The sequence below is a fragment of the Grimontia sp. SpTr1 genome, from assembly GCF_947387585.1.
Classification (GTDB): domain Bacteria; phylum Pseudomonadota; class Gammaproteobacteria; order Enterobacterales; family Vibrionaceae; genus Enterovibrio; species Enterovibrio indicus.
Map to the genome: position 1 here is coordinate 173,015 of NZ_CANDOD010000005.1, position 57,671 is coordinate 230,685.

Below are 57,671 nucleotides of genomic sequence, written 5' to 3' on the forward strand. Positions count from 1 at the left end.
CCGCGTAAAACTGCAGAAACCGTATTGGAATCTGCTCAGGCACGCATGGAAAACGAAGAAACAAAACGCGGTATGTTGGCGCAAGGCATTCTTGGGCTCGACATGTACAACATGCGCCCGAAATTAGAACAAGCGGGATTTCGCTACGTGGATAAGCTGGAGGATTTAGAATGAGCAAAGCACCTTTAATCATCGATTGTCACGGTCACTACACCACAGCACCGGCTGAATTGGGTGAATACCGTGAACAGCAGAAAAAAGAGCTCGCAATTGATCCTCTGTTTGATCACGTAAAAGGCATCGTAAACATTTCGGATGACCAAATCCGCGACAGCCTTGAAGGCGCACAGCTGAAACTGCAAAACGAGCGCGGTACGGATGTCACTATTTTCTCGCCGCGTGCAAGCTGGATGGGGCACCACATTGGTAACCAAACCACCAGTAAGTATTGGACTGAACACTGTAACGAGCTTATCTACCGTATTACTGAGCTTTATCCGCAGAATTTCATCGGTGCCGCACAATTGCCTCAGTCACCGAATGCGGATATGACAGCGAGTGCTGCCGAGCTGGAACGCACCGTCAAAGAGTTCGGATTTGTGGGTTGCAACCTTAGCCCGGACCCATCAGGCGGTTACTGGACGGCACCACCATTGGACGACAAGTTCTACTACCCAATCTACGAAAAAATGTGTGAGTTGGAAGTGCCAGCGATGATTCACGTAAGTGGCTGCTGTCACCGCTGTTTCCACACCACGGGTTCACACTATCTGGGCGCAGACACCACGGCTTTCCAACAGCTGATGATGTCGAAAACCCTGTTTAAAGATTTCCCGGATCTGAAGTTCATCATTCCACATGGTGGTGGTGCAGTGCCTTACCACTGGGGTCGCTTCCGTGGTCTGTGTGACATGATGAATCTGCCTTCGCTGACAGAAATCATCGAAAACAACATCTACTTTGATACCTGTGTTTACCATCAGGAAGGTATCGATTTGCTGTTGGAAGTGGTGCCAATCGAAAACATCCTGTTTGCCTCAGAAATGATTGGCGCGGTGCGTGGTATTGACCCAATGACAGGGCATTACTTCGACGATACCAAGCGCTACATCGATGGTTCTAAGCTTAACGGTGAAGACAAAGCCAAAGTCTTCAACGGGAACACCCGAGATGTGTTTGCCCGTCTGGATAACAGATTGAAAGAAGTAGGATTGATCTGAGGGGGAAATGGAAATGCGTGAACACAGAGATTACGACGATATTCCCGGAACCTATGTCTTTGACGGTGAGAAGTCGAGAGCCGGGTATCACCTCAACATGTTTTGCATGTCGCTGAACAAAGCTGAGAACCGAGACCAATTCCGTGAGAGCGAAGAAGCGTATATCGACAAGTTTCCTATGACTGCAGAGCAGCGTGAAGCCGTGTTGAAGCGCGATTGGCTAGGCATGCTGCGTCTCGGCGGCAATATCTATTACACCTTTAAAATCGCGATCTTTGATGGCATGACCATGCAACATGCCGGAGCGGCAATGTCGGGCAACGGCATGACCTTCGAAGACTTCAAGCAGATGATGCTGAATGGCGGTCGTTCGATCGAAGGCAACCGCAGCAAAGCGGAATGGGCCGAGTATTACGCCAAGCCTGAGAACAAGGAGCAGTACGATGGGTAAGATTGTTGGCGGTATAGGGACTTCACATATCCCATCGATAGGTGCAGCCATGGATAACGGCACCATGGTGGGTGAATACTGGCAGCGTTTCGTTAACGGCATTCAGCCCGTCCGTGATTGGATGGAAGAGGTGAAGCCAGACGTTTGCCTGATTGTCTACAACGACCATGCATCGGCATTTTCGCTGGAATCTATTGCGACCTTCTCCATCGGCGTTGCACCAAAGTTTAACCCTGCGGATGAAGGCTATGGTCCGCGTCAGGTGCCTGTGTGTGAAGGTAACAGCGAGCTGGCTTGGCACATTGCCGAATCACTGATTTTGGATGAGTTCGACATGACCATTGTGAATGAGATGGATGTCGACCACGGCCTCACCGTACCACTTTCCGTGGTTTACGGGCGACCAAAAGCATGGCCTTGTCAGGTGATTCCGCTGGCGGTCAACGTGGTTCAGTATCCTCAGCCAACAGGAAACCGTTGTTACAACCTCGGTAAAGCTATTCGCAAAGCGGTGGAAAGCTTCCCGGCAGAGACCAAAGTCGCCATCTTCGGCACAGGTGGCTTATCTCACCAATTGCAAGGCGAACGTGCAGGTCTGATCAACGTCGAATACGACTGTAACTGGCTGGATCTGATGGTGAATGAACCGGAAGCAGCGAAGAAAGTTTCCCACACTGAATACCTGCGCGAAACAGGCTCAGAAGGCATTGAAGCAATTATGTGGCTTGTAATGCGTGGCGCGCTCGATGACAAGGTAGATGAAGTTTACCGATTCACCCATGCCCCAGTGTCAAACTCGCATTATGGTTTGACGATTTTAGAAAATGCGAGTGACAGGGTCACGGAAGGTAAAAGAACTTTTAAGGAATAGACAATGAAAATCATTATGGTGGGTGAAGGTGCTTTCGGTCATAAGCATCTGGATGCGCTAAAGAACATTGACGATGTGGAGGTAGTGTCGATTGCCGGTGGTGTAGAGGAAAGCACCAAGGCAACGGCCGAAAAATATGGGATCGCGCACTGGACATTGGACTTACAGGAAGCGCTGGCTCAACCGGGCGTTGAAGCGGCAATTATTACGTCGCCGACACCTATTCACGCCAGACAAGCCATCGAAGTAATGAAAGCGGGCAAGCACGTCATGGTAGAAATCCCAATGGCGGATTCCCTGGCTGATGCCCAAGCCGTGTGTGATGTTCAGAAAGAAACCGGATTGGTTGCCATGGCTGGTCACACGCGCCGTTTCAACCCAAGCCATCAATATCTGAACAAGAAGTTCCGTGCGGGTGAACTGAACATTCAACAAATGGATGTGCAGACCTACTTCTTCCGTCGTAAAAACCTGAATGCTTTGGGTCAGCCGCGTAGCTGGACCGATCATCTGCTCTGGCACCACGCTTGCCACACGGTTGACCTGTTTGCTTATCAAACCGGTGAAGAGATTGTGGATGTGATGGCCATGCAAGGACCTAAACACCCAGAGCTCGGTATCGCCATGGACATGAGCATCGGCTTGAAAACCACCTCTGGCGCGCTTTGTACTCTGTCGCTGTCGTTTAATAACGATGGCCCATTGGGTACTTTCTTCCGCTACATCTGTGATAACGGCACTTATATTGCCCGTTATGACGACCTGGTAGATGGTAAAGAGAACCCGATTGATGTCAGCAAAGTCGATGTATCAATGAACGGTATCGAATTGCAGGATCGCGAGTTCATCGCTGCTATCCGCGAAGGCCGCGAGCCGAATGCCAGTGTGAATCAGGCATTGATTGCCATGAAGGTGCTGGATCGCATCGAAAAAGCATTGGGTGAGTAACTCAAGCGATTACACAAAGAATAAGAAGTAGAAGGAATGACACCTATGGAAAAGCGACACATTGGCTCACTGGCGGTATCGCCGATTGGACTTGGTTGTATGAGCATGTCTCATGGCTATGGCCCAAGCGACGAACCGACCTCCATCCAGTTGCTCAATGAAGCGCTCGACGCAGGTTATGATTTCCTCGACACCGCCACCATGTATGGCGGCGGTAAAAACGAAGAACTGATCGCCAAGGCAGTGAAACATCGCCGCAGTGAGTACGTTCTTGCCAGCAAATGCGCGCTTTTTAAGAAAGACGGAAAACCCACCATTGATGGCAGACCGGAAACCATTCGCTCTCAGTGTGAGTCCAGCCTAAAGCGATTGGAAACCGATGTTATCGACCTGTACTACCTGCACCGACTCGATCCGAAAGTGCCCATAGAAGAGAGTGTCGGTGCGTTGGCAGAACTGGTCAAAGAGGGGAAAATCCGCGAAATCGGGCTATCTGAAGTTTCAAGCGATACATTGCGGCGCGCACATTCGATCCATCCTATTGCGGCCGTGCAGTCGGAATATTCGCTTTGGACAAGATTGCCTGAACTTAAAATGCTCGATGTTTGTGAAAAACTTGGTACCACTTTTGTGCCATTCTCGCCGCTCGGTCGTCAATTCCTGACGGGGAAAGCCCAAGAAGCCTCGTTGTTGACCGACGGCGATATTCGTACCAATAACGCAAGGCCAAGGTTTGACGCTGACGCCTTTGCAAAAAACAGCGAATTGCTGAAACCACTGGAAGATATCGCCAAAGAGCTGAACTGTTCACTGGCACAACTCGCGCTGGCTTGGGTGATTCATCAGCCCAATCACCAGGGCAACAAAACGTTAGTCCCGATCCCTGGTACCAAACACATCGAATACATGCGGGAAAATATTGGCGCCCTCAACGTCACTATGACACCGGATGTTGTCTCGCACCTTTCTACGCTAATCCACGATGACCTTGTTGTGGGAGAGCGTTATAGCGAAGGGCAGATGAAAGTGATGGATTCGGAACGAGATCGGGATTAACACCTAACTATCAATCCCAAGCTATCCCTTTGCCCAGAGATAATCGTCATGCCTCTCTGGGCTTTTTTGCGTCTGCTGGTCTAGGATAAATGTTAAATATAACAATAAGGACGATATCTATGGGAAGCGCAGCAACAGTGCCAGAAGAGATGAAATTGAACGTGATTTGCCGATTGGAACCTGGTTGCTTAGGGCCAGAGGGCGCGAGCAAAATCGACGATTTCTGCCAATACATTCTGGATGAGATGAATGCCTTGAACTCTGGGTTTATCTCCCTTGCCGTGGTACCAAGAAACGACAAATCCTTACCGGAAATGCAGTTCAATATGTCAGGAAGAAAGCTAAGTCGCGATCAGGCTGGTAAGTATCTGCAAAAGTTTGACAAGAGTCTGGATGATTTTGAAGGCGAACTGGAAGGGAAGCTGGAAGTGCTGATTGATAAGTTTATGGGCTATTAGAGCGCATCAACAAACAAACCCACGTTGAACGGAAGGCCGCTGATGCGGCCTTTTTTATCTTCTTTCTAATTCGGCGTAGTAACACTGAGCGTTGTCGTCATAAACAAAAGTCAGTGTGTTTTTGATGCTTTCCAGCTCATCATCCTGATAGTGCGAAACATAGAGGAGTTGACTCAGGTTTTCCCGCGCTATCAACTCCAAAGTATTCTTCATCAGGCGTCGTCCCAGATAATCCAAGCCCTGATAGGGCTCATCCAGAATCAACAAGGTGGGTTGCTTCACAATTGCGCGAGCAATTAGCAACAGTCTTTGCTGTCCGTATTCCAGCTTACGAAAAGGCGTTTTGGCATATTGGCTCATGTGGAGAATATCCAGCCATTCACGGGCGATGGTGCGTTCCTGAATGCTCGGTTGGGAATACAAGCCAATAGAGTCATAAAAACCGGAGAGAATGACATCCAATGCCGAGCAGCTAACGCGATATTGTAGGTGAAGAGCAGAAGAAACCATGCCGATATGCTTTTTAATTTCCCACACCGTTTCGCCTGAGCCACGCTTTTTGCCGAAGATGTGAATGTCGTTGCTGTAGCATTGCGGATGATCGCCAAAGATCATACCCAGAATGGTGCTTTTTCCGCAGCCGTTAGGGCCTTTAACTTGCCAATGCTCGCCTTTATCAATTCGCCAGTTTACGCCGGTGAAAATGGTTTTCTCTGTGTATTCAACTTTGCCATCTCTCAATTCGAAAATCGGGTTTTCAAATTGTGTAGCGTGCTGATAACGACGGATAAGCGTCATCATCTCTTCACTTTGTTGTTCAGACTGCGCGGCAATTTGCTGAATGATGGGGTGGTTGTCCCATCCTGTTTTGTCTATCAGTTCAACCAACTTCCCACGCTCAAACATGGCGACATGGTCAACCCAATCGGGAAGGTCTTCTTCCCGCGCAAATACCACCATCATCTGAACAGAGTTCGAGAGCTTTTCCAGATAGTCAGCAAGTGATTGACGGTGGGCAATATCCAAGCCGGCAAAAGGGTTGTCTAGCACCACAAAGTCAGGTTTTTCTGCCAACGCACGAGCCAGCATCACACGGCGGGTTTCCCCAGTGGAAAGCACGCGAAAGCCACTCTCTTTGAGATGAACGAGATCGAGATCTTCAATCAATTGATGGGTCAGCGCAGCGTCTTCGAATTGTTCGAAAATCAGGTCATAGACGCTGGTGCCGTTATCTATGCGGTCAAGAAAGTCAGTGTCATCTTTGGCGCGCTCTTCCTCCAACAGTTTTTGCTGTTCGACTAGCGAAACCTGTGCAATCTTTCCATCGCCGATTGCCAGCTCTCCATCGAATTCGATGGTTTCGCACAACACGCCACCCAGAAGAGAACCAATGTCACCTTCCGTGCTGAAAACCGCCCATGACTCGTTGTTAGCAATCGTCCAGTTCTCGATTTGAAGCGTAGACGTTGAGCTTTGTGAGGTGAGCTGCTTGAAGTTGATATCCATATCGTTTTGCTATTAGTTGTTTTGTCAGCAAGTAGGTGAGTTATAGCAAGTTTATAAATCACTGTAAGTATTTAATGTTTTGAATGTAATAAATTAGTTCTTCGTGTTTCCTCCAAATGGGGCACTGGCTGAATTTCTTATTCAACTTTTCAACCTGTTTAGTGGGTGGGCTATCAACTTATCTACCTAGGCCCTCCAGCTCATTCAACCTGGCTTCATGACCAAGTATTGCATCAGCCTGCTCGGCAGGTGTATTGAGCTTCTTCAATGCGCCATCCAGCATCAAATCCAATGTATCTACGTTCTTTGCACGGCGGAAGAAGATGAGCCAGTCAGTGCGGCTCTTAGGTGTTGTGGTTGTCATGGTTATCTCTGAAAAGGAAAGCGCTTATATTCTAGCAGCTGTTGGTGTTGAAAGGTCGAGCTGTTAGATTTAGATACAGAATTAAAATGACGAGCCCTATTCACTTAAGCCGGATGAGAAATCAAAGCAATGGAATTCTTTGGATTTTTTCTTGTATTTATAGCAATGGCATTTTTCGTCTTTGCGGCCATTAATTTGGTTAAATTCTTGTACGGCCTGACTAAACTTCAATTCAAAATTAGAAACTTACTCCTATTCTTCGTTTCTTTTTTCCTCATCATAGCTGTGAAACTTGTTATCGATAACAACGCAGAGCTACTGCACTTTGAAGTGATATATCCTACGAGTAACGCTGAGACACCAAAAGCTTGAACAGCGAACGATAACAACGAGCAGCCAACGCTCTTACTCTACAACTACTTAATTTATTTGAATAAAACCTCATCACTTGACTCCGCATGCGATCAAAATCAAGTCTCGCTTTATGCACTGTGTGGTACATTCCCGCCAAAAGTTTTAGACAGTGAAGGTGTGTTGCGTGCCGAGAAGCAGAGGGCGGTAGCTTGGTGCTCATCCTCGTGAGGAGAGAGCCATATCATTCGTTGGGGCAAAAAAAGTGTGTATGATGGCAATTTTAAAAGAGAATTAAGAGTGGAATTTGATATTCAGCAGTTAGAGCAATGGCTTGTAAGCTCTATTCTTGGGGTTATTGTACTAGGCGCAACTGGAAGTATTGTTGCGACTATCTTTATAAAGTTTATGAAGTTTGTATGCGTTAAAATAATTAAAAGTGGCGGGTATGCTCTACTCCATATTTTATATCCTTTCATTAGAAGTAGCGATGTTTCTGAAGCATTTCGAGACGAATTCGAGCCTAAAAGCCAAGAATTAAAATATATTTCATATTTACTTCTATTCACGGCTGGGTGGATTCTTTCCGGTATTTGCGCAATAGTATCTTTTTTATTTCTAGTTTATACAGTTTTCTTGATTGGATTTGATGATGGCTTGTTTCTCAGTGCGTCAATTGCTATCTTTTTATATTTCTTCCAATCTTTTCTTAAGGACAGCTTTTCATACTTATCCTTGATACCAAAAGATATGACAGATGCTTATAAACAAATAGATAACGTGACACCTAAAAACTACAAAGAGTGGAAATTAGCGGCCAAGAGAGAAGTTGTAGACAAACACTGTCAAAGCCCTGAGACGGAATGATTAGTATTGACCCAACACATATGATCCCTTCTCCGGCCAATGGGAAATAGCATTCTTTTGGCTGCGCTAGCAGCCAATCATCTCACTCTGCAACCACCTCATTTCTTTGAACAAAATCTCCTCACTAAACACTTCATGCGATCAAAATCAAGTCTCGCCTTATGCACTTTGTGGTACATTTGCGCCAAAAATTTTAGACAGTGATGGCGTGTTGCGTGCCGATAAGCGAGGGACGGTAGTGTTGAGACAGTCTTCGTGAAAGGGAATCCACGTCAAGCTGCATGCAGGAATACCTGCTTTTTTAAGTGTTGTTATTGAGAGGAGCTATCATGCCGTTAATAGCAGAAGTGAGTTCAAGAAGTGCAGCGGACGTGCTTGTTTGTGAAGTGAAATCAAGAAGTGCTGCTGACCTGTTGGTTTGTAGAGTTGATTCTAGGTCAATTGCTTCACGTAATGACGGGCTATGGTGTGAAGTTAACTCACGTAGCGTAGCAACCTCACTAATTAGTTGGGTTTCCTCCCGAAGTGTTGCTGATTTATTGGTCTGTTTTGTTGATTCAAGGTCTGTAGCTGGGTGGCGGAGAGAACATCCACTGAGAGGCAAGCTGTAAGCAACTAGCAAACCGTTTACGGGTTATTCGCAACGCTCAATATTTTTACTCCTCGCTGCGTTCATTTAACCCTCTCATTTTCTTCACCTATATGATTTCTTTGAGAAAAAACTCCAAAATCAACACTTCATGCGATCAAAATTAGGTCTCAATCTATAAACTAAATGATACTATGAAGACTGATATGCTAGACAGTAATGTAGTATTGCTTGTCGAGAAGTGAAGGGCGAGTTTGGTGCTAAACGGGCTTTATGCCCGGTAGCAAGTTGTTATCTAACACGAGTTCTATTCAGCTAGGATATAAAATGTCTGAGAGTAAAGAGTTGCTTCAAAAATGGGATGGATGGTTGAGAAACCACAAGAATAACCATTATGAGGCAGCCAAAAAATACACTACATATCATCAATTGACTGGTATACCTTTAGTAGTACTAACTGCAATTATTAACGCAGGTATTTGGCTCCTATTAATTACAGAGTTTTCAGAACATGAATTTGTATTAAATTTGGCTATTGCTACGTTGTCATTAATAGTCTCATGTTTGGCTGCTGTACAGGCGTTTAGTGGATTTGATAAGAAGAGTGAACAGCACAAAAATGCAGCCGTTAAATATAGTGCTCTGAATGGGAAAGTTGAGGTGCTTCTCAGTCGAAATGGTGATATTGATGAGACCGAAATAGCAAAGCTTAGCGAAGAGTGGGGACTAATTACAGAGAATGCTCCACCGGTGTAAGCTAATGCATATGAGCCCTTCTCTGGTCAATAGGTAATAGTATTCTTATGGCTGCGCTAGCAGTCAATCATCTCACTCTGCAACTACCTAATTTCTTTGAACAAAATCTCCTCAATCGACTCCTGATGCGACTGAAATCAAGTCTCGCTTTATGCACTTTATGGTACATTCCCGCCAAAAGTTTTAGACAGTGATGGCGTGTTGCGTGCCGAGAAGCGAAGGGCGGTAGCATGTTTTTATTAGAAACATTTCGGACATCTAATGTGGTGAATTTAAGTGCAATCAGAAAATAAAAATCCTTTAGACTTTGTTGAATACTGGATAAGACATTTTAAAAATAAATCTAATCACAATAAGATGGAGTCTCTTTGGTGTTTCCGTTTGGTAATGTTTTGTAGTATATCAGCTCCAATGTTTTTATCTCTAGGTGAGACTTTTATAGTTTCAAAGGTTGTACCTTCTATAATGTCAGGTATTGTGGCATTTTGTACTGCCTGGTTACAACTGAGAAAACCACAAATTCTTTGGTCTACCTATAAAACTTCTCAGCGAGAATTGGAGGTTATAAAAGCAAAATTCCAATTCAAAGTGGACGAATACTCTGATTTATCCGTAGAAGACTCAGAAAAGATATTAATTAAAAAAGCAACAGAAATAATTGAAAAAACAAATTATTTATGGGTTAAGCAAGTGGAGGCATATTCCGTAAATTCTAATAGCAATATTAACGAAATTAAATAGTTATAAAAAATGTATTTTTATTATGTAATGATTGAAGCATGTCAGTAATTATGAATCCAGAACTGTCCATAATGTATAATCTACTTTCAAAATCAAAAAAAAGTAGAAGCATACAAATTCAAGATATTAAATCAAAAAAGGCCAGGAACATAGTTAGAGGTATTGATCCATCTAGCTTTAGAAAAACTATACAGGCATTAAACAAAATAAAAAATAGTTGCCGGCTATCTGATTATAGACAGTCGTTACTATATATAAAAACCAATCCTTTTTTTGAAGGTAATGGTGTTGGTCAAGTTTTTAATATAGAGTGCCCGAAGAAAATTGATAATATAACGATATTTTCAGAGCCAGAGATAGTAAATCAGATCAAGATAAACTCTGATAAACTCATAAAAATATTAGAAATTGCTACTAATATAAAGATTGAACTTAGTAACAATAAACTTGATAGAGCTCTGACGCTATGCCAGGAAATGATAGAGTCTAAAGGGACATCTGTTTATCTTATCAAGGTTCTTTCCTATATATCAAACAGATATCAATTGTTAAGTTTTGATGATACAGATATACTTTCTAAAATAGACTCTATTAAGAACAAGATAAAATTATCTAATAGTAATTTCCTTGAAGAAGCTGTCACACAGTTAAGTAATCTTAGAACTCCTCACCTTGCTCTTTGTAAAAGAATACTAGATATAAATGATAATTTTTCACACTTTGAAATTGCTAAATCATTTATAAATCCAATACCAAATAATTATGAAGATTATCTGAGTAAGCTTAGCTCGTTTTTCTCCTTCTCTCTATTCGACGCTTACCTGTATCTAAAAATGACAGATAGAATAAATCTGTCTTTTTTGAAGAATATTGATATCAATGAAGAGCTGGATGAATGTTATTTAAATTTCTCTTCAATTGAGTTTTCACCGAGTGATATGTATGAGGAAATAAACGAATATGTAGGACATTATTATCTGAGAGAGTGTTTTCTATTTACTGAGCAACCTAGAGCGTTCGACTTCCTAGCAATCCATGGTTACTTCTACTCAATTCAATCCACTAATAGTAAACTCTCTGGTTATGCTTCAAACCTCATAAGTGGCTATTTTCAAGGAGTAGAGAAGCTGAGAGATCTAAGATGTTCAAATGCTAATAAGATAGAATTTAACTGGATTAAGTACAATGCAGATACATGTACAACTCTAGAAAATTCATCAGCTCTAATACATATACTTAAGAAAAATCAGGGCGTTTTAGATAGAGACGAAGAAGATATTTTTGTTAGGATAATGTCCTATACACAAGATATTGGAGATACATGCCATCCTGATTTCTTATCTGAAATATCTAATTCGGCCATAAAACAGCAAGCAAAATTAGTGACCCAATGTCTAGTCACATTAAACAAAAAAAATCAGCTAAATGAGCACTTACTTAGATCTATAATTCAGGATTACTGCTTACATGAATTTGATGGTGACCTAATTAAATTACTTAAAGAAGTTCATTCTGTATCTCCCTCTGTTGCTGAACATCTAATACTAGCTTGTAACGAAACATTCCTATGCACGCTTTTTCGTCTAGTTGAAAAACCTGTAGATGCTCTGCAAATACGAGCTGATATGTTTCAATGGTTCGGTGAAGAGACTAACGACGATATCTATATCGATAGGGCTAAAACATTACGAATAGATATACAAATAAATAAAGAGAAAGGGACTATTGATGATTCAAGAATTTATGTTGACGAATTAAAATATAAGCAATGGTTTGAAGATACAATTTTAAATACTATTTCGATGTCTATTGATAATGCCATCATTAGTGGTGTGACTACAAATAAACTAGATTGGTCTAAGAAAAATAACTCGATAAATAACTTTGATACCGTAATAGAACAAATACTACATTGCTATAAAGAGTTTTGCGAAAATAAGGTCTTTGGTATAGCATCATATTTGGGTAGACGAATAAGACATGGGACATTTAAAGGTACAGTAATAACAGAGGTAAAAGCTATATCTTCAAAGCCAGAATATAAACACCTATTTGAGGATACAGATTTTAAGAATACTTTTAGTAATTGGTTATTTGAGTATGAGTCTTCAATTGAAAACTTGGTCAATGATCAGCTTCAAATTAAAAGTAAACGAAAGCCTTATGGACTGATAACAACGGAGATTGATTCTCCTGCCAAACTCACTATCGCAAAGCAGCTAGTTATTGAAATTATGTCAATTTATTCCAAAAGAAGTGGAATAATAAGATTGCCAAGTGTAATTATGGACTATTGTTGGAGACTAGCTGAGATAGACTTAGTTAGAACAAAGAAATCATTAAGTGAGTTTAAATCTTCAAATGCAGTTTTTCATTATAATCATAGAGTGACGCCTGGTATACCAAGGAAAGATTTCTATAAATTTTCTCAGGATCTTAACTCTATTACGGGACAAAAATTTGGCCTGGTTTCATCATGGTTCAATAAGCCTAACTATGCATCACCAAGTACAGATATATATTTACTTTTTAATGTGGTTGTATCAGAAATAAAGGAAAGTTATACCGAATTCAAACCAAAAATAGATATAGGAGATAGAACCTTTTCTGTTAATGGTGGTACATATTATGTGATCTATGACGCTTTGTATGTTCTAATTCATAATGCTGCTAGGCATGGAAAACCTGATGGGGATATTTTTTTCTCAGTCAATTTAACAGAAAATGAAACTGCTATAAGAATTAACCTCAATACTGAAATTGAGAATTCGATAAAGTTAGCTGAAGCGGAAAATAATATTAAAAAAGCTTTTTTGGTTGAAAGTGTAGATGATGATGCTCATATATTTGAAGGGAAGAGTGGGATAAAGAAAATTAAACGACTTGAAAAAGAGGGAAGTATAAGTAATGTAAAATTCTCTATCAATGAAGAGCAAAATTTATTATGTTTTGAGTTCAATTTTGAGCTTGGGAGAAGGGGGAAGTATAGTGATATTGATAGTTGAAGATGATGAACACAAATCCTCCCAAATAATTGAGATACTTAATAGTGTCTTAGGCATGGATGGAGATATGAAAATTATTGATAATGTCAGAGATGCAGTCATATTCTTAACTAGAACTGTACCCGAAAAAATAGTTTTAGATATGTCACTACCTAGCCATAAAGCCCTACCTGGACAAGGCACACCAGTACCCCTTCCCACTGGAGGTATAGAGGTTCTATTTGAGTTAAAACAAGCGAGATTAACAGACTTACCAATATTAATTCTTACTCAATTCCCTGAAATTGATATAGAAGATGAACCTATTCCTGTAAAAGATTCAGCTGCTGCTATAAAAAGGGAGTATGGATTTACCAATATTCTGGCTTGTTATTATGACCAGACTAATAGTGAACAATGGAAAATTATAGCAGCTAGCTTCTTGAGAGAATAAATGAAAATTTTAATAATTGAAGACAATATAAGTAAAAAGTCAGCTATTCAGCAAGCTATCAATGAAGAACTAAGCGGTACAGCAGTTTTACCAAGAATAGCTTCAGTAATGACGCTTAATGAAGCGAGAAGAAAACTCTGGTGTGATACATATGACTTGATTGTATTTGATATGTACCTACCTGATATAGATGGTGGCTCTACTCGAGACTGCTCCCAAGATTTAATTACCGAGTACTCTGCAGGTAAAAATTATAAAACAGAGGCAATTGCACTTACTCAGTTCGAAGTCAAAGATGTGGAAAATATACAGTCTTTCAACTGTGCAGGGATAACACTTGTTCACTTTGATACTTCCAATAACTGGAAGAGTGCATTGAAACAGAAAATTGGGCGAGTATCACAAAGTATTCGCTGTGACTTTTTGATATTTTGTGCCTTACCAAAAGAACGGCATGCTTTTAGTGATACAGAATGCCAATTAGGAGATAGTAGAAATATTTCCGGAATGGATTGCACAGAAGCTAATATTTCTGGATACCATGGGTTTATAATTAAACCAAGTGGTATGGGTCTTGTAAATATGGCAATTGTGTCTTCAAAAGCAATTGAATTATTTCAACCAAAAATCGTTGCAATGAGCGGAATTTGTGCCGGAGTAGAAGGAGAATCAAACTACTTGGATATCATTGTAGGAAGACAATGTTGGGAATACCAAACTGGGAAGTGGAAAGATGGTGTTTTTTGCCAAGAGCCATATCAATCTAACCTATCAAGTAGTCTGCAAGTAGATCTCGAACAGTCCTCAAGAAATGAGCAATTCGTCAATGCAATTAAATCTAGCATTCTACGGGATGAATTAGACACCTTTGAGATAAGGATTGCCCCCATTTCTTCTGGTTCTGCTGTAATTGCTGATGAAGAACTTATGAACAAAATTGGTCTACAGCATAGAAAAATGGCGGGTTTAGAAATGGAAATGTACTCCCTTTATACCGCAGCTGAGCAGTCTCTTTGCCAACCTCTTTGTTTTGGTGCGAAAACAGTTGTAGATCTGGGAACTAATTCTAAGGGCGATGAGTTACATATGGATGGCTGTCTTCTTGCAGCTAGATATGTCACTGCTACGCTGAAGCAACAACTATCCAAGCTATAAAAAAACTTCGTTCAATATTTAGCTGGTTCGTTTATTTTATCTATCTGGTCTATGAAAGCTGGTCAAGTAGATTCACAACGACATACAAACCCTTTTTCAATCAATAGAGTTAGCTACCGAGTCGTTGGCTATTCAGTTTGTTCTGCAACAAACTGTTTCCCAATTTAAATTGAACCTGCGTTGGTCGGTGTTATAGCTAGTCTCAGCTAACTTCTATCCCAAATCGTGTTAGGACGCTCCGTTCTGGCACGCATCCCTATCTGAACCCACAGGGATTTCCCCTCTTGTCCTCAAGCATCTATAAACTCTATATCTCCAAGTTCAGCGCGAAAGAAAAGTAGACATTCTATGTTTTCATACATGTACAAATACTATTGCCTGCCTATGGTTTGATTGAATCTTGAGGAGAGATAAATATGAAAATCATTGCCATTTTGCTAACAACATTGCTTTTCACTTCAACAGCCATGGCTCACGGTGGCGGGTGTCGGAAAAGCTTCCCTCCTGGTAAGTGTTGTCACATGGACAATAGCACTGGGACTGTTCACTGCCACTAGAATGACTTGAGGATGATGCCCCTGCAAACCAGGGGCAATAGTTTATTAATCAAGCAGCACTATCCGTCAGCGCCGCCATAGCATCATCATATCCCGCCCAGCTTTCCACGCCAGCCGCTTCCAGTGCCGATAGTTTCGCATCCCGTCCTAGCAGGTAGTCATAATCGTACTTGGCGATGCTTATCATGCCGCTATCGAGTTGCTTCTTTATGATGGTTTGGACTTGGCTTGCTGGCATCCTCTGTGTTGCCGTGACACTCTCACAGTCTTTTCCTTGTGCTCCGCGATACGTGATTTCACCAGCGCGGTAAAGTCATCTTTCGGCTTAAATGCCACATCTTGCCAATCGCTGATTAGCTTGAAGAGATACAGCTGCTCGGCGGCGCAGTCGTTGGGTAGCTGTGATTTCTGTCCGTCTGTTTTCAATGAAGTCATCGATCGCCGACTTAAGGAATGCTTGTCGTATTCATCAAGGCGGCGGAAGTCGTTCGCAGTTTTTGTCCTGAAAATCGGCTTTTTGAACAATGATGCCAAGAAAGGATCTAGTCTGAGGTGTCTACTAAAGAAAGTTTAATAAAAGGCGGGAAAACATGAACTTAAATCAAGTGACATTAGCGGTACATGACATGGAGTCTGCGGTCACATTCTATAAAAAGCTCGGGCTTATTCAGATTGTTAGTGCTGATCACTACGCACGCTTTTCTTTCCCAGAAGGCGACGCAAGCTTCTCTATCTTCCTCGATCCAGGAAAGGAAGGGGTGATAAGTCGTGGCGTGGTTTACTTTGAACATGAAGCGCTGGATGAGCTGTTCGAGCGGCTGAAAGCTGAGGGCATTGAATTCGACCAAGAGCCAACGATGAAGCCGTATCTCTGGAAAGAAGCGGCGCTAAGAGACCCATCAGGCAACGAAATCAAACTGTATTGGGCAGGAGAGAATCGTCTGAATCCGCCTTGGAAAATTGATTAAAGAAATGCTCAGGCACCACTTTTGAGATTTCCTAATCATAGGGATTTAAAAGTCATTTCAATGGTGTAGGTTGTTTGGGTATATCAATATTGTGAGCGCTGCGAAGACCTCTTCCAGTGCTAAGCACTGTTAAGGATATCTGTATGAAACCCGCACCAATTAAAGACGAAATCACATTTGATGACTTTGCGAAAGTGGACATCCGCGTTGGAAAAATCATCGAAGTCAGTGAAGTCGCTAAATCCGACAAACTGATGAAGCTGACCGTTGATTTCGGCGACCACACACGTTCAATTTTGGCGGGGATTAAGCAAGAGCGTGAAAATCCTAAGGAGATTGAAGGTAAACAGGCCTTGTTTGTCGTAAACCTGCCGGAGAGAAAAATGGCTGGTGAGGTGTCTCAGGGCATGCTTTTCGATATTGGTTATGAAGATAAGCTGCAGCCTTGCTTGGCCTGCCCAGAAACCGAAACGCCGAATGGTGCAAGAGCGGGTTAAACCAATAACACGAACGCCATCAAGAATGAAAAAGCCATCATTGAGATGGCTTTTTTTGTTTAGGTCGTCTGATTCAACGCTTCATCACTCTCTGCTGAAACAGCCTCTCCATGGTAATCACAAGTCTATAGATAACTTGGTTGCCTCATTGTTGATATGTTATAACATAACAATTGTGTTTATATTTCGAGCGGAGAAATCGCTAAAGGCTCACCATGACTGACTTAGACGCACTGATAGAAAAAGTCGCGCAGAAATGCAAAGCAAAGGGAAAGCAACTCACCGCCAAGCGTAAGTTGGTTCTAAAAGCGCTTGTTCATTCGGAAAAATCTCTCTCTGCTTATGAGCTGGTAGATTACTGCAAAACGGAATTCGGGCAGAGCGTTCAGCCTATGTCGGTATATCGCAGCCTAGACTTTCTGGAAGGTGAACATCTCGCGCACAAGCTAAAAGTATCGAACAAGTTTATTGCCTGCTCTCACGTCTCCTGCGATCACGAGCATGGTGTTCCCCAATTCCTCATCTGCGCAAAGTGCGACAAGATCATAGAGCAGGCCATCGACCCCAAACTCGCTTCCAGCCTGCAATTAGGTGCCCGAAAAGAAGGGTTCACAGTGGTTAGCCCCCAACTCGAAATCACCTGTGTATGTGATGACTGCACCAAGTGAGTTTAAGCCACTGAATATCTATTGACGAGAAATCGCATCCTCCGCCCGTTTCCAAAATATCACCATCTATTCCATGCGTTAGTTTTAAGGAGAATTCTAAACGCTATGTCTACAACACTGATTAAAAACGCCCGCGTCGTTAACGAAGGGCGGGTGCAAGAGAGAGATTTGCGAATTGACGGCCCGCGGATTGAGAGGATCGACTCCGATATTATCGCCGCTCCGACCGACCAGATTGTCGAGGCCAATGGCCGTTTCATTTTGCCTGGAATGATTGATGATCAGGTGCACTTCAGGGAGCCAGGTTTAACGCACAAAGGTTCTATTGCTTCTGAGTCCCGCGCAGCAGTCGCTGGTGGCATTACCAGCTATATGGAAATGCCTAATGTCAGCCCGGCCACGACCACGATTGAAGCGCTGGAGCGCAAGTTTGATATTGCGGCCAACAACTCCTTGTCGAATTACTCGTTTTACCTTGGTGCAACGGAAGACAATCTGGAGCAAATTAAGCGACTGAATCCAGAAACGCACTGCGGTGTTAAGGTGTTTATGGGCGCGTCCACTGGCGATTTGTTGGTGGAAAACCCGACGGCATTGGAAGGCATCTTCCGTGAGTCGCCCGTGCTTATTGTTACGCATTGTGAAAGCGGGCCAGTTATCGCAAAAAACCGAGAAGCGCTTCTTCGTAAAAAGTCCTCGCTCACGATCCATGATCATCCTTTGCTGAGGGATGATGAAGCCTGCTATGCCTCTTCTTCCTATGCCGTGGACTTGGCGAAGCGTCATGGTAGCCATCTTCATGTTCTACACATCACAACCGAAAAAGAACTTTCTCTTTTCCAAACAGGGCCAATTGAGCTGAAACGCATTACCGCTGAAGCTTGTGTGCATCACCTTTGGTTCAGCGATGAAGACTATGCGGTGCTGGGAAACCTGATTAAGTGTAACCCTGCTATCAAGAAAGCCAGCGATCGTGAAGCGCTGATCCGGGCACTTCATACCAACCAAATTGACATCATCGCCACTGACCATGCACCTCATACTTTTGAAGAAAAGCAGGTGGGCTTTGATCAGGCTCCGGCAGGTTTACCTTTGGTACAACATGCGTTGCTGACGCTGCTTGACCATGTCAGTCACGGTCGACTCGATATTACTCAAGTGGTTGAGAAAACTGCGCACAATCCCGCTATTCGTTACGGAATTAAAGAGCGTGGTTTTGTCCGTGAAGGCTACTTTGCCGATTTAGTGCTGGTGGATGATAAACAGACCACTGAGGTTAGCCATGATAATGCGCTGTATCACTGCGGATGGACGCCTTTTGTAGGTCATCGCTTTTCGTCGCAGATAGTCAGTACCTGGGTGAATGGCGGATTGGTTTATCACAATAACAAGGTGCTGGATGACGGGTCACCCGCGATGAGACTGGTGTTCGCTCGTTAATGCTCTTTGCATTCAAAAAAATACTGAAGCAAGTTGAGACCCTCTATGTTAAGAAAAAATCCAAATGGCGACATGCCAATCGTATCGGAAAATGCTTTTGTTGATCCTACGGCGATCATCTGCGGCAAAGTGATTATTGAAGACAACGTATTTATTGGCCCGTATGCCGTGATTCGTGCGGATGAGGTGAATGATGCGGGTGAAATGGAACCCATCATCATCAAATGTGACACCAATATTCAGGATGGTGTGGTGATTCACTCTAAAGCAGGCGCTGCGGTAACCATTGGAGAGCGCACATCGATTGCGCATCGCTCAATCATCCACGGCCCATGCGAAGTGTGTGATGACGTTTTCATTGGTTTTAACTCTGTGGTGTTTAATGCTGTTGTGGGTAAGCACTGTGTCATCCGCCATAACTGTGTTGTAGACGGAATGGATCTCCCTGAGAGCTTCCATGTACCGCCAATGACCAATATCGGTGTGGGCTTCGATCTAAACAGTATCTCTAAAGTGCCACCGGAATATTCAGCGTTTTCTGAGTCTGTGGTTTCCGCCAATCACACTTTGGTACAGGGTTACAGGAGGATCGCCAATGAGCTCTGATAATTCGGCGATTCTGAGTGTGCCAACCAACATCATTACCGGCTTCCTCGGCGTAGGTAAAACCACCGCCATCTTGCATCTGATGAAGAACAAGCCGGAGAACGAGCGTTGGGCCGTATTGGTCAATGAGTTTGGTGAGATCGGTGTAGATGGCAGCCTTTTTCAAGGGCAGCATAGCGAAAGAGAGAAAGTGTTCATTCAGGAAGTGCCAGGTGGCTGCATGTGCTGCGCAGCGGGACTTCCTATGCAAATCGCGCTAAATCAATTACTGATCGAAGCCAAACCTGATCGACTGCTGATTGAACCTACTGGCCTTGGACACCCCAAAGAAGTCCTGGAAGTCTTGTCCTCTGAACACTACCGCGATGTTCTATCACTTCAAAAAACACTGACTTTGGTTGATGCGAGAAAACTGTCAGAGGCGCGCTACACCCATCACGATACTTTTAATCAGCAGATTGCTATTGCTGACACTGTGGTGGGCAACAAGCTTGATCTCTATGCCGAAGGGGACAAAGCCTTACTGGAAGCGTATGTAAAAAAGCATGCTCATCCAGATGTGAACGTGCTGTTTACACGTCACGGACAAATCGACTTCAAGGAATTTGAAGGAGAGACCTACATGACGCAGCCACATGCGCATGATCACCACCATCACCATCACGGCAGTAAATCTCTTGCCTCAGAAGCGCCTATGCCAGAAAGCGGGGTGTTGATGGCGAAAAACAAAGGTGAAGGTTTTGAAAGCGTTGGCTGGCGATTTTCACCAGACAAGGTCTTTGATAGAAAGAAACTTTCTTTGCTTCTGCATGACCTTGATGTCGAGCGAATGAAAGCCGTATTCATCACTGATGATGGAGTGTTTGGTTACAACCTTTCCGAATCGAATATGTTGGAAATGGAGTTGGATGATTGTGTCGAAAGCCGGATTGAGCTGATTGCACAAGTCGTCGATGTTAGTTTTGAAGATAAACTCATGGGGTGTTTGAGCTCTTGAGATTAAGCTAAGCCGTCGAGAGACGGCTTTTTGCACTACCTACTAGCGACCTAGCTTTTTGCAAAGCGAGATCATGGTGTTCGCTTCTTCAGCGCTGAGCCCGGTCATGCAGAATATTTTGTCGGTAATGTCTGCGCTGTTTCGGGACAGCTCAATGCCTTCTTGGGTTAATACGACTGACTTCTGCCTGTCATTGTCCGGAAGGGCAGCACGTTGGATAAGTCCTTTTTGTTCCAAACGTTTTAGCAGCGGCGTCATCGTTGCTTTGCTGAGTTCTGCTCTTGAAGCCAACTCAGTGATAGATAGCTTGTCTTCTTTCCAAAGCACCATCATCACCACAAACTGTGTATAGGTCAGTCCCAATGGATCCAGCAATTGTCTATACAAAGACGTCACGCGGTTAGACGCTGAATAAAGGGCGAAACAAAGCTGTTTATCGATATCTGCAACGGCCAAGGTGATCTCCAATAACTTCCAACTTGTCTCATTATCTACGACTTGCCTTGATTGTCACATCATTTCGTTGACATATAGTTCGTATGCGAACAGTATGTGTGCGATCAATTAAGAATAAGGAGAGTAATATGAGTGATGCATGGTTGCCGACGTTAATCACAGAGAGCCCAGAAGCTGGCTATCAACTTGCGATTAAAATGTCCCGAATGGGCGTGAAATATACACAGCCTTCAGCGGAAGCGAGAGAGAAGCTACGTCCCAAATATGCGGAAAGTGCAGACAGTTTGATCGCGGTTTCCCACGTTGTTGCCGTGAATTTTCAGACGGTTGCGGCGGCGAATAATTATTGGAAGGCTTGACTGTATGTTAAGGACTCAAAGCCATCTTGGTGATGGCTTTGAGTGGTTAGGTTAGCTGCTCAGTTCCCTTGCCTGCATGGTCAACCTCATCTGACTGTTTGCAGCGCCAAATCCCTGATACCCATTTCTCTGAACGATTTCGAAACAGAATCTGCCCGCGAACATCGAAGTGTAGAGTTGGTAGAAACTTCCATGTTCATCTTCGTCATAGAGGATGTTGAAGCGTTTGAGCTTTTCAATCACTTCATCAGAAAGGGTAAACCGGGCGGCCAAATCATCATAATAATTGGCGGTGACGGGCATCGTCTCTGTCTGCTGCTTTGCCATGAATTCGGCGGTGGCAAAAATATCCTTGGTTGAAAGAGCGATATGGTTGACGCCGGTACCCGCATATTGGTCAAGAATTCGGCTGGATACAGTACGTGACGCTTGGGTACTGTTGAGTGTGAAACTCACCCCTTTATCAGGCGTTTGTAGGGCCTGACTTTTCACCAAGCCACCAGGGTCTGAAACGCTGACGGTCGGCATGGTTTTCATACTGAACATTGCACGATAGAGCAGCACCGAGTGAAGCATTTCTTCATAACTCATGGTGGTGGCTACGTGGTCAACTTTGTTAAGGAAAGCGTGCTGAGTGGCGTCTTCATGCCATTTGAATTCGCGCTCCCAATGAGGAGGCTGGTCAGCGTCATCCACCATGTAAAGGAGACTTTGACCTGGGCCATAGATGGCAGGAATGCCATGCGTGTCATTTTCTGGGTTTCCGTAAACCGGCGAGAACTCGAGCTTCTTGGCTCTCTCCACCATATCGTCGACATGGGTACAGGTTAAACCGACAGCACAGACGGAGACGCCATGTTGTTGGTGGAAGTTTTGGGCGAAGCTATCTGGCTCCATATTCATCACCAGATGAATATTCCCCTGTTTCCACAATTCCACATCTTTACGTTTGTGGGTAGCAGCGTGGCAAAAACCAAGTTGAGACAGCAGCTTGGTCAAGGCGAGCTTTTCATTGTCGCTGACGGCGAATTCAATAAACTGTACTTCGCTGGGCGGGTTGACACTTGGAATTTCAAGCGCTTCTGTATCAGCAGATTTTTCTGCCGCACGGTTGGCATAAACCAGTGAACGGTAGCCGTCTCGGGCCGTTTTTTCCGTTGAGCCTGCACGGAATTGATCGTTGAAAATCTCGAGAGAGAAAGGCCCGTCGTAACCCGTCGCGTGAAGGTTAGACACAAACTGACCAATAGGAAGATCGCCCTGCCCAGGGAAGCAGCGGTAGTGTCGGCTCCAACTGAGATGATCCATCGAAAGGCTAGGGGCATCCGCAACCTGTACGAGGAAAATTCTGTCGCCGGGAATGTTGAGCATGGTATCCAGCTCGGTCTGGCGAGAAAAGATGTGGAAAGTGTCGAGACATAGCCCGACATTTTTGTGGTTGGCGCGACGCACAATTTCCCATGAGTCGCGGTAGTCATGAACGTATTTACCCCATCCCAAGGCTTCGTAGGCAACCCGCATATTGCGTTTGGCTGCGCGCTCGCCAAGCTCATGGAAATCATCTGCTGCGCGTTGAATACCGCCCAAAGCTTGGGGCGACACACTGCTGCAGACCATCAACAAATCGGTGCCCAGTTCTTCCATCAGGTCAAACTTTCTTTCCGCGCGATCAAACGCTTTTTCCCGGTAAGGAGAAGGGAGGCCTTCGAAGTCGCGGAAGGGTTGATAGGTAACAACCTCAAGACCGTGATCGTCTAACATGCTTCGGATTTCGTGAACCGAACCGTTGTGAGTAATCAGATCATTCTCGAAGATTTCAATACCACGGAAACCCGCTTTGGCGATGGCTTCGATTTTTTGTCTTAGGGTGCCTGAAAGGCAAACCGTTGCGATGGAGTAAATCATGCGTTATTGGCTCCCCAGCTTTGCGACCAGCCCGTCGATAGCTAGGGCGTAGCCTTCAATTCCAAACCCAACAATCACACCGACTGCGACAGGTGAAAGGTAGGAGTGATGGCGAAACGATTCACGAGCATGCACATTGGAAATATGAAGCTCAATCACAGGGACTTCAGCCGCTTTAATGGCGTCATAAAGGGCGATAGAGGTATGTGTGTAAGCACCGGCATTGAACACAACGCCGATCATGTTTCCTGTTTTCACTGCGCGGCCTGCATTGTGCAGTGCTTCAATCAGTTCACCTTCATGGTTACTTTGGAAGCACTCAACGACAATACCGTGTTTTGCACCGGTATCTCTGCATAGCTGTTCGACATCTGCCAAGGTACTGTGTCCGTAGAGTCCAGGCTCGCGTTGACCCAGCATGTTAAGGTTAGGGCCGTTCATCACTAGAATAGATTTCATGTCACGCCCTCCTATGCGATGTCGTCAATGTATACTGTGCGACCGGTTTTCACCGCCTCAACCACGGCTTCAGTCACGCGGAGGTTTTGCAGGCCGTCTCGCACCGTTACCAAGGGTTTTTCTTCTTTACGTATCACGCGGCAGAAGTGATTAAGCTGCTCAACCAATGGGTCTTTGCGGTGAAGCGACACGTCTTCACATTCGAATGGTTTCCACCATGAGCGATCTTCTTCGTTTTTGTAGTATTTGAGACGCATGGTTGGCACTGAAATCGAACCGCTGGTGCCGGCGATGTGATAACAATCTTCATCGGGATAGCTCGCGTAGGCTTTATTTTCCTGCGAGGTTTGTTCCCAGCTTTGACCAGAGCCTGCGGTGTCTGAGAGCAGGAAAGTACCGAGTGCACCATTGGCGAAGCTGAGATTGATCGAAACCGTATCTTCGACTTCGAACTGACGACGGCGGTTGGACGCCATGGACTGTACAGCAACGATTTCGCCACAGAGGTAACGTAAGTTGCCGATGTCATGAATAAGGTTAATCAGAATGGGACCGCCACCTTCCTTGGTTCGCCATGGCGCGGCCACAAAGTAATCATCAGGTTTGTAGAACATGGCGCTGCCATGAGCGGCCACCACTTGGCCAATAGCGCCCGTTTCAATGATTTCACGGGTACGTTTGATGATCGGGCTGTGCATGCGGTGATGACCAACCAGCAAAGTGTCCCAGATGCCGGGTTCTTTGGTGGCGATGTCGAGTAATGAGTTGGCTTCTTCAACAGTGTGAGACACTGGCTTCTCAATCAGTGCCGGCATGCGATATTCAATACAGAGCTTTGCTTGCGGGACATGCAGATTATTTGGGGTGGCGAGGATAACGCCATCCGCCAAACCTGAATCAAGCAATTCCACAAGGGTTTCAAAGTGGGGCACGCCATAGTCTTTGGCGAGTTCAATGCTCGCTTCAAACGGATCGACAATGGCGGCTAAGTCACACGCATTGCTCTCCGAGACGAGTCGAATATGATTTTTGCCGATCAATCCTGCTCCGACGACGGCGATTCTTGGCTTCTCCATTTACTGTTTACTTCCTTGTTATGATTATGATGCGACAGGCTTTACTGTCGATTTTGGGTACTTGTTTCTTTCATTCGGGTAAGGAAACCGCCTAGGTGGGTTTCCAATGCTTTCACACAGGCATCGAGGTCGCGTTTCAACGCCGCTTCCAACACGCTTTGGTGTTCATCAACCACGTATTTGCCACGAAATCCTTCTGTACGAAGTTCCATGACGACAAACTGCCTGAATTGATCGTAGACCTGTCTGTGGTAGTGCATGTGCAATTCTGACTGGCATGCGCCAATCAATGCCGCATGAAATTCGTAATCACATCGGTGCCACATCATGAAATACTCATCGATGTTTTCTCGCATTTTGCTCTCGACGTGTTCGAGTTTGTGGTGGGCAGCAACCAGATTGCTTTCCCATTCCATATCGCCGTTAGCAAAAGACGCGCGGGCACCGTCCGTTTCAAGAAGAATGCGCAGTCGGGTGAGTTCTTCCATCTTTTGGATTGAAAAGCTCGCGACATGAAAGCCTTTCTGGCCTTCTGCAATCACCAATCCTTCAGAGGAAAGTCTTGTCAGGCTTTCGCGCAACAGATTCACACCACTGCCGTAGCGTTCTTTCAGCGATTCCATTCTGAGTCGGCTTCCCGGCTCAAATTCACCTTTCAGTAAATCCGTGCGGAGTGTTTCGTACAGCGTCATTTGTCCATGCCTCAATGAAACTGAGTCTTAAGAAATCTGCATCGACTTCATCACGATGCCTTTTCAGTTTTACTCCCTAAATTTCTTCGCATCTGTCTCGTTTTTGTGAATGGGCTATAAATCTAAAAATATCCCCTAATTTGAAAAATAGGTGATGTTTTAACAAATGAGACACAATCGGGTAACAAATCCACAATCACTTCGTCTAGGCTAGTAACAGGTCAATAAGGGCGAATGCTCTCAGGCTTCGTCTTATACTCAAACAACATGAAGATGCTCGCATTCAGAGGTCATCAATGCGTTCAATTCGAGGCAAATTTTGCGAGGAATAGTCGTTCTATTTCCGTGAAATTTAACGAAGAAGTGGGCGCATTGAGGGCTTCCCTTCGGGCGAGTTGACTGGCGTCGTGCTCTTTGTTGTCCCTTTTTGATGGAGGTGACTACACCTACAAAGGGACGCCGCGATCACAACACCAGTCAATCTCGCTGAATCCTGCATCCTCAGGTTGCTTGGGTATATAACAAAGAGGCAGTAAGTCTCTGACAACAAGGAGTGAAGTATGGAAGGACTCTGGGACAGGGAAGGCTGTCGCCATGGATTAGGAAGAGGACTCGCTCGGAATAAAAGGGCGATTTCTGAACAAAGCTTGCAAGGCTTTTGTTTGATTGCCGACATGCACAGCAACTAGGGAGTCATGTTGTGAAAACAATTCTGCACTGGTTACAGCGAATAGCAGATGGCGTTGCAGTCACCATGTTGGCGGTAATGTTCCTTCTCTTTTGCGCGCAAATATTTTCCCGCTACGTCTTGAATGATCCGATTGGCTGGTCGTCAGAAGTGCTTCTGACACTTTGGCTGTGGGTTATTTTCTGGGCGGGCGCGTTTTGTCTGCGTCATAAAGATCACATTCGCTTTGATCTTCTCTTTTTAAGTGTGCCTGGGAAGGTACAACGTATTTTTCTGATCTTGTCTGCACTGGGCATCATCATCGGTTTCGGGATGAGCTTTTTGCCGACGTGGGACTACATCACGTTCTACAAAATCAAGAAAAGCGCGATTTTGAAATGGCGCCTCGATTATGTATTCAGTATTTACGGGATTTTCCTTGGCGCGATTATTCTCCGCTACGGCCTTGCACTGATTCAATTCCTGAATCCGAACTACAAAGTGCAAGAAGACAAGGATGAGCAGGTGGAAGAATGAGTTTAGCTTTAACACTATGTCTGGTGACAGTGCTGTTGCTGGCGGCTTTCGGTACGCCGGTATCTTTCTCTATGATTATTGGTGCCATTGTTTACTTGGCAGTCAGTGGTCAGGACTTGGCGCTGGCAGGCGAACAAATTATTCAGGGGTTCTACAACAGCTTTATTCTGCTGGCTGTGCCTCTTTTCATTGCTGCTGCGAACATTATGAACGCGGGCAGTATCACGGACAGACTACTCCAGTTTTGTGTCGCAATGGTTGGCCATTTCCGTGGCGGCTTAGGACACGTTAACATCGTTTCCAGTCTGATCTTCTCGGGTATGTCTGGTTCAGCGGTGGCAGACGCCGCCGGCGTAGGCCGCGTTATCATCAACATGATGACCAAAGATGGTCGCTATCCGCCGTCCTACGCAGCAGCGATTACTGCCGCATCGGCGACAATTGGGCCAATCATTCCGCCTTCGATCCCAATGGTTATTTACGCCTTGGTGTCTGATACCTCGGTCGGTTATCTCTTTATCGCAGGCTTGGTACCGGGTCTCCTGATGGGTGTGGTTCTGATGGGCTTGAACGCTTATATGGCTACCAAGATGGATATCCCGAAAGAGCCACGCACGCCGATGAAGGATATCCCACGCATCACATTCCGCGCGTTGCCAACCTTGATGATGCCAGCGATCCTGCTGTTTGGTATCTACGGTGGTATCACTACGCCAACCGAAGCGGCGGCAGTGGCAGCGGCCTATGCCTTGATTCTGGCAGTAGCGTACCGTTCAATCAGCTTCAAGCAACTTTACATTGCGCTGAAAGAGAGTGCGTACTCGTCGGCATCCGTCGGTCTGGTTATCGGTTCTGCACTGATCTTCAACTACATCGTAGCGACAGAGAATGTTCCTACTGCGATTGCTGAAATGATCACAGCAGCTGATCTGTCACCGTTGCAGTTCCTGTTGATTGTTAACTTGATTTATCTCGGTCTTGGCTTCCTGCTGGATGCTACCACCGTGATTCTGGTTATCGTGCCACTCTTTGTGCCAGCCTGTCGTGAATTGGGTATCGACCTTGTTCACTTCGGTGTGGTGACCATCGTGAACTTGATGATTGGCCTGATTACGCCACCTTATGGGGTCTTGCTGTTCGTGATAAACGGCACCACCAAGATTCCGTTGGCGGGCATTATCAAGCAAGTGATTCCGTTCATCTTCGTTCTGTTGGCAGCACTTTTTGTCATGATCCTGTTCCCGGATTTGATTCTGAGTATGCCAAGACTGATGGGTTATCAAGGATAGCGCTTTAACAAGCAAGCAAAACAAGAAAAGGCCTTTAAGGCCTTTTTTTGTTTTTGGAGAGCGCTGTTCTGCGCGCCTAGCACTTAATGCTTAGTGTCCGGCACATTGCTGATGGTTTCATGGCTGGCAAACCCGCGTACCAGCCACTTTGTCAGCGTTCTTAATAGCTGCTGTTTGGTAATGGGTTTCACCAAGTGATCTTGCATCACCTCTCGGATGGCGAGCGTCACTTCTTCGCTGTATTCACCAGACAGGGCAACCACTGGGATTGGCCCAACCAAGCGGCGAATTTCATGGGTGGCTTCAATACCATTTCTACCCGGCATGTGAATGTCCATCAGGATCAAATCGAAATGTTCTGTTTTCACCTTCTGAATGGATTCATCGCCTGAGGTGGCTTCTTCGACTTCAATGCCTTCGCTGGTGAGGTAGGCTTTCACCAGCATGCGGTTGACCTGCATATCGTCCACAACCAGCACCCTCTTCCCAATTAGACTGCCGAGTTTCGCCAGCTTGCCTTCGTCAATCAGGTTGTTGAAGGAGCGAAGAAATAGGAGTTTATTGAACACACCTTCAAGCTCTCCTTGCACCAAGTGTTCAGAGAATGCAGAAGGCGTGGTTTGGGCGTTGGTATCGAATACCAGCACGGGGGTCACCTGAGCGTGGTGACCCAAATCACCAGCGCGCAGCGCTTTCACCAATGCCATGTCCTGTTCGAGCATAGCGCGCTCCAGCACAATGAAATCGACAGGCTGGTTAAGCTCGTGGGTGAATCCTGTCTCGACATCATGGGCAAAACAGGCCTGGATGTCTAACGCGCCGAATTGCTTAGAAAGCCATCTGCCTGCTTCAGGTTGGGCAACAACCAGACAGGACTTACCTGCGGCAAACTGTTTGATGCGGCTTTGGGTTTCTTCATCCTGCTCTTGTTGGTCAACAGAAGGGAAGGTTAAGACAAATTCGGTGTATTCTCCTTCAACAGAGTCGCAGCGTATTGTGCCGCCAAAGGATTCCATCACGCGTTTGCAGTAAGAAAGGCCAAGGCCATTACCTTGCTGCTTGCCACTGGTGTAGAACTCATCAAAGATTTGAGAAAGCTGTGCTACCGGGATTCCGGGTCCAGTATCGACAACATGCACTGAATTCCCTTCTTTCGAATGAGCAAAGTGAATTCTGATGCGGCTTTCCGGATGTGAGTCAAAGTAGTACACCGCATTCTTTAGCAGGTTTAAAAGCACAAAGCTATAAAGGGTATCGCTGCCGTGGAAGAAGAAGTCATCCTGCACGTTCAGATCAATCCGGCTTCTGTGGTCTTCACTGTAGAAGCTGAAATCCTTGATCGCTTGTGTCGTCAATTCTGCTGCAGAGTAATAGGCGAATAAGCTGGTGCTGATGCCGTCTCCGCGAAGCTCATCCAGAATGGCATCGATAAAACGGGTACCGAGTTGAACGGCTTTTTTACCTTCTGACAATTCTTGATAGAGCTTTTGCATGTCCTGAGAAGCAAAAGGCGCAAGCGAGCCATTTTCGACACCAAACATGTCCGCATCGATCCGCTCGAAATGGTATTTAATTTTCGTGAGTGGATTGCGGATTTCATGGGCGATAGAGCCTGCTAAGACCTGCGACTTTCGCACTTTGTCTTCGGTAACGATAAAGCGGTTGGCTTCATCAAAAAGCCGTTGCAAGCCCATGATTTCTTCACTGGAGAAAAGGTCGTTGTCTTTCGACACCATATACAGATGGGTAACTTCTTTCTTCTCGTTCGTAATGGGAAGCACCAGAGAAGTCCCTGCATTGACCATTGCCCGGGTGACATCAAGCAACTCTTCTTGAACTTCAGGCTCTTCATGCTTGATTTCATACTCCAGTTCTTCTTTCACCAGCACCGAGCGGTCGCCATGGAAACAGGAGAGGAAAACATTGTTGTCTGCGTTGTTGTCGACCTTTTGAATTCGACCAAATTTGGCATTCAACACTTTGTTAAGCTGAACCACGGCATCATCGGTGGAATAGCGGAACTCTCCAATCAGGTTACAGATGTTTTCAACCGGATTGCCTTTCTCTTTATAGAAGAGGCGGTTCACTTTTCCTCGAATGTACTTGTGTGAGCGGTTCCAGAACATACCGGCCAGTACTGTCCAAGCCACAAAGATGACGCTTTCCATCGGGAAGTGACGGGCCGTCAATAGCGATATAGGCACGATATACAGCGATGCGTTAATCAGGAAGCTGACGACGATCATCGCGATATAACGGCTGCTGTAAAAGCGGTTGTGCAACAAGGCATAACCGACCAGCAGAGCTTCAATGATGGACAGGGCAGGCGGCACCCAGACGATCGAGAAATCGTTGAATACCACAGGAATAAGGAAATGCGCCATAAACGTCGAGACGATAAAGGCGACCATCCCCAACACCATGTACTTTGCTTTGATCTGCTGCAGTTTGACTTTGCTTCGGCTGGAGTACACGAAGTTGGTTAGGGTCATGATGATCAGCAGGATCAGAATCCCGAAGAATACACCGCTTGTCGGTCCGAAGCGTATGACGAAGTTGCCGATGTCATACACATCTACGGAAACGACATTCAGCCCAGGCACCAAATTGGTGACCAAGGTGATTGCGCAGGTGGTGAGGAAAAACCACCAGTGCCAGCGTTTTATCTTAAACCCTTGATGCTCTGAGACTAACCGGCAGGAGAAAAGGTAAGCAAAAGCAAAAGCTAATCCCGAAAACAGGTTTGCCGCCAATGCCATGAGGGTTGCACCGGGCTCGCCAAAATACACCAAAAGGCCAGACTGGAAGTAGGCGTTCGACAGAATCCACGCCGAAATGAAGGCGGTATAAAGGGTGTATGGGCGATATAAAGGCCGGGTGATCCCCGACCTGTTTTTTGCCAACGCCCGCGCGAAATTGGTGGCCCAAATCGCGACAATACTGGCGATAGCGACAAGGAATATCGCTATATAGTTACTGGAGATAGCCCCGATAAAATCATGCATTGGCAGAGGCTCTCGCGAGTTTTCGCATTGAAATAATTCTCTTGTTGTAATCTCTGAAGCTGTTTTCTTCGAATGCCTGACTCATCGGGCCGGTGAAAACGACACCTTGATAGGTGGTCAACGCTGTACCCGCGACTTGCTGTTGGCACAGGGCGACATAAGGCAGAATGTTTTTACTGTCGTTATTCACTGATTGGTAGAACCCGAGGATAGAAGGTTGTTCCACTATGGTGTAAGCCACCTCAAGGCCAATATCAGCCAGTTTCAACGTCAAGTATTTGAGTGTCAGGTAAAGGACATGGTTCAACTTCTCGCGTGGTCCGCTGATGGCCATTCTGATTATTTCACAGACAGCTTGCTTTTGTGTAACAGCTCGCAAAAGGGAATAATCAAATTTTTCAACAGATTGCATATTTAATTTACTTTTCAGTCTGTTAGAGAAAATTCCGGACTGTTCTAATGTGCTGATTTTCTCATTTGATAAGGTGAGAGTCCAACTGTCTGTTTGGAAGAATGGGTCAAATGTCAACCAGTTGTCATGTTGCTCGTAACGTTGAATAAGCGCAGAAGAGAGAAGCAACGGAGCCTCACCACCAATATCCTGATACAGGATGAAGTGCTCACCGGACGCAGAGATATCCAGGTAGTAAAGCATCTCGTACCAATGCTGTTGTTTCACAAAGGTTTCGAGGTTGATGAGGACGTTGGCAAGAGAAAGCGTCATCGGATACAGAGAGTGGCTGGTTAAGAACAATCTCTCATCGTTACGGATGTCTTCCACTACCTCGTAGCGGTACATTTCGCTGACATTTTCCTCAGAACTGGTTGGCGGGCATTGCTCATCATAGTGTGCTTGCAGATGGCGTTTGGCTTGCTGGTTGATTTGAAACGCTTTGAACTCTGCCCAACACATCAGAATATCACCATAGAAAGCAATAGCTGTGCGCTCGATATACAAGAATAAGGATGGAAGATCGTTAATGGGCTTCACGCCGGTAATCGTTTGGGCGAGAGGCGATGTCAGCGTGGTGTAAAGGTTGCCACGGGGCGCATCTGGATCCTGCATTTGATGGATTTCATTTACACGATACGAAACGATTTTTTCGAACAGGTCAAAGTAATGATTTTCATACATATATTCTTCAACGGACTGCATGAAAGCCTGTTTATTACTCTCAGTTGCTTGTGCATGGCTCAATGCAATGATGGTTTGCTGAAGGTTGGTATGAAGGGAAGATGGCTTGATATTGATGTCGTACATACTTAATTCCTCGACGTGGTTCAAAAAAGTCCAGTTAAGTGTACGATCTCTTTAATGCAGTCATGCTATGACAATCACAAATGTCCACTTATTGAAACAATTTCGACCATTTACATAAAAGAGAGCGATTGCTTAACGCTATCTAGCTGAGAACGCAGGGAAGTTGCCGGAGGTGAAATTGATTGGATTTTGTGGTGACGATGTTGCCAAGTTTTACAGGCAGATGAATTGCGTGAGTCAGTCAGGATTTTGATACAACTTTGCTGAGGATCTCTCACTAGGGTAATGAGGTGTTTCCTTTGCCTGAGAGGAGCTGCCATGAGTGAGAAGGACACCTTTGCCGAAGTGGTCGACATGCACCACGGAGGAAAGAACAAATTGGAAATTGCGAATGAATTATCGCAACAGGGTTGGGCTTTTTATGACGCTTTGGAGTTTACAGAAAGTGTCTATGAGCATGAGTCTCTTTCTGATCCAATAAGGATGGGAAGCTCGTTGGAAGAGATGCGAAAACAGCCTCCGATAGATTTTTAAATGCTTATACCTAAACGACCTGAATGCGAGCATCTTCAGGTCGTTTGGGTATATCTATACGAAGCCAGCACTCGCTGGCTTCATTCTTTCCAATAATAGCTAGATTTCATAACACGTTCGTTTTGGTCGAATAAGTCAACATTAAGAATCACGTTTCATTAATTGGATGAACACCTGTTTAAACCATTAAATCCATCAAAATTTGAATATGGTCATTTATATCTCTGCCACTCACACTATCGTTACTTAATGCAACATGGTTGCAACATTGATGGGGTGTATACCTAGCTGCAGATTCAGTGCTTGCAGCAGGGTATTTCAAGGAAGTGACTAGTATGAACGCATATTATTCAACATTGAGTGGATGGCTGATCCCTATTACCCGGGCGATGAAAAGCCATGACATTGATCCGATCAAAACCTTAGAAAAGTTTGATATTTCTCCTTCTGAAGTCAACGATCCTGAAGGAAGAGTCTGCGTGCAAAGCCTTGGCAATTTGTTCGCTTACTGCAACAACAAAGTAGGTGGTCGCGCTTTTAATATCGAAGTGGCGCGAAGCTTTCATCCCTCCGTGCTTCATGCACTTGGTTATGCCGTGCAATCTGCATACAGCCTTCAAGAAGCGTTAGAACGCGTCGCCCAATATAAACGTGTGGTTTCCAACTGCTGCAACATGTACGCCTATGAGGAAAGGGGTGTCGACTTCGTGTCAGATTTGGAAGTCTATCGCTACGCAGACAGCGGCCGTCAGGTGCTTACGCCTCATATGATCGAAGCGTTTCAGGCGACGCTGGTGCAATTATCCCGTGACATTGTTGGTCGTGACTTCAATCCAATCAAAATCCAATTTAACTTCGAGCGTCCAAGCACGGATTGCGAAGTGGCCGCAGCGTTTTTCGATTGTCCCATTGAGTATGGCTGCGATCGCAATGCGGTTGTGATGGATGCGGAAATTGCCCAGGCCCAGTCGATTGGCAGTAATCCTGCTATCAACGAAATGCACCTCGAAATGCTGAACAAATTCATGTGTCGGGTAGATAAAACCAATCTGACCTTCCAGATTGAAACCCGAATCGTGGATGAACTGCCGCTTGGTGCACCGTCTCAGGCGGATGTTGCCAAACAGCTGGGACTGAGCCTCAGAAACCTTCAGCGTAAACTGAATGATCAGGGAACCTGTTATAAAGACATCCTCGACAATACGCGTAAGAGGCTGACGATGAACTACATCAAGCAACCTCACATGAGTATCAGTGAAATAGGTTATTTGGTGGGCTTTTCCAATGTGGCTAACTTCAATCGCGCATTCAGGCGTTGGGAGGGGTGTGCACCTGGTGAATATCGTCACCGTTATCTTTCGGCCAATACCTTGGCAGAAAGCTGTCGCCATTAATCAATCAACAAAGAGATTTTTAATCAGGGGCGCCATTGTGGCGCTCCTTTTTTATACATATACCCAAACAACCTGAATCCTGTATCTTCAGGTTGTTTGGGTATATAGGAGAAATACAGATAAGCCTTTGGCATAAATTAACAAAGCGTTCTCCCGTCGTTGGCGCATATTGAGTACTCAGTATCGAAGAAGTTATGCATCCTTCTGATATCCAAACCTATCGGAAATCTCAGATAAAGGAGGCCTGCAGTCGGGAGATCAATATGAATAACGCAGAGAAACTTTCTGAGCCGGTCATGATGGAACAAGAAACGGTCCAGTGCTCTGAAAATAAGAGCGCAGAAACCATCAACACCTTGTTCTACGTGCAAAAACGCGCCTTTAACGAAGACAGATACCCCAGTTACGAAAGCCGGATTGCGGATTTGAAATTACTTAAATCTGCCATTCATCGTGAAAAGGAAAATTTGCTGAGAGCGTTGGAGCAAGACTTCGGCTATCGGAGTCACGATGAGAGTATGCTGGGCGACATCTTTTCTTCTCTGTCCTCGATTGACTACACGATCAAGCATCTTCGTCGCTGGATGAAACCTCAAAAACGCAAAGTCGGCATTGTCTTTCAGCCTGCCAAGGCAGAAATTCATTATCAGCCTTTGGGCGTGGTAGGGATTATTTCGCCTTGGAACTACCCGGTCTTTCTCACCATCGGACCGTTGGTGGCAGCTATTGCGGCAGGAAACCGCGCGATGATCAAAGTGTCGGAATACACCCCCGCGACCAATGCAGTGCTGGTGGACTTGCTCGCCAGCGTTTTTCCGCGTGACAAAGTGCATGTGGTCGAAGGGGATGCCAATGTGGCCAAATCTTTCTCTGAATTGCCTTTTGATCACCTGCTGTTTACTGGATCTACGCAGGTTGGCAGGCATGTGATGCTTGCCGCTGCCGATAAGCTTGTGCCTGTGACCCTTGAATTGGGCGGGAAGTCGCCCGTGATCATTGATGACAAGATTCCCCTTAATGAAGCCGTTAAACGCTTTATCTATGGCAAAACCATGAATGCAGGGCAAACCTGCGTTTCTCCAGATTACATTTATTGCCCGAATGAAAGATTGGATGAACTGGTCGCGGAGATAAGCCGTCGCTACGAATCCATGTACCCCTCAACACAGGGGAATGACAAACGTACCCGGGTGATCAATCCCAAGCAGTTCGAGCGTTTGATGGGGTATTTGGAGGAAGCACAGGCTCAGGGTGCTAAAGTCGTGCATCTTGGCGAGCTTGATGTCCAACCGGAAGGTTGCTTTATGCCTCTGACATTGGTGTTGGGTGCCAGTGCATCTATGAAAGTCATGCAGGAAGAAATCTTTGGCCCAATCTTACCGATTCTTGGTTATCAGGATACCCAGGATGTGATTGATGCCATTAACAGCAACGCACGTCCACTTGGGTTGTATGTTCTGAGTTTTGACAAAGACTTCCAGCGTCGGTTTTTGAGAGAAACGCACGCGGGTGGTGTTTGTATCAATGACGCGGCATTCCATGTGGTTGTCGATGACTTGCCATTTGGTGGCGTTGGAGATTCAGGTATGGGCAGCTACCACGGTGTGGAAGGCTTCAGAACGTTCTCCCACTGCAAATCGGTTTTGGTACGCGGGAAATTGTTTTTCAGCGATATGCTCTTCCCACCGTACGGCAAAAAAATGCATCACTTGTTCTACAAGTTCTTTGTTGGAGAGTAGATACGTGACGCTGTCACGATAAAACGTACACAACAAGGAACCCAAACAGAAGGATGATGAACGTGACCAATGGTATTCAGCAAAACAACATCACATTGGCGACTTTTATTGAAAGCGCCTGCGACAAATACGCTGACAAAACGGCTTTCTATTGCGGACCGCAAAGCCTGAGCTATCGTGATGTTGAGGAAAAATCCCGCCAGTTTGCAGGCTGGCTTCAAAACAATACGAACTTAAAGCCGGGCGATAGGATAGCAATTCAGCTTCCTAATATTCTCGACTTTCCTATTGCTGCGTTTGCAGCCTTGCGCGCCGGATTGGTGCTTGTAAACACCAATCCACTTTATACGCCGAGAGAGATGCAGCATCAGTTTTCAGACTCTGGTGCGAAAGCGCTGGTGATCTTTGCACCTCTTTCTGCACCTTTAGCCTCTGTGATTGATCACACCGACATTGATGTCGTGATTTATGCCAAGGGAGGAGGAAAGGCCTCGACATCAAGCGGGCGGGATATTCTTCAGGCAGATTTGGATGAGATCCTGGCGGGAGAAGCCGTTTCCTTTCTACCGCCTGCGATAGATGCTGGAGCACTCAGTATGTTGCAGTACACAGGCGGGACAACCGGCAGAGCAAAAGGGGCATGCCTGACACACGCTTCTGTGCTGGCGAACATGGCACAAATGGAAGAGCGTTTGAAAGATGTGGTGGTGCCGGGAGAAGAGTTGTTTGTCTGTCCGTTGCCGCTTTATCACATCTATGCATTTGCCGTGAACCTCATTCTGTTTTTCTCCCAAGGTAACACCAACATTCTGATCCCCAATCCAAGAGATCTCGATACTTTTGTTGCCCAACTTCAACCGCATAAATTCACGGGTTTTGCTGGTATTAACACCTTGTTTGTCGGCTTATGTCAGCACCCTGAATTTCGCGCTCTGGACTTCTCGCACCTCAAAATCACGCTTTCTGGCGGAACAGCACTGATCGATGCTGCCCGCGTAGCATGGGAGGAGGTGACAGCTTGTACCATCACCGAAGGGTACGGCATGTCAGAAACCTCACCGGTGATCAGTCTGAATCAACCGGGGGCAGAGCATTACGGCACTGTCGGTCGACCGTTGATCAATACCGCCGTGGAAATCTGGGACCTTAACGACAGGGCTCTACCGCAAGGCGAGGTTGGCCAGATTGTGTTGAAAGGCGAACAAGTCATGAAAGGGTACTGGAATAACCCAGAAGAAACGGGACAAGTCTTAACAGCGGATGGCTTTTTTAAGACCGGGGACATGGGGGTGATCCTCGAGGACGGCAGTATTCAAATTGTTGACCGGCTCAAAGATATGGTGCTGGTTTCAGGTTTCAACGTTTACCCAAGTGAAGTGGAACAAGTGCTTTGCTCGTATCCCGATGTATTAGAAGCCGCCGTGATTGGGGTAGCCGATGAAGCTACTGGCGAGGCGGTTAAAGCTTTTATCACGGCAAAAGAGACGTTGGAACTGTCAGCGCTGGAGGCTTTTTGTCGCCAAAATCTCACGGCTTACAAAGTCCCGAAGCAAGTTGTTGTGGTGTCCGAACTTCCGAAAACTGCCGTTGGCAAAATCCTCCGTAAAGATCTTCGAACTGAATCCTAAATCTGTCCTTTACTTTTTCTCGTCTTTTCCGGTGCTAGATGCACCGGCTTTTTTTCCTTGTTGCCTGTCGTTTTGAAGGCATAAAAAAGCCCGCGAGGCGGGCTGTTTTAAGGACGGTTACGTTCTTTGTTCAGAAACGGTAGTTTGCTTGTGCACCAACAATCAGCAAATAGCCTTTTGCCGTATAGTCATGGTCTGCCGCGAATAAGCTGGTTTCAGTAAAAGACTCATCTGAACGGTCCATGTAAGCCAAACCGAGATCAAACGACCAGTTGGTATCAAGTTGGTAATTCATACCTGTCGAATACCAATAGGCATCTTGGTCGGGAATGCTCAGTGTTGTCTCACCGGCTTTCTCGTCGAGTGCAAAGCCTGCACGCAGCTTAATGGCTGGGTTGAGCTGATAGGTTGCACCAATCGCCCAGCGCCAGCTGTCGTCATATTTTTCCGGCTTCAAGAAACAGATGCCACCATTGACACTGCAGTCACTACTGGAAGCACTGAATTCCTTGTATTCACTCCATTGCGTCCAAAGCGCGCTATAGTGAATTGCCCATTTGTCATCTAGCTGGTGGAACCCCGAAAATTCCGCGATCGCCGGTAGCGGTACATTAGAAACGGCGGTGGTTGAACCGCCACCGGGAATGGCAACACCTGGGCTGAAATCGTTGAAAGTGCCTTCGAGCTTGAGATCAACGCCTGCACGGTAAGAAAGGCCAAAACGGTTTTTCTCATCCAGTGCCAACAACGCGCCCACGTTCCAGCCAAATGCCCAGTCATCACCATCCCAACTTAAAATCTTGTCTGAGGCCTGCACACCGAAACTGCCAGCACCCCCGCCATAATGTCGGTTTACCTCGCCACTGGCGTAAACCAGGCTAATACCTGCGCCAAGACTCAGCATCGGAGAGACCTGATAGGCGATAGCAGGGTTGATGTTAACGGTGAATAGCTCTGTGTCTCCACCGATATCTCCAGCAATGAAATCGTCTTTTAAATCAGTTCCCAATCCGTAATTGGCGTACAGCCCTAATCCCACGGCCATTTGTTCATTAAGAGGCTGAACATAGTAACTGGCAGGGACAAACTGGGAAGGAATAATGTCTGACGAAGACTGTGCCGCAGAATTACCTGTCACGTCGATTTCTGCGTCAAAGTAAATCATTGAACCGGAGAACTCAGGACGTTCAAAGAGCGTCATGATGGCCGGGTTTCGTCCCATTGACGCTGCGCTGTCACCGATGGCGGCTTCACCGGCATAGGCGCGGCCAAGACCGCCGGATGAGTCAAACGCGATTTGATAGCCCGCTGCGTTGGCGTTGCCAATACTCATTGCTGATAGCACGAACATTGCTGTTGTAGAGAGAGTCAGATGTGTAATTTTCTTTGCTGCCATAACAACCTCCATGGCTGAAGTAATCCGTGATTTTTATAAGAATCCTTCAGATGGTAGGCAGTTACGCATTTCGGGCTGTAGTCTCGATGTGCCATTAACCTATCTTAATGGGTCGGTGAGACAAGGCGGGGATGAATGAGAGTTATTTGTATGAAGAATTTAGGTATCGAGTTGGCACAAGCTATATGACGATCAGCAGAAACGCACAAGAGGTTTTAGATGCCTCTTGTGCGTAGGAAGGTTATGCGATTTTGACGAGGCTCTTTCTTTCAGACCCGATAGGGACTGGTGGGGAAATATACCCAAAATAGGCGCAGATACTGATTTCATGGAATCGCGCCAGTTGCTGCTTATATTCAATGGCCGAAGCAATGACTTCAACACCAAGACTGGATGCCATTTTTATCATTGGTTTGAGTAACAAGAGGTTACCGTCATCTTCTGCGTTTTGAATGAACGAGTGGTCGAGTTTTACAAAAGCCGGTTTTAATGTCCTGAGATAAGAGACTGAGGAAAGATGTTGACCAAACCTGTCTATACCATATCGTAAACCTGCGTCTGACAGGTTTCGACACGCGCGCTCACAATCTTTAGGGTGATTACACGCAATGGCCTCAGCAAACTCAACAAACAAACGATCTTTGAGTTTGTTGATGGTCAAAGTGCTTGTCAACCATTTTAAGAACTCCGGGTCTCTAGTGCTGTCAGCCGTTAAATTGATGGAGTAGGGGCCATTGTTTTTATCTTTTTCTAACAAAGAGATGACCTGTGTTATCACGCAGCGGTCAAAGTGTTGCGCCAGCGACAGTCGGGAAAGATCGGAAATGAGCTTATTGGCGGGGATAAACTCATCATTGAGCTGCAGTTTGGCAAACACTTCATAGTGTTGGACTTCATGGGAAGCTCTTGAAAATACAGGCTGTACGGTTAATTCAACCAATTTTTCTTCAATGGATGTCCTTAAAGTCTGGTCAAGCTGTTCTTGTGTATATTCTTGCTCAGTACTAGAGAAAACAAACACGCTGTCGGTGGCTTCTGCTTGAGTAAGTGCGGTGTTAGCACGTGCCATTATTGATGACATGGTGTCATCGGCATGGTTTTCAGTGATACCTATCGTAAACCCCTTGGCAGTAGGTATGCCGTTACTAATTATCTCACCATTGACTGCGCGGATTATTTCGCTCAAGTAAGCTCTTGCCTGTTTTTCATGGACACTTGGGATAAGAATCGCAATCTCAGATTTCCCGAGCCTTGCAACCATTGCATCGTTCGATTGCGGAAGAATCTTGCCAAACGCTTTACTCATAGAGCGGAGACAATCGTTAAGGCTTTTTGTGCCCCGGGACGGGTCAATCTTCTCCAGCCAATTTAGGTTGATGAGCATTAACACACCGCAATCTCCGTCTGACAACCAACTTTCAGTCTGGCGGGTCAGGAAACTGCGGTTGGGTAATCCTGAGCCTTCGTCAAACAGGTACTTGGTGCGCAAAGCACTGATTTCCTCGTTCAAGGTTTCAAAAAGGCTCTGGAGTTGCGATGACATATCGTTGAAAGTGTGTGTCAATTCAGAGAGGTCGCTGGCCTTTGGTGAAGGTAAATGCCCCGAGAAATCAAGCTTTGCAATACGTTTGGCTTCTTTGGTGATGGTTTTGATGGGGGAGAGCATGCGCCCAAGGGTAAAACGTACAATCAGTGTGGCAGCCGCCACGAGAGTGACAGCGGAAACAATAAATGAACGGAGTAATTCCCAAAGCGCAAGATTGGCGCTGTCAGATGGTATTTGAATGGAAAGAGTCGCTAATTCCGTCCAACTGTTTCGAACCGTTGTAGTCATCCATATCGGCTCAATGAATCCTAAAGAAGAAAACCAAACGGGTGCTTTTTGCTGGAGCGCGTCTTCATTGACCCAATTTTGTAATTCACCGTCAAATATCCACTGCAAAGTGACCTGACTAACCAATGCGTCTTTTGACATTACCGCAGAGAAGAAGCGATCACTTTTTTCCAGATCCCCAGTCTCTAGAATAGGGACCAACGCCGCGCTCAGGTTTTGCAAAGCGCTATTGGCATGTGACTGCATTTCTTGCTGTATAAAAGCAAGGTTGATAGTGAACTCAGCATAAGCCATAGCCGTACAAAGCAAAATGAGTGTTGCAGCCACCACAAGCGTGATTTTATTGGTAATTGTCATGCTTCTTTCCGTTTTCTGGTGTCTCTAAAAACAAATAGATGGTTTCGTTATCTTCCTATTGCTGCACTACCTACCTCAGCGTTCCATATTGTTTCACACGTACTTTATTACATGCGGCTTAAAAGGGTCTTCTAGCCGCTTATTCCCTATTCAAGTGGTTTGCTCGTCTCCGGTGGTTGTACTTTCAGGGATGAAAGCAAGCGTCCGGTAGAATTAAGAATGCGATACTCCGCGACGAGGTAGTCATATTCAGCAGCGAGATAGTCCTTTCTTGATTCAAACAATTCATTTTCAGAATCCAGAAGGTCAATAAGCGAGCGTTGCCCCAAGCCAAATTGGAGGGTGTACGCACTTTGTGTTTCTACGGCAGCAGCAACATGTTCATTCAAATAAACCATCTGCTCACGCAGGCTGACGCGGGCGTTCCAGGCTAACCTAGTACCTTCTATCACATCTCTGACCGCCTTCTGGTTCACCTCTTTTGACTCACCAATGCGATAGGCCATTTCACGCTCAAACGCGCTATCTCTTCCACCGTTGTATAGGTTGTAACGAACGCGCACCATAGCTTGTAGGTCATCGTCATGGCCCAAGGAACCACCAATATCGTTGTTCCAGTTGCCGTTCAGTTCAAGACTGACCTCGGGATAATAAGAAGATTTGGCTGCCTCATGTTGGAAATTGGCTGCGTTGATGTCTGAATAGGAAAGCTTGACAGTTGGGTGTTCTTTCTCAGCAATCTCGATGGCCTGGCTTAAGCTGGCAGGAATCAGTCCAGTGTCTGGAGACGGCGTGCTCAGGTTTTCTGGAGGAAGATTCACTACCCTGATGTAGTTACTTCTGGCATCCATTAGATTGTTTTTTGCTGCAGTCAGATTCGATTTAGCGCGAGCCAGCCGACCTGTAATCTGGGATAAATCAGCCGACGAGCCTAGTCCAGAGTCTGTCTTTTCTTTGATCTGTCCATAGATAGACTCATGGCTTTTCAGATTTTCCTCGGAAAGCTCAACAACCTGTTTCGCTTGTAGGTATCTGATATAGACTCTGACCGTTTCTAACGCCTGATCTTCAGAGGTCGAAACGAGATTCCAGTATCCGGATTTGGCCTCCGCCTTAGAGCGGTCAACCTCGCTTTTAGTTTGGAAACCGCTGAATAAAGCCTGTCTGATACTGATTCCTGCTTCACCGGGATTCAGTTCATCATCTTTCCTGTCTGCAGCCCGGGTAGAAGGGCTGTCGGTTTGCTCCCAACCATAACCTGCGGTGAGGTCAATGACGGGTAGATAACCCGCAAACGCCTGATCAACTTGTTCTTCTTGTGCCTTGTAAGCATGGAAGGCTCTTCTCACATCAGGGCTGGAGGAGAGGGTTTTTGCTACGGCTTGCTCCAGCGTGTCTGAATACCCGACAGTAGGGATCAACAAAGCGCACGAGAGGGAGTACTTGATTAGGTTGTTGAATCGTTTTTGACTGTTGCGGGTACACGTCATGTGCAAACTCCTGGGTCATGTTCTTTTTTTAACGCTCACGGAGCGCTGATTCTCTGGCACGAAGAATAGGGTTGAGAATATAGTCGAGCACGGTGCGTTTCCCGGTAATGATATCTACGCTGGTTAGCATGCCGGGAATGATTGGCATTGCGGTACCTTCTTTATCTTCGAGGTTGGAAACGTCCGTCCTGACCCTCACCAAATAAAAACTGTTACCTTTCTCGTCCTGTGTAGTGTCCGCGCTGATATGCTCCAGCTTTCCTTTAAGGCCACCATAACGAGTGAAGTCGTAAGCAGTGACTTTGACGACAGCAGGCAAACCTGAATGCAGGAATGCGATGTCTTTGGGTTGGATTTTGGCTTCTATCAGTAATTGGTCTTCGTTTGGAACAATCTCAAGGATGTCCTCACCTGGACGCACGACTCCACCCAAGGTATTGATGTGAATAGTTTTGATTGTGCCATTGACAGGGGAGGTAATAATGGCTTTATCTACTTTGTCCTGAGAACCCACTTTCGCTTGTTGGAGACGGGATAACTTAGCTTCCAGTTCGCTGACTTGCGTTAGGTTTTCGTTTTTGAAGGCAAGAACGGATTCACGGCGCTTCAGAATGGCCTCGTCCTGTTCTGCTTTAAGTTTGGGGTGTGTCTGGTGCAGGGCGGCGATTTCACCACGCATATCGTTGATCTGGCGTTGAAGCTTCAGCAGCTCAACTTCAGGGACGATTTTCTTCTTGGCGAGCGGTTTTGTCAGCTCATATTCGCGGGCGACCAGCTTTGCACTGTTCTCAAGTGTCTTTATCTTGGTTTTTAGTTCTTTAATTTCCTGTTGTTTCTGAAGTACCTGACGGGACTGGATTTCGACTTTGTTCTTTAAATCATCTAAATGCGCTTGATACTCTAGAGTCTGTCGTTGAACCAATTCGGGCTCCTGAGATTGGAGTTCTTCAGGGAAATCTAATGCCACTGGCTCAATAAGTATTTGTGACTCCCAGTTAACATCCAGCCCTTGAAGCTCGACACTGGCGAGCTCTTTTTGTAGTCGAATGATGTTGGCATTCAGGCTTGCATCTTCTTCTTCCTGTTGAGCGACATCTGAGCGAAAGCGGGTATCGTCGATGCGTACAATAGGCATACCTTTTTCTACGATCATCCCTTCTTTGACGTACATTTCCTGCAAAATGCCGCCGTCAAGGCTTTGAATCAACTGTATCTGTGATGAAGGAATAACCTTTCCTTCACCACGTGTGACCTGATCGAGTGAAGACAAAGAAGCCCAAACAATAAATGAGGCAACAATGAAAATAAGAAGCCAGACAACAACACGATATTTGCCGGGAACATCCATCATCATGGCGCCATATATATCGTCAGCCATGTCGACGTGTTCACGGTCCTGATTTTTACTCATTATTGGCTGTTCTCCTGCTCTGGCTTTCGCTAGCTGAGTTTTGAGATAGCTTTTGAAGGACAGTTGTTCTTGGTCCGTCTAAAAATACGCGACCTTTATCCAAAACAATGACTCGATCGACAATATCAAGAAGAGACATTTTATGGGTGACTAAAATAAGCGTTCTGTCTTTGCTTACTTGTTGCATCGCCCGAATAAATTGCTTTTCTGCAAATGCATCCATTGATGCAGTTGGCTCGTCCATTAATAAGATTGATGGCTCATTGAGTATAGAACGCGCAAGTGCTACAGCTTGACGTTGTCCACGAGAAAGAGATTGACCACCTTCACCCACCTGTTTATCGAGGCCTTGTGAATCCAAAGAGGTGAAATGAGAAACGCCAGAGAGCTGTACGGCTCGAATAAGCTGATGTTCAGTGACCTGTCTTGTACCGAATAAAATGTTGTCACGGATCGTGCCATGAAACAGTGTGATATCCTGTGGCATGTACCCAACGTTTCGGCGCAGATCGGCAGGGTGTATTTGTTTGGAATCAATACCGTCGAATCTCAGGCTTCCTTGTGTTGGCTGGTAGAGCCCAGCAAACATTTTGAGCAAGGATGTTTTACCTGACCCATTCTTCCCAATGATGGCAATGCTTTCACCTTCATTGATTTTCAGGGAACTTGGATAAATGACTGGCTCTTCTTCTTCATTGAAAGCAAAAGAAACGCCCGCGCATTCAATTTGACCTTTCAACTGCCTGCGACTTATCAAATGGCCTTTATCCTGATATTCGTCTTCTTGATCCATGAGTGCATCAAGTTGGCGAAGTGAGCTCATTGTTTGATTTGAGCGCGTCAGTAAGTTGGCTAATGAGGCCATAGGGGAGACTACTCGGCTAGACAACATGACTGCAGCGATAATGCCACCCATAGATATGTCACCCTGAGACACCCTAAATACGCCGAGAATTACGACGGCAATAGCGGTCATTTGCGTCACAAAGGTTGCTAGATAAGAAACCGATTGCGAGGTTTTCTTTACCTTAAGTCCCCAAGTAGCAGAGTGGGCAATCATTTGTTGCCATGTTTTCTGCACAATACCTTCTGCTAAATTCGCTTTAATGGACTCCATTGCACTCAGGCTTTCAATTAAGTGCCCATTCTTCAGTCCAGCGAACTTGTTACTTTCCTCGATAGCGGCTCTAAGTTTTGGCTGTATAGCACATGCATATCCAATAATGATGAGGCCAGACACTAGGGGAACAAAGGCCAAATCACCAGCAAATATATAGATAATGAAAAGGAAGAAAATCGCAAAAGGTAGGTCAACTAACGTTGTTATCGTTGTCGAAGTCAGCATCTCCCGCACGCTGTCAAATTCACTGATTTGTTTTGCCATTCCACCTACACTTGGCCCCCGTTTTTCGAGCGGGATCCCGATGGATTTAGCAAAAATGCGGGAAGAAACAACGATATCAATTTTCTTGCCGGCATTGTCGATAAGCATACTCCGCACGTAGCGGAGTATGTAATCAAATGTGAAGGCCAGTGCTGCACCACTGGCAAGAACCCATAGCGACTCAAAAGCCTGGTTAGGGAGAATTTTGTCGTACACGTTCATCATGAACAGTGGCGAAACCAATGCGAATAGGTTAACAACCACTGACGCTAATAGAGCCTCACGATAGATAGGTGCTGCTTCTTTCAGCATGGAAAACAGCCAATGGCCTTTCTTGGTATGCAAATGCACGTCAACGCTTTGATCGCCTCGATATTGCTTTTTCACCAAGATGGCATAGCCAATATAGATCGCTTCTAGCTCTTCCTGGGTAAGTTCGGTCTCTCCTCCAGTATCAGGAAGTTGAATAACTGCAGTGCCTGTTTCTTTGTCAAAAGAACGAAGTAAACAGGCTTTTTGGTCCACTAAAAGTAGAACGCAGGGCGTCAGCATTTCGCCAATGGTATTGAGTGGCTTTCTCACCACTCGGGATACCAAGCCAGCTCGGGAGGAGGCTTGGGGGAAAAGCTCGGGTGTTAACCGAGCTTCCCTCATTGGCAAACTAGCGACTAATGCTTCACCGGAGCAGGGCGAGCCATAGTGCTCGGTCAAAATGACCAAGCACTCTAGAAGAGGGTCTTCTGTGGTTTGTCCCGCACCAGGAATCGTCCACTGGGGTTTTACATTGTCTGCTAATTGCAAAATTTGACACCTTTCTCTTAGTGGTCGTCGATGTTTGGATCATCCAGGTGTGTTGTTGAGTTATCTAACGCATCAACACTCGCTGCTTTTTGGAACAATTCTTTGACGTTGTCATCGCTAAACACACCGTTTTTAATCATTCCATCGTTATCAACAATGTCATCCAAAGTGATGTCCTGCAGAATGATTTCCTGATTCCATACATGGTCTCCAGTGGTATCAACACGGAGTATGAGTGAGCCATCTTGCTCAAACATGTCTATGTCGTCTTCGCTTAGCAAGTTGTCATTGTCGTCCGTGACCAAGTCAGACAAGTTCAATGGAGGTTCACCCACAGAGAAATCAGTGACAGTGTCAGACCATGGCTGATTTGCAACATCTTCGCTGTGCCATACCAGTTCCACTTGATCCAATCCGCTGATGTTATGTTCTTCAATGACGTTAGATGGGTCTTCTTCTTGCGCGTCACCTTGTTGAGTTGCAAACCAAACATCTGCTACGGTTCGCTCTTCACCATCCGTTGTGGTGTAAGTAGATGATTTACCGATAGTGTTATTGTTTGACTCATCACTAGTAAAGTTAGCAGCCAAATCGATAGATGCTACTTTTGCATCTTCCATGCTGAGAAGTTCGTCAGCATCGGTCACACCATCTTGGTCTTTATCGACCCAAACGTTTAGCTCGGAGTAGATAGCATCGTTTTTATCGATAACACCATCAGCGTTGGAGTCATGTTGAGCCAGTGCTTCATATCCGTCAGCAGCAGTGGAACCGTCTGCAAGTCGGGTATTTGAACCGAACAGTTCTGAGCCATCATTGATTTGGCCATCCTTGTTGATATCACGCACCAATAGACCATCGCCGCCAGTGATCCAGCCTGTCTTAACATCCTTACCATCACCGTCGTAATCAAAGTTAACAGGTTTCTCTGTTACATCTGACGTTTCGATACCGTCACCATCCAAGTCAAGGACAAGCGGTGTAATGCTCGGGTTCACATACTTACTTTTTACCGCCCAACCACTTTGTGCGCCTTTGGCATTCAGCGTGCCAGCCACGGTATATAAGTTTTCGGCTTGAATGTTAAAGAAGCCGTGTTTATCTGCATAAATGACGGTCGTGGAACCATTAGGGTTATAGACGGTGACTTTCTCATGAGGTCTCCAGCCATTACCGTTGACGTGTTGAGTGCCACCACCATCAAGGTGCCAGTGAACGTGACCAGACGTATCATTGCTAGTATCGCGATAGCCTTTATCGATAACGGTTATCGCACTTTGCACTTCGCCACCGCCAATATGGGTTTCACCGACGATTGGTTTGGCTTTAACAATGAGCCTTTCGTTACCTTCAACCTTGTTGTCGTTGATTGGTTTCGCACGGACTAATATTTCAGTCTGGTAAGCCGCAAACGTTAATTGGCTGCCACTTTTGAAGTTTGCCCAGCTTGAACCTGTCCAGTACTCATAGCCACCCATGTCTTTGTTGTTGACGTCTGGTGAAGAGCCTGTAAATACGTTGACCTTGACCTTGGTTGCCTGATCAACGGCTTTGCTGAGCTTGATAGTAAATGTTGCCCAGTTGGATTCCGTTACACTGTTGTTTCCGTTCGTATTGACGACGGAGAGTGTTGGTTTGTCAGCTTCATCAGTAATCACGGCTGCTTGAGACTGTACCCATCCCTGACGGCCAATGACTGCACCTTGGATCTTGATGGTCTCGTTACCTTCATAGACATTGTCATTGAGGGTTTGAGCATAGATCCTGACCCCACTGTGACCGGCAGGCACTTCAATATCTGCTCTCCAACCGTTTGAGCCATTAAGGTTCACTTCCTTAAGGAAAGTGCCAGACGTTGTATACACATGAACCTTGCCGTTGTAGTCCGCGCCAAAGTCAGCCTCATGGAGACCATCGTTGAAGTTCAGCTGCACCTTGGTTGACGTCGTCGACGTGTTAGTCAGGTTAACTGTCCATCCTGGCCATGTGCTGTTTTCCACACCGTTCTGAAGGTGAGTAATGCTGGCGACTTTTGGAGCATCAGCATCATCGGTGATGGTGGCTGTGCTAGTGGTTGTGCCGAAGACGACACCCGGATCACGTCCGCCGCCACTTTCTGTCACTTTAATGGTGATGGTTTCATTGCCTTCATAGACAGAATCATCTTTGGTTGCCAGACGCACTTTGAAGCTGGTTGTGCCCTTAGGCACGATCAGTTGGTTACCATAGTACTTGGTGGCTCCCCAAGTCACGCCGCCATCGTAAGAAGCCTGGAAGTTGGTCGCGCCAGTTGTGTCGGTACCGATGGTACCGGTGCCATTGGCAAACTCGATCTTCGTCCATGAGTTGTCTTTTGTGGCGGTATGCACAGAGATATCCCACACCAAAAAGTCACCTTCAGTAGTGGTCGCATTACTGATTTTCCATGCTGGACGGTCTGCTTCATCCGTGATGACAGCTTCAGCCGATTGCACAAACCCTTGTCTACCTGGGACAGCCGCCTGGATTTGAATGGTCTCGTTGCCCTCATAGACGTTGTCATTCAGGGTCTGAGCATAGACACGAACACCGCTCTGGCCCGCAGCAACGGAAATGTCGAGGCGGTAGTTGTTGGCCGCGTTGATGTCGCCTTCACCAATCTTCTGTCCTGCCAGGTTGTAGATAAACACCTTACCGGAATAATCTTCGCCAAATTTCGCCTGATGATAGCTGTCGTTGAAGTTCAATCTGACAGTGGTGGCTTCATCAGCAGGGTTATTGAAGTTGACCGTCCAGCCTGGGGTTGTACTGCCTTCGACGCCATCACGCAGCTTGGTCACAGAGGTGACGATAGTCGGCGCTTCATCATCAGTGATCACCGCATTGGCAGACTGAACCCAGCCTTGCTGACCGATGACGGCACCCTGGATCTTGATGGTCTCATTCCCTTCATAGATGCTGTCATTGAGGGTCTGAGCATAGATTTTCACGCCACTATGTCCGGCAGGAACGGTGATGTTCGCCTTATAGCCGTTAGAAGCATTCAGGACGACTTCCTGCAGGAAAGCGCCAGAAGTGCTGTACACATGCACCTTGCCGTTGTAGTCCGCGCCGAAGTCAGCCTGATGGAGGCCATCATTGAAGTTCAGCTGCACCGTGCTGTTGGTGGTGGAGGTGTTGGTCATGTTGAGGTTCCAGCCCACCCAGCCAGCTTCTGCCGCATTTTGCAGATGGGTAATGCTGGCGACTTTCGGAATGTCAGCGTCATCGGTGATGACGGCAGCAGAGGATTGCACCCAACCTTGCTGACCAATGACGGCACCTTGGATCTTGATGGTCTCATTCCCCTCGAAGACATTGTCATTGAGGGTGTCAGCGTAGACTTTCACGCCAGTTTGACCCGCAGGGATGGTGATATTGGCTTTGTAACCGTTAGAAGCATTGAGTACGACTTCTTTCAGGAAGGTGCCGGATTGGGTGTAAACATGCACCTTGCCGTTATAGTCCTTGCCAATATCAGCTTGGTGGATACCGTCGTTAAAGTTCAACTGCACCGTGCTGTTGGTGGTGGAGGTGTTGGTCATGTTGAGGTTCCAGCCCACCCAACCATCTTCTGCTGCATTTTGGAAAGCAGTGATGCTGGCCACTTTCGGAATGTCTGCCGCATCGGTGATGGTGGCTGTGCTAGTGGTTGTGCCGAAGACAACACCCGGATCACGTCCGCCGCCACTTTCTGTCACTTTAATGGTGATGGTTTCATTGCCTTCATAGACAGAATCATCTTTGGTTGCCAGACGCACTTTGAAGCTGGTTGTGCCCTTAGGCACGATCAGTTGGTTACCATAGTACTTGGTGGCTCCCCAAGTCACGCCGCCATCGTAAGAAGCCTGGAAGTTGGTCGCGCCAGCTGTGTCGGTACCGATGGTACCGGTGCCATTGGCAAACTCGATCTTCGTCCATGAGTTGTCTTTTGTGGCGGTATGCACAGAGATATCCCACACCAAAAAGTCACCTTCAGTAGTGGTCGCATTACTGATTTTCCATGCTGGACGGTCTGCTTCATCCGTGATGACAGCTTCAGCCGATTGCACAAACCCTTGTCTACCTGGGACAGCCGCCTGGATTTGAATGGTCTCGTTGCCCTCATAGACGTTGTCATTCAGGGTCTGAGCATAGACACGAACACCGCTCTGGCCCGCAGCAACGGAAATGTCGAGGCGGTAGTTGTTGGCCGCGTTGATGTCGCCTTCACCAATCTTCTGTCCTGCCAGGTTGTAGATAAACACCTTACCGGAATAATCTTCGCCAAATTTCGCCTGATGATAGCTGTCGTTGAAGTTCAATCTGACAGTGGTGGCTTCATCAGCAGGGTTATTGAAGTTGACCGTCCAACCCGGGGTTGTACTGCCTTCCACGCCATCACGTAGCTTGGTCACAGAGGTGACAATAGTCGGCGCTTCATCTTCGACAATGGTGACCGTACCGGACACCAGACTGCCTTGCCCATCGGCTTTGGCTTTGATGGTGTAGCTTTCATTGCCTTCGTAAGTGCCGTCTTCTGTGGTTTGAGAGCGCACTTGGAAGGTCTTGGTGTTAGCCGGAACACTAATCCAGTTTCCGCCGGAGAAATCGCCGGTCGCTTTCACCCAGCCACTGCCGTAATTGACCCAGAGGTCTTTGGTGTTGAAATCTTTGCCTTCGGTGGCCGAGCCGCCGTACGCATCGATAAACACACGGGTAGGGGTGGTGGACTCATTGCTGAGCGTGATGGTGACAGAAGCCGCATCGCCTTCATTCGCCGAGGCGTTAGACACACTGGTGACGCGTGGCTTGTCGGCTTCATCGGTGATGACGGCCTCAGCAGACTGCACAAAGTCCTGTCTGCCGGGCACGGCAGCTTGGATCTGAATAGTCTCGTTGCCCTCATAGACATTATCATTCAGGGTCTGTGCGTAGATACGCACACCGTTTTGGCCAGCAGCAACGGAAATGTCGAGGCGGTAGTTATTGGCCGCGTTGATGTCGCCTTCGCCAATCTTCTGTCCCGCCAGGTTGTAGATAAACACCTTACCGGAATAATCTTCGCCAAATTTCGCCTGATGGTAGCTGTCGTTGAAGTTCAGACGAACCGTGGTGGCTTCATCAGTAGGGTTATTGAAGTTGACGGTCCAGCCCGGTGTGGTACTGCCTTCCACGCCATCACGTAGCTTGGTCACAGAGGTGACAATAGTCGGCGCTTCATCTTCGACAATGGTGACTGTACCGGACACCAGACTGCCTTGCCCATCGGCTTTGGCTTTGATGGTGTAGCTTTCATTGCCTTCGTAAGTGCCGTCTTCTGTGGTTTGAGAGCGCACTTGGAAGGTCTTGGTGTTAGCCGGAACACTAATCCAGTTTCCGCCGGAGAAATCGCCGGCGGCTTTCACCCAGCCACTGCCGTAATTGACCCAGAGGTCTTTGGTGTTGAAATCTTTGCCTTCGGTGGCCGAGCCGCCGTACGCATCGATAAACACACGGGTAGGGGTGGTGGACTCATTGCTGAGCGTGATGGTGACAGAAGCCGCATCGCCTTCATTCGCCGAGGCGTTAGACACATTGGTGACGCGTGGCTTGTCCGCTTCATCCGTGATGACGGCTTCAGCAGATTGGATAAAGCCTTGTCTGCCTGGCACCGCAGCCTGGATCTGAATGGTCTCGTTGCCCTCATAGACATTGTCATTGAGGGTTTCAGCGTAGACACGCACGCCTTTTTGGCCGGCAGGGACAGAGATGTCTACTCGCCAGTTGTTGGCGGCTGAGAGTACCTCTTCACCGACTTTCTGACCTGCGAGGTTGTAAATAAAGACCTTGCCGGAATAGTCCTTGCCAAAATCAGCCTGATGATAACCATCATTAAAGTTCAGGCGGACCGTGGTGGCTTCGTCAGACGGGTTGTTGAAGTTCACTGTCCAGCCAGGAGCTGTGCCGCCTTCCACGCCATCACGTAGCTTGGTCACAGAGGTGACAATAGTCGCCGCTTCATCTTCGACAATGGTGACCGTGCCGGACACCAGATTGCTTTGCCCATCGGCTTTGGCTTTGATGGTGTAGCTTTCATTGCCTTCGTAAGTGCCGTCTTCTGTGGTTTGAGAGCGCACCTGGAAGGTCTTGGTGTTAGCTGGGACACTGACCCAGTTCCCGCCGGAGAAATCGCCGGCGGCTTTCACCCAGCCACTGCCGTAATTGACCCAGAGGTCTTTGGTGTTGAAATCTTTGCCTTCGGTGGCCGAGCCGCCGTACGCATCGATAAACACACGGGTAGGGGTGGTGGACTCATTGCTGAGCGTGATGGTGACAGAAGCCGCATCGCCTTCATTCGCCGAGGCGTTAGACACATTGGTGACGCGTGGCTTGTCAGCTTCATCCGTGATGACGGCTTCAGCAGATTGGATAAAGCCTTGTCTGCCTGGCACCGCCGCCTGGAGTTGAATGGTCTCGTTGCCCTCATAGACATTGTCATTGAGGGTTTCAGCGTAGACACGCACGCCTTGCTGACCGGCAGGAACGTTTATATTGGCTCGCCAACCGTTGCTGGCATTGAGCACCACTTCCTGAAGGAAGGTACCCGATGTGCTGTAAACGTGTACTTTGCCGCTGTAGTCGTTACCGAAATCAGCTTGATGCAAGCCATCGTTGAAGTTCAACTGGACAGTGGTATTGGTGGTAGACGCATTGGTCATGTTAATCGTCCACCCCGGCCAGGTGCCTCCTTCAACGCCATCACGAAGGTGCGTGATACTGTCGATCATTGGGAGGTCAGCCTGGTCGTTAATGGTAACGGTGCCGGAAATCAGTGCACTTTGTCCATCAGCTTTCGCCTTGATGAGGTAAGTTTCATTCCCTTCATACACGTCATCCTGAGTCGTCTGAGAACGAATTTGGAACGTTTTGGTGTTAGCAGGGACATCAATCCAGTTACCGCCGGAGAAATCACCAGTGGCTTTCACCCAGCCACTGCCGTAATTGACCCAGAGATCTTTGGTGTTGAAGTCTTTGCCTTCTGTCGCGGTACCGCCATTCCCGTAAGCGTCGATAAAGACGCGGGTAGAGGAAGTAGACTCATTACTGAGTGAAACCGTGAGTGTTGCCATGCCGCCTTCGTCGACGGTGGCGTTAGAAACAGCGGACACTTTAGGTTTATCAGCTTCGTCAGTAATGACCGCTTCATCAGATTGAATGAAGCCTTGTCTACCCGGAACCGCTGCCTGGATTTGAATGGTCTCGTTACCCTCATAGACGTTGTCATTGAGAGTTTCGGCATAGACACGAATACCGCTTTCCCCGGCCGGTACTGAGAAATCGAGGCGGAAGTTATTTGATCCGTTGATCATTCCCTCGCCAATCTTCTGTCCTGCCAGGTTGTAGATAAACACCTTACCGGAATAGTCCTTGCCAAAGTCAGCCTGATGATAACTATCATTGAAGTTCAGACGGACTGTGGTGTCTTCAATTGCAGCGTGGTCGAAGTTGACTGTCCAACCAGGAGCTGTGCCGCCTTCGACGCCATCACGAAGCTGAGTCACAGACTCGACTTTTGCTTTGAAAGCAGTGTAGGTTTCTGCATCAGAAACAGTGACCGTATTTCCTGCATTGTCTGTAGCGGTCACGGTAGCGGTCACGGTTTTATCTGCCGCTGCAGCAAGGTCAGCACCTGAAACAGCGACTGAGAAGGTATTATCAGCTTTAACGGAGCCTGTGTACTCAACGTTGTTTACTGTGACAGTGACGACGTCACCGGGTTTTACATCGCCACGAACAACACCGGTAATGTCAATATTTTGCTGAGACTCTGCATAATTTATCGCGCCATCATCAGCGATGTTCGCATCCAAGGTGATGAAGGCTTGGGCGGTAAGATCAACGCTGTAATTTTGGGTGGCATTGATGATGCCAGTATTACCAGCGGAGTCAGTTGCCTCCAATTGGACATTGATAGCTGAATCAGGATCAGCAACAAATTGGCTGCCAGGAACCGCGATTGAGAACTGTCCTGAGGAAGATACAGTGCCGGTGAACTCATTGCCGTTAACCGATACGGTAACCTGGTCACCTGCATTGAACTCTCCAGCGACTGTACCAGTAACGTTGATCGACTCACTGCTTTCTTGAGCGTTGACGATGTTGTCTGCAGATATAGTATCAATACTGATTTGCGTCGAGCTAGCATCAGGCCCAGAGGTATCAATGGTAAATCCGGTTTCTGTGCTTGGTGCCGAGGTGTTACCAGCGGTGTCAGTCACGGTTGCTGTGATGGTGTAATCGCCTTCGTCAGGCAATTCACCGCCCGTGCCGCCCAAATCTTCCGGCGACAGGGTCACAGGCACAGCAGTGCCGTCAGTCCAGCCACCAGGGACAGTGGTCGTCACTTGATTGGTTGTGCCATCCGGTTGGGTCACAGTGACCGTGATGGTGTCACCAGGCTGAGTGCCTGTTGGTGGAGTGACCAGCACTTCCACACCATCAGTCAGTTCTTCTTCACCCACGCCGCCGGTGGCTTCAGGGATCACCACGATTGGTGCTTCATTGGTGCCGCCAGTGCCGGTGCCTTCGCCCGGTGCGGTGGTATCAATGGTAAAGCCGGTTTCCGTGCTTGGTGCCGAGGTGTTGCCAGCGGTATCAATCACGGTTGCTGTGATGGTGTAATCGCCTTCGTCAGGCAATTCACCGCCCGTGCCGCCCAGATCTTCCGGTGACAGAGTGACAGGTACAGCGGTGCCGTCAGTCCAGCCGCCAGGGACAGTGGTCGTCACTTCATTGGTGGTACCATCCGGTTGGGTGACAGTAACAGTGATGGTGTCGCCAGGTTTCGTACCTGTTGGTGGAGTGACCAGCACTTCCACGCCATCAGCCAGTTCTTCTTCGCCCACACCGCCGGTGGCTTCTGGGATCACCACGGTCGGCGCTTCGTCGGTGCCGCCCGTGCCGGTGCCTTCGCCCGGTGCGGTGGTATCAATGGTAAAGCCGGTTTCTGTGCTTGGTGCTGAGGTGTTGCCAGCGGTGTCAGTCACGGTTGCTGTGATGGTGTAATCGCCTTCGCCAGGTAATTCGCCGCCCGTGCCGCCCAAATCTTCCGGCGACAGGGTCACAGGCACAGCAGTGCCGTCAGTCCAGCCGCCAGGGACAGTGGTCGTGACTTCATTGGTGGTGCCATCCGGTTGGGTCACGGTGACAGTGATGGTGTCACCAGGCTGCGTGCCGGTCGGTGGGGTGACCAGCACTTCCACGCCATCAGTCAGCTCTTCTTCACCCACGCCGCCGGTGGCTTCAGGGATCACCACGGTTGGTGCTTCGTCGGTGCCGCCCGTGCCGGTGCCTTCGCCCGGTGCGGTGGTATCAATGGTAAAGCCGGTTTCCGTGCTTGGTGCCGAGGTGTTACCTGCACTGTCAGTCACGGTTGCTGTGATGGTGTAATCGCCTTCGCCAGGTAATTCGCCGCCCGTGCCGCCCAAATCTTCCGGCGACAGGGTCACAGGCACAGCAGTGCCGTCAGTCCAGCCGCCAGGGACAGTGGTCGTGACTTCATTGGTGGTGCCATCCGGTTGGGTCACGGTGACAGTGATGGTGTCACCAGGCTGCGTGCCGGTCGGTGGGGTGACCAGCACTTCCACGCCATCAGTCAGCTCTTCTTCACCCACGCCGCCGGTGGCTTCAGGGATCACCACGGTTGGTGCTTCGTCGGTGCCGCCCGTGCCGGTGCCTTCGCCCGGTGCGGTGGTATCAATGGTAAAGCCGGTTTCCGTGCTTGGTGCCGAGGTGTTACCTGCACTGTCAGTCACGGTTGCTGTGATGGTGTAATCGCCTTCGCCAGGCAATTCGCCGCCCGTGCCGCCCAAATCTTCCGGCGACAGGGTCACAGGCACAGCAGTGCCGTCAGTCCAGCCGCCAGGGACAGTGGTCGTCACTTCATTGGTGGTGCCATCCGGTTGGGTCACGGTGACAGTAATGGTGTCACCAGGTTTCGTACCTGTCGGTGGGGTGACCAGCACTTCCACGCCGTCAGTTAGCTCTTCTTCACCCACGCCGCCGGTGGCTTCAGGGATCACCACGGTTGGTGCTTCATTGGTGCCGCCGGTGCCGGTGCCTTCGCCCGGTGCGGTGGTATCAATGGTAAAGCTGGTTTCTTCGCTTGGTACCGAGGTATTGCCAGCAGTATCCGTTACGGTTGCAGTGATGGTGTAATCGCCTTCTTCAGGCAATTCACCGCCCGTGCCGCCCAGATCTTCCGGTGACAGAGTGACAGGCACAGCGGTGCCGTCGGTCCAGCCGCCAGGGACAGTGGTCGTCACTTCATTGGTGGTGCCATCCGGTTGGGTGACAGTGACAGTGATGGTGTCACCAGGCTGAGTGCCTGTTGGTGGAGTGACCAGCACTTCCACGCCATCAGCCAGTTCTTCTTCGCCCACACCGCCGGTGGCTTCTGGGATCACCACGGTCGGTGCTTCATTGGTGCCGCCGGTGCCGGTGCCTTCGCCCGGTGCGGTGGTATCTATATTGAAACCGGTTTCTTCGCTTGGCACTGAAGTATTGCCAGCGGTGTCGGTCACGGTTGCCGTGATGGTGTAATCGCCTTCGCCAGGCAATTCACCTCCTGTGCCGCCCAGATCTTCCGGTGACAGGGTCACAGGCACAGCGGTGCCGTCGGTCCAGCCTGCAGGGACAGTGGTCGTGACTTCATTGGTGGTGCCATCCGGTTGGGTCACGGTGACAGTAATGGTATCACCTGGCAAGGTGCCCGTTGGCGGGGTGACCAGCACTTCCACGCCATCAGTCAGCTCTTCCTCGCCCACGCCGCCGGTAGCTTCTGGGATTTCGACGACTGGTGCTTCATCCGTACCATTCGGTCCTTTGCCTTCACCTGGTGCAATATTGTCGATGTCGATGATGGTTGAAGCTTCTGATGTTACCCAATCTTGCTCGTCTATGATCGCAGCTTGAATAACTAATGATTCATCAATTTCCTCTAGCTTGTCACTCAAGATCTCGGCATAAATCGTGACACCTTCAGCCCAAGCGGGGATGACGATGTCTGCGATGTAACCGTTTTCGCTGGTTAAGGTGACTTCCTGAAGGAGGTATTGTCCATCCAGCGAGTAAATCTGCATCACGCCTGAGTAGTCTTCACCAATAGTTGCTTGATGTAGAGCGTCATCAACACGCAATTGAACTGTTGTTGGCGTGGTGGAGGCGTTTGACATATTAAGGGTGAAGCCAGCGGCCTGACCATCTTCAGAACCATCATTGAGATAGGTAATGCTTGATACGGAAGGGCGGTCCTCTTCATCAGTAATGGTTGCTGCGTCAGAGTTAACCCAACCTTGTTGGCCCAAAACGCCCGCACGGACTACCAGAGTTTCGTCACCTTCGTAAATGTCGTCGTTGACGCTTTCAACATATACAAGTACCCCACTCTCACCCGCTGGCACGGTAACGTCAGCTCTGAAGCGGTTGGCTGAGCTTAGCGCGACTTCTTCCAGA

Annotated in this window: 43 protein-coding genes (2 of these 43 running past the window's edge); 26 read left to right on the top strand and 17 right to left on the bottom strand. The window is 47.1% G+C overall.

The genetic code is table 11. From position 1 onward, the window contains the following. From QL223_RS10445 to QL223_RS10475, 7 genes are all read left to right on the top strand, one after another. Positions 1-174, top strand: the 3' end of a protein-coding gene (locus QL223_RS10445) for a 4-carboxy-4-hydroxy-2-oxoadipate aldolase/oxaloacetate decarboxylase (RefSeq protein WP_281544697.1). It extends 537 nt beyond the left edge of the window; the window shows 174 of its 711 coding nt (coding positions 538-711); its start codon lies beyond the left edge, outside the window; its stop codon occupies positions 172-174. Beyond that, a complete protein-coding gene (locus tag QL223_RS10450; protein ID WP_281544698.1) occupies positions 171-1,220 on the top strand; it encodes an amidohydrolase family protein in 1,050 nt (349 codons plus the stop codon). The genes QL223_RS10445 and QL223_RS10450 overlap by 4 nt, the downstream gene beginning before the upstream one ends. 13 nt (positions 1,221-1,233) lie before the next feature. Beyond that, entirely contained in the window at positions 1,234-1,671 is a 438-nt protein-coding gene (ligA, locus tag QL223_RS10455; protein WP_039850619.1) for a protocatechuate 4,5-dioxygenase subunit alpha, read from the top strand. Beyond that, entirely contained in the window at positions 1,664-2,542 is an 879-nt protein-coding gene (locus tag QL223_RS10460) for a class III extradiol dioxygenase subunit beta (RefSeq protein WP_281544699.1), read from the top strand. The genes ligA and QL223_RS10460 overlap by 8 nt, the downstream gene beginning before the upstream one ends. 3 nt (positions 2,543-2,545) lie before the next feature. Next, positions 2,546-3,490: a Gfo/Idh/MocA family oxidoreductase gene (locus QL223_RS10465; RefSeq protein ID WP_281544700.1), complete on the top strand. Its 945-nt coding sequence runs from the start codon at positions 2,546-2,548 to the stop codon at positions 3,488-3,490. Positions 3,491-3,535: 45 nt separating this feature from the next. Next, positions 3,536-4,546 carry an aldo/keto reductase gene (locus QL223_RS10470; protein ID WP_281544701.1) on the top strand — a complete coding sequence of 337 codons (1,011 nt, stop codon included), beginning with the start codon at positions 3,536-3,538 and terminating at the stop codon, positions 4,544-4,546. A gap of 119 nt (positions 4,547-4,665) precedes the next feature. Further along, positions 4,666-5,004, top strand: a complete 339-nt coding sequence (locus QL223_RS10475) for a hypothetical protein (RefSeq protein ID WP_281544702.1) — start codon at positions 4,666-4,668, stop codon at positions 5,002-5,004. 54 nt (positions 5,005-5,058) lie between these two features. Here QL223_RS10475 and modF read toward each other — a convergent pair whose 3' ends face one another. Together modF and QL223_RS10485 are read right to left on the bottom strand one after the other, a co-directional pair. Beyond that, entirely contained in the window at positions 5,059-6,510 is a 1,452-nt protein-coding gene (gene modF, locus QL223_RS10480) for a molybdate ABC transporter ATP-binding protein ModF (protein ID WP_281544703.1), read from the bottom strand. Positions 6,511-6,688: 178 nt separating this feature from the next. Next, on the bottom strand, positions 6,689-6,874 hold the full coding sequence (locus tag QL223_RS10485; protein ID WP_281544704.1) for a hypothetical protein: 186 nt from the start codon (positions 6,872-6,874) through the stop codon (positions 6,689-6,691). A 651-nt stretch (positions 6,875-7,525) separates the two neighbouring features. On the opposite strand from QL223_RS10485, the gene QL223_RS10490 reads away from it, so the two are divergent. The 6 genes from QL223_RS10490 (at position 7,526) to QL223_RS10515 (ending at position 14,771) form a co-directional block, all read left to right on the top strand. Next, on the top strand, positions 7,526-8,092 hold the full coding sequence (locus QL223_RS10490) for a hypothetical protein (RefSeq protein WP_281544705.1): 567 nt from the start codon (positions 7,526-7,528) through the stop codon (positions 8,090-8,092). Positions 8,093-9,008: 916 nt separating this feature from the next. Further along, the gene (locus QL223_RS10495) at positions 9,009-9,437 is read left to right on the top strand and encodes an SLATT domain-containing protein (RefSeq protein ID WP_281544706.1); all 429 of its coding nucleotides are present in this window, start codon (positions 9,009-9,011) and stop codon (positions 9,435-9,437) included. A 276-nt stretch (positions 9,438-9,713) separates the two neighbouring features. Next, positions 9,714-10,178: a DUF4231 domain-containing protein gene (locus tag QL223_RS10500; protein WP_281544707.1), complete on the top strand. Its 465-nt coding sequence runs from the start codon at positions 9,714-9,716 to the stop codon at positions 10,176-10,178. A gap of 38 nt (positions 10,179-10,216) precedes the next feature. Continuing rightward, positions 10,217-13,183 (top strand): hypothetical protein, encoded by a 2,967-nt coding sequence (locus tag QL223_RS10505; protein WP_281544708.1) that lies wholly within the window; start codon positions 10,217-10,219, stop codon positions 13,181-13,183. Between the two features lie 67 nt (positions 13,184-13,250). Beyond that, entirely contained in the window at positions 13,251-13,616 is a 366-nt protein-coding gene (locus tag QL223_RS10510) for a hypothetical protein (RefSeq protein ID WP_281544709.1), read from the top strand. Further along, the gene (locus tag QL223_RS10515; RefSeq protein WP_281544710.1) at positions 13,617-14,771 is read left to right on the top strand and encodes a hypothetical protein; all 1,155 of its coding nucleotides are present in this window, start codon (positions 13,617-13,619) and stop codon (positions 14,769-14,771) included. Between the two features lie 606 nt (positions 14,772-15,377). On the opposite strand, the gene QL223_RS10520 is transcribed toward QL223_RS10515, so the two are convergent. Together QL223_RS10520 and QL223_RS10525 are read right to left on the bottom strand one after the other, a co-directional pair. Next, entirely contained in the window at positions 15,378-15,566 is a 189-nt protein-coding gene (locus QL223_RS10520; protein WP_281544711.1) for a hypothetical protein, read from the bottom strand. Further along, positions 15,536-15,763, bottom strand: coding sequence for a hypothetical protein (locus QL223_RS10525; RefSeq protein WP_281544712.1), 228 nt, complete (start codon positions 15,761-15,763; stop codon positions 15,536-15,538). Before QL223_RS10525 ends, QL223_RS10520 begins: the two co-directional genes overlap by 31 nt. Before the next feature lie 155 nt (positions 15,764-15,918). On the opposite strand from QL223_RS10525, the gene QL223_RS10530 reads away from it, so the two are divergent. The 6 genes from QL223_RS10530 (at position 15,919) to QL223_RS10555 (ending at position 20,504) form a co-directional block, all read left to right on the top strand. After that, on the top strand, positions 15,919-16,296 hold the full coding sequence (locus tag QL223_RS10530) for a VOC family protein (protein ID WP_281544713.1): 378 nt from the start codon (positions 15,919-15,921) through the stop codon (positions 16,294-16,296). A gap of 143 nt (positions 16,297-16,439) precedes the next feature. Further along, complete coding sequence (locus QL223_RS10535) at positions 16,440-16,793, top strand: tRNA-binding protein (protein WP_281544714.1); 354 nt, start codon at positions 16,440-16,442, stop codon at positions 16,791-16,793. A gap of 215 nt (positions 16,794-17,008) precedes the next feature. Continuing rightward, positions 17,009-17,461 carry a Fur family transcriptional regulator gene (locus QL223_RS10540; protein ID WP_002541925.1) on the top strand — a complete coding sequence of 151 codons (453 nt, stop codon included), beginning with the start codon at positions 17,009-17,011 and terminating at the stop codon, positions 17,459-17,461. A 105-nt stretch (positions 17,462-17,566) separates the two neighbouring features. Further along, positions 17,567-18,901, top strand: coding sequence for a dihydroorotase (locus QL223_RS10545; RefSeq protein WP_281544715.1), 1,335 nt, complete (start codon positions 17,567-17,569; stop codon positions 18,899-18,901). Positions 18,902-18,946: 45 nt separating this feature from the next. Further along, on the top strand, positions 18,947-19,507 hold the full coding sequence (locus tag QL223_RS10550) for a carbonate dehydratase (RefSeq protein WP_281544716.1): 561 nt from the start codon (positions 18,947-18,949) through the stop codon (positions 19,505-19,507). Next, positions 19,497-20,504 (top strand): GTP-binding protein, encoded by a 1,008-nt coding sequence (locus QL223_RS10555; protein WP_281544717.1) that lies wholly within the window; start codon positions 19,497-19,499, stop codon positions 20,502-20,504. The genes QL223_RS10550 and QL223_RS10555 overlap by 11 nt, the downstream gene beginning before the upstream one ends. Positions 20,505-20,546: 42 nt before the next feature. Here the strand turns inward: QL223_RS10555 and QL223_RS10560 are convergent, their stop codons facing one another. Then, a complete protein-coding gene (locus tag QL223_RS10560; protein WP_039850553.1) occupies positions 20,547-20,960 on the bottom strand; it encodes a MarR family transcriptional regulator in 414 nt (137 codons plus the stop codon). A 128-nt stretch (positions 20,961-21,088) separates the two neighbouring features. On the opposite strand from QL223_RS10560, the gene QL223_RS10565 reads away from it, so the two are divergent. After that, positions 21,089-21,319 (top strand): hexameric tyrosine-coordinated heme protein, encoded by a 231-nt coding sequence (locus QL223_RS10565; RefSeq protein WP_281544718.1) that lies wholly within the window; start codon positions 21,089-21,091, stop codon positions 21,317-21,319. A gap of 51 nt (positions 21,320-21,370) precedes the next feature. On the opposite strand, the gene QL223_RS10570 is transcribed toward QL223_RS10565, so the two are convergent. From QL223_RS10570 to QL223_RS10585, 4 genes are read right to left on the bottom strand one after another with little or no spacing between them, the layout of a single operon-like run. Beyond that, positions 21,371-23,224, bottom strand: coding sequence for a sugar phosphate isomerase/epimerase and 4-hydroxyphenylpyruvate domain-containing protein (locus QL223_RS10570; RefSeq protein ID WP_002541916.1), 1,854 nt, complete (start codon positions 23,222-23,224; stop codon positions 21,371-21,373). A gap of 3 nt (positions 23,225-23,227) precedes the next feature. Beyond that, the gene (gene aroQ, locus QL223_RS10575) at positions 23,228-23,683 is read right to left on the bottom strand and encodes a type II 3-dehydroquinate dehydratase (protein WP_002541915.1); all 456 of its coding nucleotides are present in this window, start codon (positions 23,681-23,683) and stop codon (positions 23,228-23,230) included. A gap of 11 nt (positions 23,684-23,694) precedes the next feature. Next, entirely contained in the window at positions 23,695-24,759 is a 1,065-nt protein-coding gene (locus tag QL223_RS10580) for a Gfo/Idh/MocA family oxidoreductase (protein ID WP_002541914.1), read from the bottom strand. A gap of 41 nt (positions 24,760-24,800) precedes the next feature. Beyond that, positions 24,801-25,451 (bottom strand): GntR family transcriptional regulator, encoded by a 651-nt coding sequence (locus tag QL223_RS10585; protein WP_002541911.1) that lies wholly within the window; start codon positions 25,449-25,451, stop codon positions 24,801-24,803. 700 nt (positions 25,452-26,151) lie between these two features. Between QL223_RS10585 and QL223_RS10590 the strand changes: the two genes are divergently transcribed. Further along, on the top strand, positions 26,152-26,655 hold the full coding sequence (locus tag QL223_RS10590; RefSeq protein ID WP_046306845.1) for a TRAP transporter small permease: 504 nt from the start codon (positions 26,152-26,154) through the stop codon (positions 26,653-26,655). Next, on the top strand, positions 26,652-27,944 hold the full coding sequence (locus QL223_RS10595; RefSeq protein ID WP_281544719.1) for a TRAP transporter large permease: 1,293 nt from the start codon (positions 26,652-26,654) through the stop codon (positions 27,942-27,944). The genes QL223_RS10590 and QL223_RS10595 overlap by 4 nt, the downstream gene beginning before the upstream one ends. A gap of 83 nt (positions 27,945-28,027) precedes the next feature. Here QL223_RS10595 and QL223_RS10600 read toward each other — a convergent pair whose 3' ends face one another. Both QL223_RS10600 and QL223_RS10605 read right to left on the bottom strand, forming a co-directional pair. Beyond that, positions 28,028-30,949 carry a hybrid sensor histidine kinase/response regulator gene (locus QL223_RS10600; protein ID WP_281544720.1) on the bottom strand — a complete coding sequence of 974 codons (2,922 nt, stop codon included), beginning with the start codon at positions 30,947-30,949 and terminating at the stop codon, positions 28,028-28,030. Beyond that, positions 30,942-32,210, bottom strand: a complete 1,269-nt coding sequence (locus tag QL223_RS10605) for an acyl-homoserine-lactone synthase (protein WP_002541906.1) — start codon at positions 32,208-32,210, stop codon at positions 30,942-30,944. The genes QL223_RS10600 and QL223_RS10605 overlap by 8 nt, the downstream gene beginning before the upstream one ends. Positions 32,211-32,528: 318 nt before the next feature. Here QL223_RS10605 and QL223_RS10610 point away from each other — a divergent pair, with 318 nt between their 5' ends. The 4 genes from QL223_RS10610 to QL223_RS10625 all read left to right on the top strand — a co-directional run bounded on the left by QL223_RS10610 (position 32,529) and on the right by QL223_RS10625 (position 37,505). Further along, positions 32,529-32,744: a hypothetical protein gene (locus tag QL223_RS10610; RefSeq protein ID WP_002541905.1), complete on the top strand. Its 216-nt coding sequence runs from the start codon at positions 32,529-32,531 to the stop codon at positions 32,742-32,744. 335 nt (positions 32,745-33,079) lie between these two features. Continuing rightward, positions 33,080-34,138, top strand: a complete 1,059-nt coding sequence (locus QL223_RS10615) for an AraC family transcriptional regulator (RefSeq protein ID WP_281544721.1) — start codon at positions 33,080-33,082, stop codon at positions 34,136-34,138. A 263-nt stretch (positions 34,139-34,401) separates the two neighbouring features. Further along, a complete protein-coding gene (locus QL223_RS10620; RefSeq protein WP_281544722.1) occupies positions 34,402-35,877 on the top strand; it encodes a coniferyl aldehyde dehydrogenase in 1,476 nt (491 codons plus the stop codon). Positions 35,878-35,930: 53 nt separating this feature from the next. Beyond that, positions 35,931-37,505 (top strand): AMP-binding protein, encoded by a 1,575-nt coding sequence (locus QL223_RS10625; protein ID WP_002541902.1) that lies wholly within the window; start codon positions 35,931-35,933, stop codon positions 37,503-37,505. 130 nt (positions 37,506-37,635) lie between these two features. Here QL223_RS10625 and QL223_RS10630 read toward each other — a convergent pair whose 3' ends face one another. From QL223_RS10630 to QL223_RS10655, 6 genes are all read right to left on the bottom strand, one after another. Then, complete coding sequence (locus QL223_RS10630) at positions 37,636-38,901, bottom strand: porin (RefSeq protein WP_002541901.1); 1,266 nt, start codon at positions 38,899-38,901, stop codon at positions 37,636-37,638. A gap of 241 nt (positions 38,902-39,142) precedes the next feature. Further along, on the bottom strand, positions 39,143-41,092 hold the full coding sequence (locus QL223_RS10635) for an EAL domain-containing protein (protein WP_281544723.1): 1,950 nt from the start codon (positions 41,090-41,092) through the stop codon (positions 39,143-39,145). Positions 41,093-41,238: 146 nt separating this feature from the next. Continuing rightward, complete coding sequence (locus QL223_RS10640) at positions 41,239-42,582, bottom strand: TolC family outer membrane protein (RefSeq protein WP_281544724.1); 1,344 nt, start codon at positions 42,580-42,582, stop codon at positions 41,239-41,241. Positions 42,583-42,610: 28 nt separating this feature from the next. Next, a complete protein-coding gene (locus QL223_RS10645; protein ID WP_281544725.1) occupies positions 42,611-43,993 on the bottom strand; it encodes an HlyD family type I secretion periplasmic adaptor subunit in 1,383 nt (460 codons plus the stop codon). Then, a complete protein-coding gene (locus QL223_RS10650; protein ID WP_002541897.1) occupies positions 43,986-46,178 on the bottom strand; it encodes a type I secretion system permease/ATPase in 2,193 nt (730 codons plus the stop codon). The genes QL223_RS10645 and QL223_RS10650 overlap by 8 nt, the downstream gene beginning before the upstream one ends. A gap of 17 nt (positions 46,179-46,195) precedes the next feature. Next, a protein-coding gene (locus QL223_RS10655; RefSeq protein ID WP_281544726.1) for an Ig-like domain-containing protein crosses the window boundary here: on the bottom strand, positions 46,196-57,671 show its 3' portion. Its footprint extends 2,807 nt past the window's final position; only the last 11,476 of its 14,283 coding nucleotides appear in the window; its start codon lies off the right edge, out of view; its stop codon occupies positions 46,196-46,198.

Coding starts and splice junctions, on each gene's coding strand:
- QL223_RS10450 (WP_281544698.1), top strand. CDS start 171: ATGAGCAAAGCACCTTTAATCATCGATTGTCACGGTCACTACACCACA.
- ligA (WP_039850619.1), top strand. CDS start 1,234: ATGCGTGAACACAGAGATTACGACGATATTCCCGGAACCTATGTCTTT.
- QL223_RS10460 (WP_281544699.1), top strand. CDS start 1,664: ATGGGTAAGATTGTTGGCGGTATAGGGACTTCACATATCCCATCGATA.
- QL223_RS10465 (WP_281544700.1), top strand. CDS start 2,546: ATGAAAATCATTATGGTGGGTGAAGGTGCTTTCGGTCATAAGCATCTG.
- QL223_RS10470 (WP_281544701.1), top strand. CDS start 3,536: ATGGAAAAGCGACACATTGGCTCACTGGCGGTATCGCCGATTGGACTT.
- QL223_RS10475 (WP_281544702.1), top strand. CDS start 4,666: ATGGGAAGCGCAGCAACAGTGCCAGAAGAGATGAAATTGAACGTGATT.
- modF (WP_281544703.1), bottom strand. CDS start 6,510: ATGGATATCAACTTCAAGCAGCTCACCTCACAAAGCTCAACGTCTACG.
- QL223_RS10485 (WP_281544704.1), bottom strand. CDS start 6,874: ATGACAACCACAACACCTAAGAGCCGCACTGACTGGCTCATCTTCTTC.
- QL223_RS10495 (WP_281544706.1), top strand. CDS start 9,009: ATGTCTGAGAGTAAAGAGTTGCTTCAAAAATGGGATGGATGGTTGAGA.
- QL223_RS10505 (WP_281544708.1), top strand. CDS start 10,217: ATGTCAGTAATTATGAATCCAGAACTGTCCATAATGTATAATCTACTT.
- QL223_RS10510 (WP_281544709.1), top strand. CDS start 13,251: ATGAAAATTATTGATAATGTCAGAGATGCAGTCATATTCTTAACTAGA.
- QL223_RS10515 (WP_281544710.1), top strand. CDS start 13,617: ATGAAAATTTTAATAATTGAAGACAATATAAGTAAAAAGTCAGCTATT.
- QL223_RS10520 (WP_281544711.1), bottom strand. CDS start 15,566: ATGCCAGCAAGCCAAGTCCAAACCATCATAAAGAAGCAACTCGATAGC.
- QL223_RS10525 (WP_281544712.1), bottom strand. CDS start 15,763: ATGACTTCATTGAAAACAGACGGACAGAAATCACAGCTACCCAACGAC.
- QL223_RS10530 (WP_281544713.1), top strand. CDS start 15,919: ATGAACTTAAATCAAGTGACATTAGCGGTACATGACATGGAGTCTGCG.
- QL223_RS10535 (WP_281544714.1), top strand. CDS start 16,440: ATGAAACCCGCACCAATTAAAGACGAAATCACATTTGATGACTTTGCG.
- QL223_RS10540 (WP_002541925.1), top strand. CDS start 17,009: ATGACTGACTTAGACGCACTGATAGAAAAAGTCGCGCAGAAATGCAAA.
- QL223_RS10545 (WP_281544715.1), top strand. CDS start 17,567: ATGTCTACAACACTGATTAAAAACGCCCGCGTCGTTAACGAAGGGCGG.
- QL223_RS10550 (WP_281544716.1), top strand. CDS start 18,947: ATGTTAAGAAAAAATCCAAATGGCGACATGCCAATCGTATCGGAAAAT.
- QL223_RS10555 (WP_281544717.1), top strand. CDS start 19,497: ATGAGCTCTGATAATTCGGCGATTCTGAGTGTGCCAACCAACATCATT.
- QL223_RS10565 (WP_281544718.1), top strand. CDS start 21,089: ATGAGTGATGCATGGTTGCCGACGTTAATCACAGAGAGCCCAGAAGCT.
- QL223_RS10570 (WP_002541916.1), bottom strand. CDS start 23,224: ATGATTTACTCCATCGCAACGGTTTGCCTTTCAGGCACCCTAAGACAA.
- aroQ (WP_002541915.1), bottom strand. CDS start 23,683: ATGAAATCTATTCTAGTGATGAACGGCCCTAACCTTAACATGCTGGGT.
- QL223_RS10580 (WP_002541914.1), bottom strand. CDS start 24,759: ATGGAGAAGCCAAGAATCGCCGTCGTCGGAGCAGGATTGATCGGCAAA.
- QL223_RS10585 (WP_002541911.1), bottom strand. CDS start 25,451: ATGACGCTGTACGAAACACTCCGCACGGATTTACTGAAAGGTGAATTT.
- QL223_RS10595 (WP_281544719.1), top strand. CDS start 26,652: ATGAGTTTAGCTTTAACACTATGTCTGGTGACAGTGCTGTTGCTGGCG.
- QL223_RS10600 (WP_281544720.1), bottom strand. CDS start 30,949: ATGCATGATTTTATCGGGGCTATCTCCAGTAACTATATAGCGATATTC.
- QL223_RS10605 (WP_002541906.1), bottom strand. CDS start 32,210: ATGTACGACATCAATATCAAGCCATCTTCCCTTCATACCAACCTTCAG.
- QL223_RS10610 (WP_002541905.1), top strand. CDS start 32,529: ATGAGTGAGAAGGACACCTTTGCCGAAGTGGTCGACATGCACCACGGA.
- QL223_RS10615 (WP_281544721.1), top strand. CDS start 33,080: ATGAACGCATATTATTCAACATTGAGTGGATGGCTGATCCCTATTACC.
- QL223_RS10620 (WP_281544722.1), top strand. CDS start 34,402: ATGAATAACGCAGAGAAACTTTCTGAGCCGGTCATGATGGAACAAGAA.
- QL223_RS10625 (WP_002541902.1), top strand. CDS start 35,931: ATGATGAACGTGACCAATGGTATTCAGCAAAACAACATCACATTGGCG.
- QL223_RS10630 (WP_002541901.1), bottom strand. CDS start 38,901: ATGGCAGCAAAGAAAATTACACATCTGACTCTCTCTACAACAGCAATG.
- QL223_RS10635 (WP_281544723.1), bottom strand. CDS start 41,092: ATGACAATTACCAATAAAATCACGCTTGTGGTGGCTGCAACACTCATT.
- QL223_RS10640 (WP_281544724.1), bottom strand. CDS start 42,582: ATGACGTGTACCCGCAACAGTCAAAAACGATTCAACAACCTAATCAAG.
- QL223_RS10645 (WP_281544725.1), bottom strand. CDS start 43,993: ATGAGTAAAAATCAGGACCGTGAACACGTCGACATGGCTGACGATATA.